The organism is Candidatus Poriferisodalis sp. (genome assembly GCF_965221945.1).
Classification (GTDB): Bacteria; Actinomycetota; Acidimicrobiia; order Acidimicrobiales; family Poriferisodalaceae; genus Poriferisodalis.
The window spans coordinates 459,896-516,828 of record NZ_OZ244925.1 but is presented as its reverse complement, the minus strand read 5'-3'; the positions used below and the strand labels follow the sequence as shown (position 1 = coordinate 516,828).

Genomic DNA, 56,933 nt, shown 5'->3' with positions numbered 1-56,933 from the left:
CACCTACAATCTCCACCGGCACCACACCGCCATCGGAGACACACCCGCCAGCCGCGTCAACAACCTCTGTGGGCATTACAACTAGCAACCGCTCGGTGTTCGATGTCTTGGCCGCTGACCTACTACCCGACCTCCACGCCGTCGACCCGGCTTGTAGGGCCATGCCCCGCACTTACGTAGAGGGGTCTTTGACGGTGCGGAGAAAGGGTCCCTCGTGAGCCTCGTATACCGAGCACTCTGGCAGGCGGACGCAAAGTCATTGCCCCGCACGGCCGACATCGAATTCCGCAATTGGGTGACCGAGAAGTATCCCCAGCTTGAGTTACCCAAGGAGGGCAAGTGCCGCGCCGGGAAGGCAGATGTCGAGATCGACAGCAACTCGAATGAACACGGAAGCATCTTGCGCTGGGTCTTGCATGAGGATGACCAGAGGTCGCGGTGGATCACCACGCTGATGGCCATTGTGGAACGCGACACCTCGGAGGGATGGTTGTGGATCGACATCGAGAATGTGCACTCCCAGTTCGCGTCCAAGATTGAAGTCGCTGCCCCGAAATTGGCCGGCAGCCTGCTCGCCGCGTTGTCATCGTCCCATCGGGGTCCAATCAAACTCCGCGCCAACGAAATCGCCTTGGGCCCAGCTGAAATGCCCGGCTTCGCGGAAAGGCTGGAGCACCCCGAGCGCGACTTGCCGCTCGTAGTGTTCTCACCCGACTACGGGGCCGATCCGTCTTTCTCGATTGAACGCGCCCAGCGATCTGCTGTGAGCCTTGCCGGTGTAGCGCAGGTCCACTTACTTGTGCCTACGGGCGAGTTGGAGTTTCGGGCCCTCATGGGGCGCGAACTTGGAGTGTGGTCAGGGGCGTGCAGGGTGTATATGCCCGGCATAGATCTGAATGCGCCCGATTCTTGGCGCCACCGTTACTTCCTTTCTCGAAACTTGGGCAGCAGGGCTGACGACGCAGCCAAGACCATCGCCCGCTACCTGTCGCCGCGTGTCGCGCGCCAACGCGCCCCACAGGCCTATGTCGACCTGCGCAGCCTTCTCGACGTCGACCATGAAACACAGATTCAAGACCTGTGGGACCAGAATGACCAACTGGAGGCAGAGAAGAAGGCGACGCTGGACGACTACCTAAACGCGGCCACTGAGGCGGATGACTTCAGCCACCAGCTCGGGACAGCTCAGCAGAACCTACGCGATGTATGGATTGCGATCGAAGCAGCGGGTGTGCTCGATGTCATTGCAACCCAAATGGCCACTCACTCCAGCACCGACGAACTCGCCCGACCGGAACCGCCCGAGACCTGCGCAGAGGTGCCTAGCCTCGCCCTCCAACATCTTCGTCTAGTTGCAATGCCCGCGGCCGCACCGGAAGGCCTCAATCGTCTCGACAACCACTTAGAGGGTCCAAAGTGGGCAAGAATTGCGTGGCGAGGGCTCGTCGCATTGGATACCTACGCACGAGACAAGGAGAGAGGCACATTCGCTGGTGGCTTTTACGAATGGTGTGAATCGTCCGGCAGTGACGCCGCTTGGCCAACAAAAAAGCTCTCTATGGTCGAATCAGACTCGGTGCGAAACACGCCGAGGTTCCGGGATCCACGCGTCAGGCCGGTCGACGAACGAGTGAGACCTGAGGGCCAGATGTTCATGGAGGCGCATCTCAAGGTCGCTGAGGGTGGCGGCATGCTCGCTCCTCGCATCTACTTTCACGACGACACCGGCCACAACAGCGACACCCGCATGGTTCATGTCGGGTTCTTCGGCCCGCACGACCTCGTGCCCAACAAGAGCGCCAATTAGCTTCACGGAAGCTACCTCCACCAACGAGGACGCAGGACTGGCCGAGCAGATCCGGTTGCTGCCGTGGGGCTCGGGTTCCGGGATGGCGGTCGTCGGGGTCGGCACGGGGCCCGGCCATGTGTTCTGCGCCCGAGTGGGCGACCACCCCTCGTCGGTTTTCCGCTTTGTGGGCCGTGGGGAGCCGGGGGTTGATGTCGTAGTCGATGAGACGCTGACGTGCCTGCATCGTGCCCGTCCGCCCGAGGGATTCGCAAACCCCCGGGTGCTCGACGACGCTGACGCCCACGACACCTTCGATGCGTCGGAGGTAGCCCGCGCTGACATCGTCGAGAAGTGGAACTTCATGTCCGACAAGGCGAACCTCGAGCCGCGCATCCCGCCACGCCTTGCACGCGCCGCCAGCGTCGTGCGAGAGCACCCCGCGGCGGGCATGACCCAAGACGAGATCGACCGGAACATCGACACCATCCAAGCGCCCTACCCCGAACGCACCATCCGAACCTTCCAAGCAGCGCTCAACAGCTCCGAGGACCCCGCCCAACAAGCCGAAGCGATCGTCCGGGTCATCCGCGACCTCGGCCTGCAGCCCTTCGTCCCACCCGAACCGCTCCCCGAGATCACCCCCGACGACGTCTACTGCGTCACCTGGCTCGCCCTTGTCTGATCAGCGTGCCGGGTGACTGCTCGCGCCTTGATGACGATTCTAAGTGGTCCATTTCGAGCCATGACCGGCTATGTTTGGACCAATGGTAGGCATGGAGCTGGAGCGGGTGGAAGCCCTCGAACTGCTGGGCATGGTTCTGGCTCATCTCAACGACGCCGAGGCAGTCGGCGACCTGTCGCCTCGGGTAGCGACACTGATGGCGATACGTGACAAGCTCGCCACAGGCCTGAGGGAGTTGCAATGAGCTACAGCGAAGTCGACGTGTCGGCGGCTCGGGCTGCGATGGACAAGTACCGCAGCGGCCTCGACGGCGAGATTGCAGCCGCCTTGGCGGTCGTCGGCCTCAGCGCCGAGCGTGCGGACAGAGAAGCAGCGATTCGCGACGACATGATCCGTGTTGCCCACCGTGCCGGCGCATCGCTCCGGCATCTGGCCGAGGTGTCAGGACTCGGCCGCAAGACCGTCACCGCGATCGTCGAAACCGGGCCAACACAATCCTGAGCCGCGGTACTACGCGTAGCGGGCCATCGGCAACGCGGGCTCTCACGTCCTCTCCGGCCCCATACGTGGCCTCATCGGCCAGCCGAACCGTTCCTTTAGTGCTTGGCTGTCTGCTGGGTGGTTCAGCTCGACGAGGCCTGACAGTGCTTTCGCCTCCAGCGCAGCGTCAACCATGCGTTGAGCTGCCCGGGTTCGCGCGACCAGCACGCATGTGCCACGTGTACGCCGAGATGAAATCGCGAGGGGCGGGCGCGTGGGGGAACGAAACAAGGTGAACTCGTCAGGGGCGCTACTGCGGGCTCTTGGTGTGGCGGCGTTGGCGGCGGCTCAGTGAGGCGGCAGCGAGACCTGTGCAGAACGGCACGATGAGGATAAAGATCCCGACGGAGAGGATCGAGAGCCAGCCCACCACGACCAGCAACGCCGTCGCCACATAGAGAGCGCTCACGCGTCGCTCCGGGAACACGATGGCCGCAGCGAGCGCGCCGAGTCCCCCGACGAGGGACCCAAAGAACACGATCGCCAACAGCGTTGCCATTCGAACCTGACGCAGCGCTCAACGCACGAAGAACGCAAAGCCAGCGTACGCCTCGCACCCATGCGGTTCGAGCCATCCGAACGGCCGTCTCGGCGGTCGTCGGTCCCGGTCCGAGTCGGGTGGCGCGGAACTAGGAATTCGCAGCCAAGAACTCGCGCAGACAGGCAGTCAGCGCCTCTGGCAGGTCGATCGGGATCAGTGTTCGACTGTCGTCGATCCACACCAGCTGTGCGTCGCCCCAGTCGTTGCACACCAGCGTCACGTCGCCGCCCGTATCGGAATACCTCAGACCGGCCGCACTAGAGAATTCAACCGGCATCAGATCTCCATCACACGAAAGATCCTGACGTATAACGATCTTCGTCAGTTTCATAGGCAGTGCGCACGTCATGCCGCGCACTACGATGCGAATCGCGGTGCCCACAGACAGCTGAACACGATTGGTCCCAAACGCTTCTGAGACGGTGCCGGACACATGGTTCGCTTTCTGACGCTGCGCTTCGCTTTGATCGTGGTCACCCTCTTGGTGGTCTCGGTGGTCATTTTCGCGGTTTCGGAGGCCCTGCCGAGTGATGCCGCGGAAAGATTGATGGGGCAGTACGCCACGGAGCAGAACGTCAAGCACCTGCGCGAAGAGCTGGGATTAGATCGCTCCGCCCCTGAGCGATACGGAAAATGGATCTGGGGCGCAGTGCGAGGCGATCTGGGCACCTCCTTGATACAGCGACAGCCAATAACAGGGATTGTGGGTCATCGTCTCTTACCTTCGATATATCTTGCTGTATCTGCGTTGCTGATTGCGGTCCCATCGGCAGTGCTGGTGGGCATATGGGCCGGGGTGCGTCCCAACAGCAAGGGCGACCGCGCAGTGACCCTGATCGGCATGATCGGCATTTCGCTGCCCGAGTTCGTGACCGGACTGTTCCTCACCATCATCGTCGCGTTAAAGCTTGGCTGGTTGCCGACTACCAGCGCCATACCCCGCGGCGAGACTCCGCTGACGAAGCCAGAAATCCTGATCTTGCCAACCCTCACCCTGACCATTGCGCTCTTTGCCTACATCATGCGTATGACGCGAGCCAGCGTGATCGAGACGATGGACAGCCACTATGTGCGGTCGGCGACCCTGAAGGGACTCTCGAGAAAAAGGGTCATATTCCGGCACGCCGTTCCCAACGCGATGCTGCCCACGATTACTGTCGTCGCAACCACCGTCGGATGGCTCCTGGGCGGCCTCATTATCGTCGAGAACGTCTTTGCTTATCCAGGCCTAGGTCAGCTGTTGTTGAATTCAATCCAGACCCGTGACGGTCCTCTGTTGCAGGCCTGCGCTCTCCTCATTGCAGTGGCGTATACCTTCAGCAACCTCTTTGCAGACATCAGCTATCGGATCCTAGATCCGCGCATACGGTTGACCTGATTGTGATGTGGCAGGACACGAGCGGGCCGCAAACTGAAGTGCCCGGCACCGTTCGGCACGCGCGATCGGCGATCGGTCGGGGGATCCGCACCTTCTTGCGACTTTCTCTCTCCACGACGGCTGGACGCATCGGATTGCCCATCGTCATATTCCATATATTGCTGGCGATTCTTGGCCCAATCGTGGCCCCATATTCGACTTCCGAGTTTCATGTGCCTCCGGACTTTCCCGCAACGCATCGCCTTGCGGGGCCGAGCTGGACGTATCTGTTCGGGAGCGACCATTTCGGGCGCGACGTCTTCAGCCGCGTGCTGTCCGGCGGGGGCTCTCTGATCCTCCTTTCTCTCGCTGGTGCGCTGCTGGGTCTGTTCTGGGGCACGTTGATCGGGATGAGCAGCGGCTACAAGGGCGGCCGCGTGGACCAGGTGGTGATGCGCGTCATGGACGGGATGATGGCCTTCCCGGCGCTGCTGCTGGCCCTGTTGATGCTGACAACCCTGGGTGCTCGAGACGCCCCCTGGCGGTGGCTCGAGGCCTACTGGCAGGGCTCGCTGATCGTCGTCACCATCGGTCTCGTCTTCGCTCCGTCCGCGGCGCGGGTCATGCGAAGTGTCACTCTGCAGGCCAAGAACCTGGAGTTCGTGATGAGCGCCCGTCTGCGGGGCGAGTCGGCGACCTACATCATCTTCAGGGAAATCCTGCCTCATGCAATGCCGGCGCTCGGCGTGGAGTTCGCGGTGCGGCTCAGCTACTCGATCTTGCTGGTGTCCTCCCTGGGGTTCCTGGGTCTGGGAGTCCAACCGCCTTCGCCGGATTGGGGCCTCATGATCGCGGAGGGCAGACAGTTCATCGGCAGCGCGCCATGGATCACGCTGGCGCCGGCAGGCGCGGTCGCCACGTTGGTGGTGGGCGTCAATCTGCTGACCGATGGCATCAAGCACGCCCGCGGGATTCCCCGAGAGGTCGTCGGATGAGCAGCAACGCATTCGGTGGAGCGCCGTTGCTCCAGGTGGAGCAACTGGGCGTCACCTTCCTCACGCCGCGGGGCACCATCCGGGCCGTGCGGGATGCATCGCTGAACGTGCGACGCGGTGAAGTCTTGGGACTCGCGGGAGAGTCGGGATCCGGCAAGTCGACCACTGCCTTCGCCGCCATGGGCTACCTGCCGGGCACGACACGGGTGAGCGGCCGAATTCTCTTCGAAGGTCGAGGAATTGCGGACATGGATGCGGCAGAGCTGCGCCGCTTGCGGGGCAACCGCATCGCGATGGTGTATCAAGACCCCGCGACGTCGCTGAATCCAACCATGCGTGTTGGGCCGCAGGTCTCCGAGGTGCTGCGCGAACACCTGAACGCGGACGCCCGACAGAGCCGCCGCGCCACCATCGAGCTGTTCGAGAGCGTGCGGCTCGCCGAACCGGAGGCGGTTCTCCGACGATATCCCCACGAGTTGAGCGGCGGCCAACAGCAGCGCGTGGTGATCGCCATGGCGCTGGCCTGCGAGCCGGATCTGCTGATCCTGGATGAGCCGACGACGGGGCTGGACGTCACCACGCAGGCCACGATCCTGGAGTTGATCGTCGATCTGAAGCACCGCATCAACGCGGGAATCCTGTATGTGACACACGACCTAGGAGTGATCGCAGCCGTCGCAGATCGAGTCGTGGTGATGTACGCCGGCGAGACGGTGGAAGAGGCCTCGGTGCGGGAACTGTTCAGAGATCCCAAGCATCCGTACACGACGGGGCTGCTGCACTGTGTGCCCAAGCCACCGACGGAAGACGGAGCGACCGTCGGGCTCACCCGGATCCCCGGTGCGGTGTTCCCGGCCAGCGAGCCGGCGCCGGACGCTTGCCTCTTCGTATCGCGGTGTCCCATGGCCACCGAGTTGTGCAGTCAGAAGGCTCCGCCGATGGCCGAACCAGTGGTCGGGCACTCGTCACGCTGCTTGTACCCGAATGACATCGCACCGGGAGTGTGGGGCGAGTTGGACACGAGTGTGGAAACTGGGCGCGTCCAGCAAGAACCGGTTCTGGGGGCCAAGGATCTGCGCCGTTTCTACGGAAGCTGGGGCCGCAAGTACTGGATGTTCGGCCCGCGGACTCGGCCGCCGGTCCGTGCCGTCACCGATGTGGACTTCACGGTGGGACTGGGACGGACTCTGGGAATCGTGGGTGAGAGCGGCGCTGGCAAGAGCACCATTGCCCGGGTCATCGTCGGACTGGTGCCCCGTGACCAGGGACAGCTACGGCTCAAGGAAGAGGAACTGGCGCCCGAGGTCGACGAGCGGACCGACGCTCAACGGGCGGCCATGCGCATGGTCTTTCAGAACCCGACGGCTTCCCTCAATCCGAGGCTTGCCGTTGGTCACGCCATTGTCCGGGCGCTGCGCAAGTTCTCAGGCTTGAACAAGCAGGAGAGTCAACGCCATGCCGAGGAGCTGTTGCGGGCAGTGGGCTTGGATCCGGCGTACTTGAACCGGCCTCCGCGGGAGCTCAGCGGGGGTGAACAACAGCGCGTGGCGCTCGCTGGGGCCTTCGCCGCCTCACCGGACATCATCGTTGCCGATGAGGCAGTCTCCGCCTTGGACGTGTCCGTCCAGGCGCAGGTGCTCAATCTGCTGCGGTCTCATCAGGAAGAGACCGACACGTCCTACGTGTTCATCACCCACGACTTGGCCGTGCTGCGCTATCTCTCCGACGAGATCTTGGTGCTGTACGCGGGCCACGTGGTCGAGTCAGGACAGGCCCACAAGGTGCTCGACACGCCGTCCCATCCCTATACCGAGGCACTGTTGTCAGCGGCACCAGTCCCTGATCCCGACGCGCAGCGGACGACGATCCGACTGCCGGGGTTTGTGCCGACGATGCGGGCCGAGTTTCAGGGTTGCGTCTTCGCCAGTCGCTGTCCTCGCAAGATCGGGGACGTTTGCGACGAGACGCCACCGCCGGCACAGACGGCAGTCGGTGGAGATCATGTGCTGTTTTGCCACATCCCGCTGGAGGAACTAGCCCATCTACAGGCAAATAGTTCTGTAGAACCCACAAAAACAGGAGGAGTCCCATGAACGCAATCGACCCTCAGCGACTGAAGCTGTTGATGGAGCGCGAGCAGCAAAGCTATCTAGCTAGCCACCCGAAATCAGTGGCCTTGTATGAGAGAGCAAAGAACTCGCTCTTGGCAGGAGTTCCGTTTTGCTTCATGAACGGTTTTATGGATCCGTCCTTTCCCTTGTTCATAGCGGAGGGCAGGGGAGCCTACGTGACCGATGTCGATGGCAACCGCTACCTCGACCTCCTTGCAGGTGATCTCGGGTCGATATTCGGGCATTCACCGCCGGCCGTTGCTGATGCGATAGCTCAACAAGCGCAGCGGGGCATTATGTTCACACTTCCCTCGGAAGACGCCATCTGGGTCGGCGAGGAATTGACGCGTCGCTACGGTCTGCCGTTATGGCAGATCCATATGTCAGCCAGCGATTCGGTCAGGGCCGCGATCAAGATTTCGCGCGAAGTCACCCAACGACACCTCACGCTCATGTTCAATGGCAGCTACCACGGCACCGTGGAAGAAACGTGTGTCGCGGTCGTGGACGGCAAGATGATTACTCATCCGAAGGCCGTCCACTTCGGCATAGGGATGCTTCCCGAACCCGAATCGAGGACCCGTGTTGTTGATCCTTACGACCTCGATGCTGTGGAGAGAGCATTGTCCCCACGGGACGTTGCCTGCGTCATTACCGAGCCAACGTTCTCTCAGGCTCTTCGTGGCCCCTTTGATCAGGACTTCCACATCGCCCTCCGAGATCTGACGCGTCGCTATGGCACCAAGCTCATCATCGATGAGACGCATGGCATCGGCGCCGCCTGGGGAGGATGCACAGGTCTGTGGAACCTGGAGCCAGACATTTTTGTCGCAGGCAAAGGGATCGCCGGCGGCATGCCTGCCTCAGTCATGGGCCTCAGCCAGGAGGTCGCGGACAGCGTCATGCCGCTGTTCGAGAATTTCTTCGTCGCGGGCATCGGCAGCACCCTGTCGGGCAACGCGCTGGCTGTTGCGGCGCTGCGGGCGAATCTGGAGCATGTCATGACCGAGTCGGCCTACGAGCGGATGATGTCGGCCGGTGAGCGGATGGCCAAGGGCATGCAAGAAGTCGTCACGGCTGCTGACCTCCCGTGGAGAGTCAGCCGCTGGCTCGGCTATGGAGTGCGAGTCGGCTTCTCCTTGGAGAGGCCTCGTACGATGGCGGAGGCTCAGATCCGGGGCGACGAGCAAAGCTACAATATCCGCGGCGATGAACTCATACAATATTTCCATGCTTTTTATGTCAATCGCGGGATTATCATTCTCGCCATGGCACTCTCGGCATTGAACTCGCCAGCGGTCACTGCGGAGGACGTCGACTACTACGTCGGCGTGTTTGGTGAGTGCGTGAATGAATTGATCGGCTAGTTCGCCGCTCTCAACAGTGCGTTTGACAGCACCCTCAAGGGGTAGTAGGCCGTCATTAACAATTGTCATCATCAGAATGATGATGACTGTACTATTTGTTTTTCCAATATAAGTATGTACCGATGTACGGGGCATACCAACAAAATACGGGATACCAACAAAATACTTTGATTCCGCTGCCGAAATCCCTTCGACAGTGGGGTAGTTCGAGGGGTGAATCGACATGCGAGCATCAAACCGACGATTCCTGAATTTGAGCGTGCCGCTAATAGCGCTAGCGCTCATGGCTGGGGCCTGCACCGGCACCAGCGATACCAGCGATACCAGCGACGACACTGCGGCACCGGCGACGACCGCCGCCGCAGCTGCTGCGCCCGAGACCACCGCCCCGCCCGACGAGGGGGGGCCGAAGTACGGCGGCACGCTACGGGTCGCACTGGTCGCGGACACGCACACGCTGGACCCGGCTATCTCGGTGTCCGCGGTGACCACCGCTGTTACCCAGCACACCTATGACAACCTGCTCATGATCCAGCCGGATCTCACGATGAAGCCGGAGCTGGCCACTTCGTGGGATGCCAACGACGACCTCACGTCCTACACCTTCTACCTTCGGGAGGGGGTGACGTTCCACAACGGGAAGGACTTCAGTGCGGAGGACGTCGTCTTCACGTTCGACCGTCTGCTGGATCCCGAGCTTGACTCACCGCTGCGGGCCATTCTCAACATCATCACGGACATCGTCGTCCTCGACGACTTCACCGTCCGCTTTGACCTCGATGGCCCCAACGGGTACTTCCCGAGCTACCTGCAGAAGTCCGAGGCACGGATACTTCCCGCCAACTTGGATCTCGCGGAGTTGGTCTTGGGAGCGGTCGGCACGGGGCCCTTCATTCTTGACGAGCACCTGCCGGGTGAACGCATCACGATGGTGCGGAACCCCAACTACTGGGAAGAGGGCAAGCCCTATGTGGATGAGATTGTCTTTCTGAACATCCCCGAGCCCGCAGGTCGGGTAGCGGCACTCCTGGCCGGCGACGTGGACCTGATTCAACACGGCATGGCCCCCTTGAGCGTCCCTGAAATCGACGCCAATCCCGACACCCACGTGTTGGTGTTGGAAGGCTGGGGCTGGCTGGGGCTGGCCATGGACAATGCCAGGCCGCCCTTCGACAACAAGCTGCTCCGCCAGGCCTTCCAGGCAGCGACGGACCGGGAACTTGTCAACCAGGTGGCGCTGTTGGGGTTGGGTGCACCCGGTTACGACCACCCGATCGGCACGAGCAATGCCGTCTTCGCGCCGGAATGCGCTCCGCCGCCGTATGACCCAGAACTGGCGAGGTCGCTGCTGGCAGAGGCCGGGTACCCGGACGGAATCGACATCGACCTGCACACGGCCGATATCACCACAGGTGCGATGGACATCGCGGTGGCATTCAAAGAGAGTGCTGAACCCGCGGGCATCCGGGTCAACGTCGTGGTGAATCCATCGGCTGGGTTCTGGGACACGGTTTGGCAGAACGAGACGCTGACCATCGACGCCTGGAGGGGCGCCGATCCGGATCAGGCCCTCAGCGAGCAGTTCCACAGTGCATCGCCCTACAACGCGCCGCACTACGTCAACCCGTACATGGACGGGCTGATCGAGAAGGCCAAGGGGCAGGACCTCGCGGGCCAGAAGGCGTCATACGCCGAGGTCCAGTGCATCCTGATCGAGGACGTGCCGGCGATCGTTGCGGCCTTCCGGCCGGAATTGATCGCCGTGCAGAATTACGTCAACGGCGTGAGCCCGCATCCGCTGAGCTGGCCGCTCTTCCAAGACGCCTGGCTGGACTTGGATAACTGATATCGATAACTGATATCGGCAGGTGAGCTGGCCGCGACTGGTCGCGGCCAGCTCACCTCTTGCCGCCATCCACACGAACGCACCGCAGCTACGCCTGCCCAGGACGGTCGCAGTCACGTGTGACCAGCACCGAATTGGCGTGTCGCCGTCGGCGCCCGTGGGTCCAGCAGGCTCTATCTGCGCTGGGAAGATAGACACTGGCGAAGCTGCCACGCAGGGCTGGAGGCAAGGTTGCTGGTATCTGATTTCGCGTTCAGGGCGGCCAACTGGCTGAACCGCACGGCGATCCGGCTCAGCGGCGGCCGTGTCGGCTGGATTCACAAGGGCACACCCATCATCGAGGTGACCACCACGGGCCGCCACAGCGGCGAACCCCGCTCGACGCTGCTGTCCGTGGTCGCCCAGCCAGGTGATGCCTTCGCCGTCATCGGTTCCCGCGGCGGCGACACGAAGCACCCAGCGTGGTTCCTGAACATGCGCGACAACCCGGCGGTCACGGTTCGCAACCGCAACGGCACCCAGCAGATGACAGCCCGCCTCACCGGGGACGACGAACGCACAGCGCTTTGGGAACAGATCGCCGCCGAAGACGACCACTACGTCCGATTCCAGCGCAAGACCGACCGCCAGTTTCCCATCGTCCTGCTCGAACCCGCTGACGACAGCCCGGCCGACGGCACCTAGCGGCACCTCGGGGCGAGACCGTCGACAGGATCAGCCGACGATCGGGATCTTGCGCAGGTGCACGAACCAGTTGGCGAGCGACACAGCGGCGCCGCCCATAACGTTGCCCAGGGTCACGATCGCCAGGAAGCCGGCGAACCACGCCCCGTTCAGGCCGTCGAGCTGCGCCGTCGAGAGCCCAGCCGCGGCAACAACGTCGGACTGCCCCGAGACCAGCATCCCGATCGGCACGAAGTACATGTCGGCCACGCTGTGCTCGAATCCGCCGGCGACGAATGCGGAGATGGGCAGCACCACCACAATCGCGCCGGCGAAGTTGCCCAGGTACACCGAGATCCAATTGCGGATGAGCTGGCGGACGGTGATCTGGTGATCGAGCAGCCCGATGACCATCAGGTTGTTGCCGGTGAACAGCTCCGCGCCGGTGATCACCACCAAGAACAGGCCCGTCGACAGGCCGATGCCCATCAGGAGCCGCGTGGGGCCGATGCCGAGACTCGACGAGGCCGAGATGGTGCTGGTCAGCATCGCTCCGAGCGCAACGAACACGCCCGCCATCGCCGCCAGCACCGACATCGACCCGAAGCTGAGCGCAGCCCGGCGAATCGCGAGATGCGATACCTGCGCGGCGATGTCCGAAGGCGTCAACGGCACGACCGGATTGCCAGTCGGCACTCGAGGTCCGCTTGGACCAGACATCACCGACCGATCCGCTCAAGATCCACGGACGACTCACGAAACACCATCGAAGACGCTAGTTCGTCTCGATAGTGGCCCGAGTACGAGCATCTGTCCATTCGGGATAGCGGTCGCAGGCCACGAAACGCCCTGGAGCGATCTCTCGAAGCTCCGGCCGTCGTTGGTGGCACTCAGGCGCGGTGAACGGGCAGCGCGGGGCGTAGATGCAGCCATCCGAAGCTGTTGTGGGGGATTGCGCAGATTCGGCCACCGCTGCCAGTCGTCGTCGGCGCTGGGCAACCGGATCGGCGACAGGGCTCGCCTGCATAAGAGCTCGGGTGTAGGGGTGGGCAGGCGCATCGGTCACCTCCCCGGTCGGCCCGGACTCCATGATCTGGCCGCGATAGAGCACGGTCACGTCGTGGCAAAAGTGACGCACGACCGCCATGTCGTGGGAGATGAACAGATAACTCAGGTTGCGCTCGTCCTGAAGGTCGCGCAACAGGTTGAGGATTTGCGCCTGGACCGAGAGGTCAAGCGCGCTGACGGCTTCGTCGAGGATCACGAGCTCGGGCAAGGTGATGATCGCCCGGGCAACACAGATGCGTTGGAGTTGGCCGCCCGACAACGCCGCAGGGCGCCGGTGCGCCGCTTCGGGTTCCATGCCGACGGCTTCGAGGGTGCTCGCGACACGCGCCGCAATCTCGCTCCGGTTCCCGACCTGGCGGGCGCGCAATGGCTCGGCCAAGCTCCAGAACACCGAGTAGGACGGGTTCAGCGAACTCAGCGGGTCCTGGTAGACGGCCTGCAGGTGCGCCCTCAGCTCACGCCGCCGGGCCGCTGTGAGTTTGCTGATGTCAGCGCCCCCAATGCGGACGCTGCCTGATGCGATCGGCACCAGACCGAGCACAACGCGGCCAAGTGTCGATTTGCCCGCACCGGACTCGCCGACCAGCCCGGTCGTGCGGCCCCGTTCCACGGTTATTCCCACGCCATCGAGTGCCAGCGTCGCGCGGCCCCGACCGCTGGCTCGGAACCGCACCGTCACGTCAGCCGCCTCAAGGATCAGCGAAGTCAACTCGGCCGTCACGGCAGCACGCCCTCGGACACCAGCGTCGCCGTGCGGACACACCGGGACATCGAACCCGTGTCTGCAACCTCGAGACTCAAAGGTCGCAAGACGCACTCGTCAGTGCGATGTTGACACCGATCAGCGAACCGGCACCCCACCGGCCACGCACCGGGAGGCGGGACGCGTCCGACGACCGCAGGCAGCCGTTCGCCGCGCCCGGCCGTGCTGGGATTCGCCGCCATCAGCGCGAGCGTGTATGGGAACCGGGGCCGCGCGAAGGCGGTATTCACGTTGGCCTGCTCGACGATCTCGCCCGCGTACATGACGACCACCCAGTCGGCCATGTCGGCGACCACGCCCCAGTCGTGGGTGATCAGCAGGATCGAGAGCCCCGTTGAACGCTGCAGGTCGCGCAGCAAAGCCAGGATCTCCGCCTGCAATGTGACGTCGAGAGCAGTGGTCGGCTCGTCAGCGATGAGCAGCTTCGGACGACCTGCGATTGCCAGCGCTATGTTCGCCCGCTGCGACATGCCGCCTGATAGTTCGTGAGGGTACGAGACCAGCACGCCCTCAGGATCGGCAAAGTTGACCTGCTCCAGCAGCTCGAGTGCCCGGACAGTCGCCGCCTTGCGAGACATCGACTCGTGACGGCGGATTACCTCGCGCAGATGGCTGCCAACCGTGTGGGTCGGGTCCAGGCTCGCCAAGGCGTGCTGGGACACGAAACCGATGCCTCGGCCCCGGACCGTGCGGTAGGTGTCAGGGTTGGTGGGACGCAATTGAACGCCGTCGAAGCGCACGGATCCAGACGACACATGCACACCAGCTGGTAGCAGACCCAGCACAGAAAGCGCCGTGATGCTCTTGCCGCAGCCCGACTCGCCTACGAGCGCGACGGTCTCGCCCCGCCCGACGGAAAAGGAGACGTCAGTGACCAACGCCGTGATCGCCGAACGATCGGTCACGACCGCGGACAGGTCTCGCACCTCGAGGAGCGCATCCGAATCCGGCACGACGGTCGCCTCGGCCCCCGAATGGCTGACTGGCTTCGGCGGCGAGCGCGTTGGTCGGCGGCCAGCGGCAGGTCTGTCAGCTGCCAGGTCGCGCAGCGCGTCCCCGAGCGCGCCGAAGGCGAGCACCGTCACTGCAATTGCAATGCCTGGGGGAACCAATGGCCACGTCGCCCGCGAGATAACTCGCGAGGCGTCGCCGATCATGGCGCCCCACGTGGGATTTGTACTGCTCTGCAGAAGTCCCAGAAATGACAGCACCGCTTGGATTACCAGACTGATCCCGGCGAATACCGAGGCCTGCGCAAGCACCGGACCGATGATCCGGCGCAGCACGTGTGTGCGCATGATGCGGGCTGGTCGCACACCGGAGACGCGGGCGGCAGTGACGAAGAGCTCCTCCCGCACCGCGAGCGTCGCGCCGCGTGCAACACGCACCAGTCCGACCGACGCAAGCAGTCCCAACGCCACCATTGCGGCCAGGACATTCGCCCCGAAGACGCCAAGCACGACCAGAATAATGATGATCGCCGGGATCGACTGGACCAGCTCCACAACTCGGCTGACCACAGCATCGACGGCCCCTCGGAGATAGCCGGCCAGGACGCCGAAAGCAACGCCGACGACCACGAAGACCACCAGCGCTTCGAACGTGGCCACCAGCGACGGTCGGATGCTGTAGATCAACTGGCTCAGCAGATCACGGCCGAGTGTGTCGGATCCCAACCAATGGGCACTCGACGGGCCGCTGAGCACATCGCGCAGATCCTGCTTGCCGAGCGGGTAGGGGGCGATCTGGTGGGCGAAGACGCCCACGACGATGAGCACCACCAGGTAGGCAACCGCCACAGCTCCCGCAGGATGCCGACGGCTCAGGGCACCGATCCGAGCCCAGATGCCTGCGCTCACGGGGAGTCCCCGCCAGGTGTGCGCATCCGACCCCTCGCTGCCGAAGATCGCAGCCGTGGGTCGAAGACCCCGTAACCGCAGTCGACGACCAAGTTCGAGGCGATGACGAAGAGCATGAAGTACAGGACGATGCCTTGGATTACCGGCAGATCGCGGGTGCTAGCCGCCTGTACTGCCGTACGTCCCAAACCGGGAATGGCAAACACCGACTCGATGGCCACCGTGCCGCCCAATGCGCCGACGAACACCAAGCCGACCACGGTGATGATCGGGATCGCTGCGTTGCGGAGCGCGTGCCGCAGCACGATCGACCGCTCGCCGAGACCCGCAGCGCGCAGCGTGCGCACGTATTCGCCGCCCAACGCCGTCGACATCGCATCACGCGTCAGGCGCGCGACGATCGCTGTTGCGGGCACCGACAGCGTCATGATCGGCAGCGTCACCGATCGCAGCCAGATTCCAAACCCGTCGCTCCATCCGACGTAACCCGTCGGCGGGAACCAGCCCAAGTTCACGGCAAACACGACGATCAGCACGAGCCCCAGCCAGAAGTCGGGGATTGCCAAGCCGCCAATGGAGGCAGCGTTAACCGCTCGCCCGAACCGACCTCGCCGAGCGCCTCCGATGCCTATCGCGACACCGACAACGGTGGCGACTAACACCACGCCGATGATGAGCGACAGCGACGGCGCCAGCCGGTCGTTGAGCTGCGCCGCCACCGGCTGCCGGTTGATCATCGAGTCACCGAGATCGCCGCGAAGAGCGCCGCCGAGCCACTGGCCGTACTGGGTCCACACCGGCTGGTCGAGTTCGAGGTCCTCGCGTACCTGATCGAGCTGAGCCTCCGTGGCATTCCGCCCGGCGAGCGAGACTGCGGCGTCACCGGGCAGGAGCGCCACGAGGATGAACGAGACTGCCGTCGCGACCACTGCGAGCGGTATCGACCAAGCAAGTCGCCGAGCAGCAATCCGCAGGACCGCCATCGCCCTCAGTGCTTAGCCGGGGGAAGCGTGGTAGGCCGACGCGGCGGCGGTCGCCGCGGCTCGGGCTCGCTCCGTCATCTGGGGCGGATGTCGACCAGGGTCGGGATCGACGAATTGGCGCTCGTCGCCTCGATACCGGTCAGGCCCTCGGCCAGGTACCACGGAAGGGGCGAGCCCATTACCGGCAGCACCCAGGCCTGATCGACCAGCCGGGCATTGATCTGGCGCTCGATGGCCGACGTGTCCCCGGTGGTCGAGTAATACTCGGCGTACAGCGCATCAATCTCGGGATCGACGGTGCCGAATGGGTTGAACGGGCCCGACGGATCAATGAAGAACGCCTTGTACCCCTGCATGCTCGACACGCCGTAGAAGAGGGCCACCGCGGGGTATTGCGCCGTGACCATACCGGTGAAGTACGCCGTGGGATCGGCCACGGTCGTCCTGTCGAGCGTTACGCCGACCTCGGTGAGCTGGCCGGCGATTGCCTGCACCAAGATGTCGAGGCCGATCAGGCTGGCATCCAGTACCTCGATGGTCACGCCTTCGCCGTAACCGGCATCATCGAGAAGCTGCCGGGCACGTTCGGGGTCGTACGCATTCACCTCGTCGAGTGCGGGGTCGTACCCCCTGTGGCCGACAAGCGCGTACTGGCTGAGGGCGAAACGGCTGTCGCCGAGGAGCGCTGCCGCAACTGCGTCACGGTCAACTGCGTGGTTCAGCGCACGGCGGACGCGCACATCGCCCAGCGGCGCCGACAGGGTGCCCTCGCGATCCACCAGGTTGATCCCAACGATGGACATCGGTGCTCCCACGACCGTGATGCCCGCCTCCGCAGCAGCAGTCATCGTGGTCGCGTCGCCCTGGGCGGCCTGCAGCTGTCCCGCCCGGAGGGCCTCGATGATCGAGGACGAGTTGGGGATCACCCGCACGACGACTTCGTCCCAATGGACCCGGCCGGGATTCCAATAATGCAGGTTGGGCACGAAGGTGTAGGTGTCATTGGGAACCGACTCTTCAGGCACGAGCATGTACGGCCCGGCGCCGGCAGTTCCGAGATCGAGAGTCTCGGGCGATGCAAGCGCAGCAGGGCTGATCACGTTGCCGCCGCCGAAGCCCTGAGCGAACGCGAAGTTCAGGCCAGGATCGGGCTCGCTGAGCTCCAGGCCCAGCGAGTGCGGACCGATGACCTCGATGCTGGCAACCCGGGCGAATAGCAGCGCCAGCGAAGTCGGCTGCGACTGCACGTATTCGAAGTACCCCTTCAGCGCCTCGGCGTCGAGATCGGTTCCGTCGCTGAACTTGACACCCTCGCGCAAGGTCAGCTCGTAGCGCATGTTCCGGTCGTCGGTGTAGCCGAAATCAACGGCAAGATTCGGCGCGAAGGTGCCATCGGGCTGCAGGACTATCAGCGAGTCGTACGCCCACTGGTACAGCGCGGCGAACGCCGGATCGCCGATGCCGGGATTCAGGCTGGGGGGCCCAGCAACCACCCCGAACGCCAGCGTCCCGCCGCCTCCTGGCTCCGGGACGTCGTCGGCAGCCTCGTCGGGAGCCGGCGACGTGTCGCCGCTCGGCCCTGTTTCGGTGGACGGCGTGTCGTCCGGCGGCGCGTCCTGTTCGGGTGCTGCACTCGTGTCAGCCGTCACCTCGGTATCTCCCGTCGGTGCAGGTTCGTCGCCTGCTGTATCGCCCCCGCTGTCGCATGCCCCGAGCAATGTCGCAGCTGCGAGGAGCACCATCCCGCATCCAAGTGCCCACGGGTACAGACATGGCCTGCGGCCAGATATCGCCGCGCGAGTCCTCATAGATGCCTCCAAGCGTCCACGCAGTCAGTGCTGTTGCTTCAGTGCCGTAACCGCTGCTGCTTAATCGTGTAAGTACACTACGGCCGCAGATGAGCTACGTCAAGGCAAATGTCACGATTGAGTGGGCTGGATCGCCCTCAGCTGCGACGATTCGTCGATTCGCGTTCCATGACCTGCAACGCCGGTGCGGGGTAGGCCACGGGTGTTGCGGGGTCGCGCACTGCTTCCTGAACGCTTGCAGCCAGCGCCTCGCCGAGCTCGGGGAGGGCCCCAGTGACCGAGGTCAATGACGGCGTCGTCGCCTGCGAAGCCGGTATGTCGTCTACTCCGATCACCATCACGTCGCCCGGCACGTCGACACCAGCCTCTACCAGCGCTGTGAGGATCGGCAACGCATAGTCGTCGTTGTACCCGCAGATCGCGTCGCAGCCGGCATCCAGCCATCGGGGCACCGAAGATCTCACCGATTCCGGCGTTGCTTCGACCGTCTCGAAGCGGTGTCGGACGCCGGCGGCGGAAGCGATGGCCTCGAGCGCAGGAGGCAGCAGCGGGCTCTTGGAGCTCTCGTAGTAGAACGACGGCGCGGCGTAAACGATGTCGGCCGCGCCGCGGTCGATGACGTGGGACAGCTGCAGCTTGCGGGCATTGACGCTGATGAGGTCCATTGCATTGAGATGGTCCGGCACGTCGAGATCAGTCGTCACCTGCGCGATGCCTGCCCGGGACATCTGCACGACGGCTGCATGGTCGGCAGGCAGGATGAGATCGACGAAAGCGGCCGGGCCGAGCCGAAGCCACGCATCGGCAGCTTGCTCGGGGCTGGGGTACATCGTCGCATCTGCCACCAGGGTGAAACCCTGCCGGTTCAGCGCCGCCGAGCACGCGTTGATTACGTCGGCGAACACGTGCGACAGGGGTGCGTCGCCTAGGGGGAACAGCACGATGTCACTGCGACCGAGCCGCAGGGCGCGTGCATTGCGGTTCGGCATGTATCCCAGACGCTCGGCTGCTTCGAGCACCCGGCGGCGCGTCTCCGCGCTGATCGACTGCCCGGGCGTGTTATTCAGCAAGTAGCTCACGGTCGCCCGCGACACGCCGACTTCGCGGGCGACGTCGGCACTGGTGACGCGCTTTACCACTGCAACCACCAAGGCTTGCTCGTAGGGTTGAACTTACTCGTATAAGTAGCGCTCGAACTGGTGAGAGGAGCGGCACTGAGCATGACTTTCGATGAAGTCGAACGCACCACAGCTCAGTATGACACGGGCCGCTGCGACCTCATCGACGCCGTTCATGATGTGCACGAATTCCGGCTTTGGGCGGGCGCCCAGTGACGGGGCTCGATTGGCGATATCGGCTGACCGCCAAAGTCCCCATGTTCAACAGAGACCTCGCTGCCCTGAGCGACGCGCAACGCAGACGCCTTCGGCAACACCGGGCGCCGCGCTGGGCAACCGGCCGGCCTGACCCCCGCGTCTCCACCCGACACATCGACGTGCCCTGCGCCGACCCCGGCGTACGAATCCGGATTGACGAGCCCGCCGAGCCGGCCCAAGGTCCACGCCCGCTGCTCGTTTATCTTCATGGCGGCGCGTGGATGTTCGGCGACATGGACACTCCCGAGTGGCTGACGACCCGCCTCGCAAGTGCAACCGGAACCATCGTGGCCTCGATCGAGTACCGCCTCGCGCCCGAGCATCCCTTCCCTGCCGGCCTGGATGACTGCTGGGATGCGCTCAGCTGGCTCGCCGAGAACGCTCCATCACTCGATGCGGATCCAAGTCGCATAGCCGTGATGGGCGATAGTGCCGGCGGCAACCTCGCTGCGGTGCTGTGCCTAATGACCCGCGACAGCGGCTGGCCTTCAATCACGCACCAGACGCTCATCTATCCCGCGCTCGACCTGAACTTTGCTAGTCCGTCGATCGACACCGAGGGTCATCACGGCATCGCCTCGAGGCCACAGATGGAAGCAGTGCGAACCTTGTACATCGGCGAGACAGATGCCGCCGACTGGCGCGTGTCGCCGATATGTGCCGAGAATCTGCAAGGGCTGCCGCCCGCGCATATCGTCGTCGCCGAGCACGACACGTTGCGCGACGACGGCATCCGCTACGCCGAGCGTCTGCGCGCAAGCGATGTCCCGGTGAAGCTGAGCAGTTGCGCCGGCATGGCGCACGGCTTTCTTGCGCTGCGGTTCACGCCGTCGGCGCGCCGACGAGCGCTCGACGGCATCGTCGACGAACTCAAGAAGGCGTTCAACCGCCCCTGACGACGACCCGCATCCCAACGGCGAGGAGCGCCTGGCTACTCAATCCTCAGCGGTTCGCAGTGACCTCCACCGGTGTGACGGCGAAAGTCATGTCGATCATGCGCCAGTCGGCGGGTGGAGCCGCTGCAACCGCATGGGCCGGCATCGGCGGGAAGGCGGGTCTTGTGTGCCCGGGAAGCCAGAGCGACGCGAACATGCCGATCACCGCCAATGCTGCTGACAGCAGGAACACCGGTGTGAACGACCCCGTGGCGTCGGCGATGAAGCCGCCGAGCTGAGGCGAGATCATCTGGGCGACGCCGAAGGAGAACGTCGTGGCGGCGAACGAGGGCCCGTAGTCGTCGGTGGTGGTGTTCGTAACGACATAGACGGTCAGCACGCTCGGCATCGCCGCGAACAGCAACCCGATTGCGACCGACAAGATCAGCGTCGGCACGAACCATCCCGGCAGGATCAGCGTGGTGACAACCGCCCATCCGGCAAACGAGATCACCAGTGTCCGGCGCGCTCCGATGCGTTCTCCGAGCGCGATGAACAGCGGACCGCCGAAGATCATCGCCACCCCGACCAGGGTGAAGGCCAGCGACGCCTGTGAGCTCGTCCAGCCGTTGTCGTCCTCCAGCCGGGTCGTCAGGAACGCAACGACCAGCAGGTACAGCAGCCCGAAGACCGTAAATGCGCACACCAGCGGCACCCAGCCGTGCATGCGCCGCAGGATGCTGAACCCGCCGAGGCCGGACTTGGACGCCAAGCGCTCCTGGCGGTGGCCGATGAGCAGCAGCACCGCTGCGGCAACGACCGCACCGATCAGGAGCTGCACCAAGTACACGTTCCGCCAGGACGCGTCGCCCATGGTCGAACGGACGAAACCGGAAAGCTGGCCGGCGAAGACGACGCCGAGGCCCATGCCCGCGCCGAGGAACCCGATTGCGAGTGCGCGTTTGTCCGGAGCGATTGCGTCGGCCGTGACCACCGGGGCGGGGATCCACGTCAAGGCCCCGCCCAGACCCATCGAAAGCAGCCCTGCGCCCAGCACCAGTGGACCCGGGGCGATGGCCGCCAGCGCCTGGCCGATGATTGCGAGCACGATGCCGACACGCATCATCGAGAGCAGGCGGAAACGGCTCGAGGCCGCTGCGACGATCAGACTGCCCACCAGGTACGCCGCCATGTTCACAGTGGCCAGCGAGCCGGCGACGGTGTTCGACAGGCCGAAATCATCTCGGACTGCGGGAAGCAGCACCCCGTAGGTGAACCGCCCGAACGACTGAGCGATTGCGGCCACCAGTGCCATCAGGACCACCGCGGCGAGGCCTGTCAGCCTGCGACGCTGAGGTCTCAGGTCGCCGTTGTGACTGGTCACGAGTGTCTATGCAACACCGAAACGGCCTCGTCCGCACTAGTGGGGTGGAGCGGGCTGCGACACTCAGGGGATGGTGACGCCTCGCGCGGCTCGTTGGGTGCTGCAATCGCTGCCTGGCCAACGCGGTGTCCTTCGTCGAGTCCTGTTGTGACGCAGGAACAATTCGCCATTGCCGTGGGTGTCGTCGCCACGCTGGTGACGTTCGTCCAAGTCGTGCCCCAGGTCGTGCGCCTCGTGCGGATCGGGCGGACCGAAGGCACCTCGCCCGCTTGGGCAGCGGTCGGCATGGTCATCAACATTGGATGGCTCGCGTATGTGATCGCGGAGGAGTTCTGGATCACGATTCCCGCCGTCGGGGCTGCGGTCATCAGCTTCGGCGTGGTGCTGTTGCTGCTGTATCGCAACGGCGCCAAGGTGCGAGCCGGCGTGTTCTACGGCTTGGTCGTCGGCGTGGGTTGCGTGGCGCTCCAGCTCGTGGCGGGCTGGACCGTCTTGGGCACGGTCCTGGGACTGTCGAACGGGCTGTATCTGGGGCCCTCAGTGGTCGCGGCGTGGAGGTCGCATGCACCGGTGGGCGTAGCGCCGCTCACGTGGGTGCTCACCGGAGTGGAAGGCATCTTGTGGGGCTTCTACGGCGTGCTCGTTGCAGCGGGGCCGATCATGGTCTATGGCTCGACCGCATTCCTGCTCTCAGCACTCATTTTGTTGCGGCTGTGGATCACTCGCCACCAGATCCGCGCTGCCCTCGCGGAACCCGCCTGATCGGGCCGCTGTTGGCCCCGAATCAGGCGGGAATCGGGCAAGCGTTGACGCGATAAGTGCGCAAGCGCTTGCGCAGCGTCCACAGCAGGAGGCCGAGAGCGATCAGGCCAACGACCGGCTGCACTGGGGCCCACCATGCCAAGGCGCCCGAGACGCCCACGAGGGCGACGATTGCCTGGTTGCACACCGGGCAGCCGACGGCGAGGAATGACACGAACCCGCCCCAAAGAGTGGCGGTGCCCTGTCGCTCCACGGCCGCTTCGGTACCAGCCTCGCTGCTCGGCGAGGGCCGAATCGCCAGAATCAGTCCGATTAAGGCCGAGGTGGCCGCCAAGATCACGTAGTCGAGCCATCCAACGGCGACCGGTCGGCCGAAGATCGGCGTGTCGATCACGTCCGACGGCACACCGATGAGCACCGCTGCGATGCCGCCGTACACCACGGCTCTGGGCCATACCGTCCGAGGCAGCTCACGCAGATCCTTCAGCACCGCGGCGAAGCTACCGCGCCCCGCGCAGGGTCATGACGCGCTGATTCGACGGGGGGCTCCGATGCAGTTGTGGAAGGATCGCGGTCCGTGACGCAGCGACTGCGAAGACCAAGTTCTGCGAGCAGTCGGTGGGGATGCAAGCACCCGAGTCCCAGCTGCGGTCGACGGATGATCAGGTGCGCGGCGGCCGCTGCTCTCGTCGGGGCAATGACGGTGGGAGTCGCGGCATTCCCGCTCGGAGCCACCGAGGACACGCCCGTCGAGACGGCACTGGCCAAGGTCAACGTCGTTCGCTATGGCGGTGCCGACCGCTTCGAGACGTCGGTGCTGACGACCAAGGCATTCTCGGACTTCAAAGGCGACGCTATCGACTCAGTGATGATGGTGTCGGGCTTCAAATGGCACGACGCTGTCGTGACAGCCCCATTCGACACGCCGGTGCTCTTGACACGCCGGAACACAGTGCCTCCGAAGACCATGGAGTACCTGAGGCGCTTCACATCGCCCTCAGTCAGGTACCCCTTGGTCAGGCTTATCAGCACGAATGCAATATCGACTGCCGTCGACGACCAGCTTGCAGAAGCCGGCATGGAGGTCTCCCGCATCGATGGCACCGACCAATTCCTGACCAGCGTGGCGGTGGCGGAGCGTCTCGGGGGCTTGTCTCAATTTCGCGGTGTGCGGACAGTCATCTTGGCGAGCGGCGAGGTGTTCGCAGATGTGCCCGTCGTCGGGCAGCTGGCCGCCCGCGAAAACTTGCCGATCCTGCTGAACCCACCACACGCCCTGCACTCGAAGATCCGAGAATTCCTCAGTTCTCACGACGTCGAACAGGTGATCCTCATGGGCGGCACAGCGGCGCTCTCGCAAGATGTCGAGGACTCGATTCGCAAGCTCGACATCCGGACCTTGAGAGTGGCCGGCGAGTCGCGGTTCGAGACTGCCGTTGAAGTCGCTCGCATCACTGGACTGGGGTCCTGCCACCTCGGCGGCAGGAGTCTCGCTGTCGGCCTCTCACGGGCATGGGTGCCGTACGACGCATTCAGCGCTACGCCCATGCTGGCGCGTTACGGCGCGCCGCTGCTGCTCACCGCCCCCGACGAGCTGCCCGCAGCAACGATGGCTTATCTCGACGAGGCCCGCGCAGCTCAGGCCAAGTGCGGCGACGACCCATTGATGCTCATCGTGATCGGCGGGAACGCCGCCGTCTCCCAGGAGGCCATCGACGCCTACCTGCAACGAGGCGACGAGGTCGTCACGACAGACCACTAGTCGTGAACCGAAGAAAACCCAGGATCAAGTCGTACCGAGTCCGTTGCGGCTGCTGGCTCGGCTTGGTCCGGCATCGCCTTGGGGACTGGTGGGGCCGCCTTACGCAGGCGCTGCAACGTACTGCTGTAGAAGCGCTCGACTGTTTCGGTCACCGAGTCCGCAAATCCGAGTTTGCGTGTCGTCCGCCGCCCTTGGCCCATCTCGCTTCGCTGCGTGACCCTGAATCTCACGGGAGGGTTCTGTCTGCTGCGCAACACGAGCGCAGTGTCTTCCCGAAGATCTTCAAGTGTGGCGATCTCCGGCGACTTGGAGCCCCGAGTGAATGCCTCGACGATCAAATCATCTGGAGCTTCGCGCAATTGCCGCACGAGCCAGCCAACCCGACCCTTCGCACCCTTGTCGGAGGGTGCCGCGAATTCGGCTGAGACCACAAGCCGAGACGCACGGAGGTCCGCGCTGACATCCATGTCGGCTATGGCGTCAGGCACGCGTAAACGGCCGTCAAACACGCCCTCCTGGCAGAGCCGCTGCGCGAAGTCTCGTTCGCGTAGAGCCGGATTCTGTCGATGTGCGCGGGACACAACTTCTTGGACGTCCGAGCCGAGCTGTGCACCCAATCCCATCGCGTTGGCGTGCAGCAACTGGTCCCAGCGTCGACACACGTCGGCGACTTCGGGCGTTGGTCGAGGCAGCAGACCGTCGCGTGCTCTGTCCCGCAACAGTCGATTCCGGTGGGCGCCACAGTAGCTATGAATGAATGTGGAACTCCACATGACGCCGATGGATACTGAGGGTCTTAACGCGAATCCTCAGAGCTGCCGATGAGTCTGTGCAGTGTCTCCACGGCCTGCCGGGCTTGCACATGCTGGCTCTGGCTGAGGCCTTGACTGAGAACGGCCGCCTCGAATTGCGCCAACTGTGCCAAAGCCACGGGTGCCGACGGCAGGCTATCAGTTCTTGTGAACCGTGCCGCCATATTGGCCGTCACGACTCCGAATCCGGTGATTCCGGCCAGCATCAGAACTACGGCGATGGACCTCCCGAGCCACGTCACCGGTGCTACGTCGCCGTAGCCAACTGTGGTGATCGTGGCCGCTCCCCACCAGAGCGACTCGCCGAGCGTGTCAATCTGCCCGCCGCCCGCTCGTTCAACGAGCCAGACCAGTATCGGGGCGACGACAACCACCACGAAGACGACGATGAGGGCATTGCCGCCGCGGAGGCTTCTCCAGGCGCGCCTGCCTCGGCCATGCCACAGGGCCGCGAGAAAGCTCATGCCGGTCGTCAAACGCAAGAGGCGCAGGACGCGTGCGCTACGCAGCACACGCAACGGTCTCACGACCGGAATCAGCGCGAGCACCACGATCGCTACATCGAACCAGTATCGACGGAGGTAACGCGCCGGGGCCATTTCCGTGAGGACGAGGCGGACACCGAGGTCAGCGGCGAAGAAGCCCCAGATTGCCCAGTTCGCAATCTGAACCGCGGTCAAGGCGGACGGACCGACACGGCTCTCCATGAGGAATAGCGGGACGCTGGCGACGGCGGCTGACACGAGCCACGGATCGGTCCAACGAATCCACGCATCATGCTTGCGATCTTGAGCGGAAGCAGCGCTCTCCACTGGTGATGTTTGCTCAACTGACATGTCCGACAGTTTGGCGACCCGCGGGGCGTGGGTGATTGTCCGGCCGCCTCGCCTGATTCTTGGATGTGATCAGAGGACTGGCTACGCCGACGCGATCGCTCGGTCAACCTCGTCTTGGATATCGGGCCATTCGACTGGTTCGGTGAGTCGGTCGAGTGTCGACAGCCCAGCCGTCTTCTGCGATCCGAGCTCACCGTCGAGAGACTGAGTCGCAATCACCCAGAATTTCCAGGATGAAGGGTCGAGGACGTTCTCGTTCGTCGCCGGAACGGGCTCGTGAAGGCAGAACACGTAGACGTCGGCCAGTCGAGCCGGCGGGTCGTGTTCGAACGACTCGTCAGTGACGGCCACCCATGAGTACCTACGGGGAGCGATGTCAAAGCGTGGCGTCGCCGATTCGTTTGGGTTCCACGTTTGACTGCGGCCAGATGCCTTCACCTCAATGCGAAGACTGCCGTACGCCAGATCGAAGGCATCCCATTCCCGACGGGGCTCAGCCTCGTCAACCGCGTCGAGCGCCTGGCCGACCAGCCACTCCGCGAACAGCCCCCGGTTCCTGTTGTCAGTGACGTCGCCGAGCGCCCAGCGCCGGAAACCCTCGATATCCAGTGCCCCAATCGATACCGCACGCGCTTGGGCTGCGCGCAGGCCGGCGTCGAGTTCAGAGGGCTCCCATTCATAGAGGGAATCGAGCTGGGCCGTGACATCAGGACGATTGGAGTCCTCGATTCGTCCCGTCACTTATCTGGGGATGTTCGAGCAAGCAAAGCGATCCAGCGCCACGCAATGCGCGGTAGCCGCGATCACCTTGTGCAATTCTCTGACAGACAGCATCACCCAGACAAGACTAGCTGTGATAACTGGAACGGCGTGGCAGCGCGGTGGCCCATAGGCACGTGTTTCGCTCCCGCAGTTACTCGTGGAGAGGCTCCTCGTCGACATTGAGTTGATGCGGGCTCAGCGCTCGAGCTCGCGGATGGTCTCGAGGAGCGTCGCCGTATCGCGCAGCCAGCTCACGACTCGATCAACGCAGTCCGGGCGGGTCACGTCGAGCAGCAGGGCAGCGACCGCCACGGTGTCACCCGCCTCGTCGTCGGCGACCATCGTGGTGGTCGGCCGCAGCCGTGCGTCGGATGCGATGAGCACTCCCGCGGCACGCAGCTCACGGCGCTGCAATTCACCGCCGTCATCATTCAAGAGCTCTTCATCCATGGAACTTGAATATATTTCGATATTTACCGAACACCCAAGCGATTTCTGTCGTACGGGCACTGAGGCCCGGCGAGAACCGCCGCGTCGAGGACTCGCTGGCAGCGCACCGGGGCCCTAGTTCATGTTGCGGCCCGTAGAGTCGCGGGCCAATCTCTTAGGCATTGCCGAGTCGCGGAGTGAGATCGTCCCTATGGCTGCCGACAACGCTGCTGAAAACGATGCCGAGGCGAGTTCGGTGGCGACCGGACATCGATTCGCCGCTGCGCTGCGGGAAGAAGGACTCTCGGTAATCGCCGAGATCAAACGCCGCTCGCCGTCACGCGGGGCGTTGCGGGCCGACGCAGACGCCGCCGATCTTGCGTCCGAGTACAAGGCCGGCGGGGCGGCGTGTCTGTCGGTGCTGACCGAGAGCGAACGGTTCAGCGGCTCCCCCGAGGACTTGCAGGCCGCCAAGGACGTCACCGGACTGCCGGTCCTGCGCAAGGACTTCCTGCGCACGCTCGACGATGTGCGCGACAGCCACGCCATGGGTGCCGACGCATTGCTCGTCATCCTCGCCGATATCGACCCGTCGCAGCTGCCGCCGATGCAAGAGCTTGCGCTGTCGCTCGGCGTTGACGTGCTGACTGAGGTGCGAGACGAGGCCGAATTCGAAGTGGCAGTCGACGTCGGTGCCTACATGATCGCGATCAACCAGCGGGACAACCCCGAATCAACGAAGTTCACCGTGGACTACGACAAGGCCGTTCGGGTCAGCCGTCGCTTCGAAGGGATCGACGACGGGATCCTGCTGGTGGCGGCGTCAGGCATCGGCGTGCCAGGCGGAACGCCGATGAAGGCAATTGTGGAGGCCGGCTACCACGCTGCGTTGATCGGCGAAGCGCTGGTCACCGCAGACGATCCTCCGGCGCTGCTGCGCGACCTCTTGGCCGCTGCCGAGCACGACTAGCCGCTCCCCCGATCAGCCGGGAGTGAGGGCGTCTTGGACGATGTTGTCGGGTGGGACGCCGCCGCCGGATTCCTCGGTGCCGTCGGCACGGATCAGCAGCCAGCGGGGCTGGTAGCTGACGCCGAACCTCGTCCAGAGATCGCCGTTCTCGTCGGGTAGGTGCGGCATGTTCCCGACGCCGTACGTGCTCACGAAGCGCGACATGGCCGCTGGGGTATCGCGCCCGGGAATGCCGACAAGGACGAGGTTGTCTCCGTGCTGTGACTTCAGCGCTGCGACCGCAGGCGCTTCCCTCCGGCAATTCGGTCACCACGGCGCCCAGAACCACAGCAGTACGTCCCTGCCAGCCACCGCTTCGATGTCGAAGGTTGTGCCATCCAACTGTGGTACGGCGAGCGCCAGCACTTGGGCCCGATTTTCGGTCGGCTCGGGTTGCGTGGTGACGTCTTCGGCTTCGCCGCCGACGTCCGTCTGGGTGTCCTCAGACTCGTCGTCCTCAGGGTTTGGTTCCGTGCCCTCCCCCGGCTCATCGTCGGATGCTTCCGCCGCGTCACCATCTGCCTCGTCGTCAGCCGCGTCGCTTGCGTCGTCCTGTTGGCGGTCCTCATCCTCATTCGTGGCGGGGTCGTCATCAGGATTCTGATCATCACTGGACTCGGCTTCCCGATCATCTGACTCGCCGGCTTCGCCACCGTCATCGCCGTCATCGCGTTCGGCACCGTTCTCATCGACGTCGTCATCGGAACGATCATCCGAATCGTCATCAACCGACTCTTGGCCATCGCCGGTGTCGTCGTCCTCGCGGCCGTCCTCCCCCTGATCATCGTCCTCGTTACCATCGTCACCGTCGTCGCGATCGGAACGATCGTCCAAATCGACGTCAACCGATGCATCGGCGTCGTCGTCGTCCCGAGACGAGGCATCGGCTTCGTCGCCTTGCTCATCCTCGTAGCCATCGTCATCGCCGTCGTCACGATCGCCCCCGTCCTCGTCGCGTGACTCAAGGTCATCGCCGTCTTCATCGTGGCGCTCTGCGCCGCTTCCCTCATCAGGGTCGGGTGCCAAGGTGTCGCTCACCGGGGCTTCCGTGGTCGCTGCGGCCGGCGCGGCCGTGCCCTCGACCACCGTTTGCGGTGTCTCGTCACTGTCGCTGCTGCAGCCAGCCACGAGGCCCGTACTCGCAAGGCAGCAAGCGACGAGAGTTGTCGCGCGTCGCAGGAGGCGGGCCACGGTTGGGAGCGTAACCCGCCGCCAGGCGTTCTCAGATGTCGCAATAGGCCACTAGTTTCACGCCGTGCCGCGCTTGTTCGTCGCCGTGTGGCCGCCCGAATCTGTCGTCGACAAATTGGCTGGGCTTGCTCGACCGGCCGCTCCGGGAGTCAGCTGGACAAAGCCGCACCGTTTGCACATCACATTGCGATTCCTCGGCGAGTGCGACCAGGACGAGACGTGCAGCACCTTGGAGTCGACGACGTTTCCCGCTGCTCAGGTGACGCTTGGTCCCGCTCCAGAACGACTAGGTCGGGGTGTGCTCATGCTGCCTGCCGAGGGCGTCGACGAGCTGGCCGCCTCGGTCATCGAGCCCACCCGGTTCATCGGCGACCCGCCGCCGGACCACCCGTTCGTAGGCCACCTGACCGTGGCACGGTTCCGGCGCCGCCCGCCGCAGGTGGACTGGCCACGGCTCCACGAAGCGTTCGACGTGACCCAGATCAGCCTCGTCGAATCGGCGCCCTGGGGCGAGTACGTGGACGTCGCGACGTTCCCGCTCAAGTGACCTAGACCGCTGCGGGCCGACTTGGCGAATCGGCCTGCAGGAATGTGACAGCCTGAGACCGCGTGTTACGGCAAAGCCAGTGTTCGCGCATCGACACGGCAGAACGCCATCGCTCGCAGAAGGGCCGGTCACAGCAGGGGGAAGCATGGGACTTCATCACGTCGCATACGCAACGAAGGATCTCGAGGCGACGCACCACTTCTATGAGGAGCTCATGGGGTTCCCGCTGGTCCACGCCGAGCAGGACGAGCGCCCAGACCCTGACGGCGGTCCGACAGGCTGGATCAAGCACGTCTTCTATGACATCGGCGACGGGGAGTGCATTGCGTTCTTCCAGATTGCCAACATGGGCGAGCAGGCCGACTTCAGCACTGATCTCAGCAAGTCGGTGGGACTGCCGGTCTGGGTCAACCACGTCGCAGTGCGGGCCACACCGGAAATGCAAGAGACCGTCCGCAACCGCATGACCGGGGCCGGGATGAAGCCGCTCATGGACATCGACCATGGCTGGTGCCAGTCGCTCTACTACCTCGACCCGAACGGCATCATGGTCGAGCTGTGTGCGGATACGACCGGCTTCGAACCCAACCCCGAGGGGGCACTTGCGGTGATGCGCGCCCCGGTGCCCACTGACGCCTCGGCCTGAACAAAGGCCAGCCTGCAGATGGGCATCACCCGTGAGTTCGTCGCGCTGCCGAGCGCTAGCGCCCCCCGAGCCGGCGTCGGCGGGCATCCCTGCCAGGGCGTCTACTACCGGCCCGAGGGCCACGAGCCTCGCACAGCACTGATCGCAACCCACTACAACATCGACTTCAGCGAGCACTACTTGGCCGAATACATCGCCGAGCGCGGGCTGGGATTCCTCGGCTGGAACACCCGCTTCCGGGGTGCCGAGCCGTACTTCCTGGCCGATCTGGCTCTCGCGGACATCGATGTCGGGGTCCGATGGCTGCGCGGCCAAGGCGTCGACTGCGTTGTGCTGCTGGGCAACAGCGGCGGGGGCTCGCTCATGGCCACCTATCAAGCCCAGGCCACGGCACCCAACTTGGTTCCCGAGTACAGCCGGCGAAGTCTCAGCCCGGCGATCGACGATATGGCGGGGGGTGACCTCTACGTCTCCATCGTGGCGCACACCGGCCGCGCTGAAGTGCTGACGAACTGGATGGACCCATCGGTCACCGACGAGAACGATCCCCTCAGCGTCGACCCAAACCTTGACCCCTACGCCGCGGACCGGCAGCCCCCGTTTGATCCTGAGTTCATTGGTGCGTACCGGAGCGCGCAGCGTGCGCGCAACGACCGCATCACCGCGTGGTGCAAGGACGAGCTGGATCGACTGGCTGCTGCGGGACACCGCGAGCGCCTGTTCGTGGTCCCGCGACTGTGGGCCGACCTGCGCATGCTCGACGGCTCGATCGACCCCAGCCAGCGAAGCGTGCCCGGTTGCTACCTCGGCGATCCGCGCCGGGCCAACTACGGGATCTTCGGTGTCGGCACGGTCAGCTCCCTGCGAACCTGGTTGTCGATGTGGAGCCTCAGCGACTCGCAGTGCAGCACCGACCAGGCGCAGCACATCACGCTGCCGGCGATCGTCATCGATGCTGATGCCGACACGGGTATCTTCACCTCTGACACGGCCAAGATCGTCGGCGCGCTGCGCGGCCGACCCGGTGCGCCCGACGTGCCGTTGCACAGCATCGCCGGCGACCATTACCTTCGGCAGCCTTCAGGCGCGAGGGCCGAGGCAGCCGATCTGATCACCGACTGGGTGCACACCCACACCGCTTAGAGTCTGAACGGATTGGCGGCGAAGTCGGGCAGCCCCGCCGTTCTCGACTTTGCGCAGCAATGCCGCCACAGGCGGCAAATTTGCACAAAGAACGCTCGACGGCAGCTTTCCGAGACGTCACCTCTCCACGCGGCCGCTTAGGCTGCGGCCCGCCCGCCGGCTGATCCCGGTCCGGAGTCTCTTGCCGATGCCTGACTTCCTCGACTCGCAGCACACCGAGGTCCTGCGCACGGTTGAGCGCCTTGCCGACGAGTTGGCGGCGCTTGCGGCACGGGTTGACGCGGAGGATCTCGGCCCGGCGACCCGGCAGGCATCCAAGGCGGCGGGCGTGTTCGGCATGACCCAGCCAGCGGCCTTCGGCGGCACTGAAGCGGGAGCGCTGGCGCTGACCATCGTGCGCGACACGCTCGGCAGCCGCAATGTGGGTCACTTGCCAGGAATACTCGGCCCGTCACCGGGAGTGCTTGCCAACGTCGGCGACCCGGTGCGCACCCAGTTCCTGCTGCCGTACTTGGCTGGAGAGCTACGCAGCGGCTTCGGCTTCACCGAGCCCGCCGACGCCCCCCGCCACACCTGGGCAGTACATGACGGGGACGACCTGGTGATCAACGGCCAGAAGTCGTACGTCACCGGCGGGGCCGACGCCGCCTTCATCAATGCGCTCGTCGAGATCTCCGGGACCGGGCCGGCAATGGTGCTCATTGAGACTGACAGGCCTGGCGTGACGCTGACCAAGCGGTTCGGGACGCTCGATGGCAGCCACCACGCCGCGTTCACGTTCTCCGATGTTCGGGTGCCGGCAACGCACGTCATCGGCGAGGTCGGACGCGGGCTCGGCAGAGCGCTGAGCCAGATCAACGCCACACGGCTATCGATTGCAGCCGACTGCGTCGGCCAGAGCCGGTTCGCCATCGACCTGGTCGAGCAGTCGCTCGCAGAACGATCGGCGCGGCGCAGCGATGGGGACACCCCGGCGCGGACCGGGACCGATGTCGAGAGGGTCAACCTTGGCGACATGCGCATCGCCGCCTACGCAGCCCGCAGTGCGCTCTACCGCACGGCGCGTCTGGTCGATTCCGGCGAGAACGCCGTCAATGAGGTCATGGCAGCCAAGTCGCTCGCGACCGAGACGCTGAGCCGGGTCTGCGATGATGCGATTCAGCTCGTTGGCGGAACGGCGCTCGTCGACGGCCACCCACTTGCCGGCATCCTGCGACGGGTACGGGCGATGCGACTTGCTGAAGGTCCTACTGAGGTGCTTGCTGCGAACGTTGCGCGGGGCCGGTTGGATCTCGGCCTCGGCCGCATCTGAGATCGCCGCGCGGGAGCGTTCTGGAGCGGCAACGCGACCGAGGTCAGTCCCAGCCGAGCTCGTGCAGCCGGTCGTCGTCGATGCCGAAGTGGTGCGCGATCTCGTGCACCACCGTCACCAGCACCTCTTCGACGGCCTCATCGGCCGTCTCGCACATCTCCAGGATCGGCAGCCGGTAGATGACGATGCTGTCAGGCATCGCCAGCCCGCCATAGTCATGGCGCTCTGTCAGCGGGATGCCCTCATAGACGCCGAGCAGATCGGGATCGTCTCCGCGGTCCTCCACGAAGATCGCGACGTTGTCCATGAGCGAGCGAAGCGCGTCGGGGATGTCTTCGAGCGCCTCCTCGACCAGCTCAGCGAACCTCGCCTCGTCCATCTCGAGCACGCCCCCATCCTGCCGGACTCCGCAGCCAAAGCAGTGGGTTTCTCGGCGATCGAGGGCCAACATCGGGTTGGGCAGTGCCCGGAGGTCAGCACTGCGTTGCGCTGTGTTTGATGCTCAGCACTAACGTGCTGGCGTGCTTGAGCTCGTCGTCACTGGCAACGATCCCGACGCCGCATCCGAGGTAGCGGACAACGTCAACGGGGTCTGCTACGCGGCCGATCCGGACGACCGCCGCGACTTCCCGTTCCGCACGCTGGTGCGGGCCATGACCGACTCCCCCGACGCGCTCGCACGCGCTGCGACAGTCGGCACGTACTTGGGTTTCTCACGCATCATCCGCGAGCGCCCCTTGGGGGCCGACCCAGGCGCGGCGTCACCAGGCTTGACGGCGATCTTTCCCATGGTCCACCACCCTGACCTGACCCACATGCAGGGCGACAACCACTGGCGCGACACCCACGCCCCGCTTGCGCTGAGGCATCACCCGGGCATGTGGGACTACACCCAGCTCAGCGTCGTCGCCACGCTCAACGGCCCGTCCTACGACGGCTTCGCCCTGGTCTCGTTCGCTTCGCTCGAAGACCTGCGTGAGCGATTCTTCGGTGACGACCACGACCGGGACGTCATCCGCGCCGACGTCGCGAAGTTCGCAGACATGCAGCGTTCGCCCCGCCGGGTGATCACTACCGAGACGATCTACCATCAGCGTCCCCCGGTCCCCGCCGTGACCTGGCCGCACGACTAGGCCGCACGCCGCGCCGCTCACAGGATTGCGCCTGTCTGACGCCATGAGCCATACGGCGAGCTGACCTTGACGACCGCTGCCCATACCGAATCGTTCAGCCGCGCACGGCGAATCGCCACGCTGCTGACGTTGGCGGCAGCGGCGGCAGTGTCGCAGTCGTTCGGCCGCTTCACCTACTCGCTGCTGTTCGCAGACCTGCGAGACGGGTTCAGCCTGTCCAACACCGTCGCAGGCGCGCTCGGTTCGCTGAACCTGCTGCTGTACGTCGGGGGCTCGCTGGTGGTCGCAGTGACGGTCGGACGCACGGGCCTGAGCGGAGCCGTTCGGATCGGCCTGGCAGGCAACGTGGTCGGCTTGGCGTTGCTGGCATGGAGCCCGAACGTGGGAGTCACGGCCCTTGCACTCGCGCTGACGGGCTTCTGCGCGGCCGGCGTGTGGGTGGGCACGCCCGGGCTCGCAGCCGAGCTGCTGGGGCCCGAACGCAGGGGTGCCGCCGCTGGCTGGATGACCGGCGGCGTCGGCAGCGGCATGGTCGCAGCGGCCGCCATCGATGCACTCCTGAGCGATCCGGCCAGCGCCGGCTCGACCGAGGCCGTGCTCGCCACTGCAGACCTCAGTCATCCGCGCAACGTGTACCGGATCGAATTCGTCATTGGCGCGGTGGTGCTGGTGGCCCTCGCTATCGCCGTGCGCAGGTGGTCGCGCACACCTGGCCGCACGGGTTTCGGCGGCGCCCGCGCCGCGCTCGGCAAGGTGCCCCAAGCCGGAAGGCTGATCGCCGCCTACACGCTGCACGCCTTCGTCGTGACGACGGTGCTCACGTTCATCGTGAGCCACCTCGAGAGCTACGCAGACCTCTTCGACGCGAGGGGCGCTGCGATCGCCTTCTCGTCCATCGGCATCGGCAGCATCGCCGGCGGTCCGATCTTCGGCCGCATGGCCGACCGACTCGGCAGACGACGCACGGTCACCATCGGCTTCGGCGTCTTGCTGGTCTCGATTATCACCTTGACGGCATACCCAGTACTCGCGCTCGGGGGGCCGCCGGTCGCATGGGCGTCGGCATTCGTGTTCGGCACCGCCTTCACCGGCATCATCGCTTCCATCGCCGCCCGCGTCAGCGACAACCTCGCCGGCGACGAGTTCGGTGCTGCCTACGGGGTTGCGACGATCCTGTTCGGCTTCGGCCTAGCGGCAGGGCCGCAGATCGGCGGCCTGCTCGCCGACTGGTTCGACAGCTTCGGGCCCGCCTTCGGACTCGCGGTCGCTGCCTGCGTCGCCGGCATCCTGCTCACCGGCTGGGGCGACGACCCGGCGCCCTCGGCGGGATCCGGGGCCCGGCCCGCTTGACGCTGGGCCAGCTGAATTGGGGCTAGCTGAATTCGGGCTCGTCCCACCACGGGACGTACTCGGGCAGGTCCTGGCTCGGACGCAGCGTGAACTCGGGAGGTCGCTTCTCGAGAAAGGACGCCACACCTTCATGCGCGTCCGCGCCTCGCCCGAGGTGGTAGATCCCCCGCGAGTCGATCTTGTGGGCCTCCATTGGATGGTCGGCAGCCAGCATGCGCCACAGCATGTGGCGGATCACCGTCACCGAGATCGCCGAGGTGTTCTCGGCAATGTCGGCAGCGATGGCTCGGGCTGCAGGCAGCAGATCGTCGGGCTCGTGCAGGCTGCGCACGAGCCCGCCTTCGAGAGCCTCGGCTGCATCGAAGACGCGGCCGCTGAAACACCACTCCAACGCACGCGACAGCCCGACCACGCGCGGCAAGAAGTACGACGAGCAGGCCTCGGGCACCAGTCCCCGCCGGGCGAACACGAACCCGATGCGCGCCTTGGTCGACGCCAGCCGGATGTCCATCGGCAGCGTCATCGTGACTCCCACGCCGACGGCGGGGCCGTTGATCGCCGCGATGAGCGGCTTGTTGCACTCGTACAGGCGCAACGCGAGCAGCCCGCCGCCATCACGCATCCACGACAGATCGTCGCTCTCGCGTCGCTCTGCGGCCCGTTCGGCCTTCTGCTCATCGGTCTGATTGTCGAAATCGAAGGCGGCGGAGCCCCCACCGAGATCCGCACCGGCGCAATAGCCGCGGCCGGCGCCGGTGAAGATCACTGCCCGAACGTCGTCGTCGGCGTCAACGAGGTCAATGGCGTCCATGACATCACAGAGCATCTGGCTGTTGAACGCGTTCAGTCGCTCCGGCCGGTTGAGAGTGATGGTGGCCACGTGGTCGTCAACCTCGTACAGGATCGTCTCGAACTCCGGCATGGGGCCTCCCCGGGTCGTAGCGCTTCATGTCCGCCACCTGATGCCACGGCCCCGGTGTTTCTACACGTCGAGCCGTCTCAAACGTCGAGGAAGCGACTCGCTGCAAAGGCGGAGCCGAGCACGCCCACCAGCACGCCGGCGATCACGGTGACGAACACCACGGTCGTGAACTGATTGGACGTCACCACGAACGACCTGAAGAACGCCAGGATCTCCGAGCGAGAGAACAGCCCCTCGACATGGCCGCGCAATGCGCCTGCCGCAATGGCTCCGATGATGCCGCCGATGAGGCCGTGCAGCATGCCTTCGAGCATGAACGGGAACCGGATGAAGCTGTTCGTGGCACCGACCAGCTTCATGACCTCGATCTCGCGGCGGCGGGCGAACATGGCCACCCGGATCGAGTTGAAGATCAGCATGACGCTGGCACCCGACAGCACGATCGACAGCAGCAGCACAATGCCTTGGAACGACGTGAACCACGTCCGGATGGCGTCGACCTCTTCACGCCCGGTCTGGACGGACAGCACGCCAGGGCGCTGGCGGAATTGCGCAGCGAGGGACTCGATCAGCTCTGACTCGACCGATCGGGGCACCACCCGGTAGGACGCGGGCAGCGCCTCGGGCGACACCTGAGCGAGCAGCTCGGGCTGGTCGGCCATCTGCTGGGACACGAGCGCGTAGGCCTCATCGGCGCTGAAGAACTCGATGCGGTCGATCTCAGGGTGCGACTGCAACTCGATGCCGAGTGCGTCGATCTGGGTGGGATCGATCTGCGGGTTCAAGAACACCTCGAACTGAACGCCGCCCTCCCAGCGGTCGAGCGCGTTTCCGCTGGCGTAGCCCGCCATGAGCCCCATGCCCACCAGCATCACGCCGACAGCCACGGTGAGAATCGCAGCGAACGTCAGCGTGAGGTTGCGCCGGATGTTGGTCCAAGTCTCCCGCGCGAAGTAGCGGATCCGGCTCACGGATCCACCCTTTCGGGGGGCCGGGAGGCGACAGCCTCCAGCGACTCCGTCTCGCTGCCGTACGCGCCCCGCTGCTCGTCGCGCACCAGCTCGCCGTGCCGCAGCGCCACTACCCGGCGCCGCATGCGGTCCACGATCGTCTGATCGTGGGTTGCCATGACCACAGTTGTGCCGGTGCGATTGATCCGGTCCAGCAGCGAGGTGAGCTCCTCAGAGGTGTCAGGGTCGAGGTTCCCGGTGGGCTCGTCTGCGAGCAGGATGAGCGGCCGGTTCACGAACGCACGGGCAACGCTCACGCGCTGCTGCTCGCCACCCGACAGCTCGTCAGGAAAACGCCGCTGCTTGTCTTCCAGCCCGACCAGCTCCAAGATGGCTGGGACCTGCGTGCGGATGACGTTCTCGGGGCGACCGATGACCTCGAGCGCGAACGCCACGTTCTCGTAGACGGTCTTGTTGGGCAGCAGCTTGAAGTCCTGGAAGACCGAGCCGATGTTTCGCCGCAAGTAGGGCACGCGCCAGCTGGTCAGCTTCGACAAGTCCTTTCCGGCCACGTGGATATTGCCCTCGGTGACCTTCTCCTCACAGGTCATGAGGCGCAGCATCGTGGACTTGCCCGACCCGGACGGCCCGACCAGGAAGATGAATTCGCCCTTCTCGATATTGAGGGTCACGCCGTTGACCGCTCGCGTCTGGCCCTTGTAGATCTTCGTGACTTTGTCGAAGCGGATCATGCGCGCCTTCGGGCTGTGCGGCCGGGTCGAGACTCCGGCATCGCTGTGTCGGTTATTTCCGGGATTTGACTACAGCAGATCTGGATGAGATTGAGCTGAGTCCTACGGTACGCCAGCGTCCTTGTGAAACCCGTTCACCGCCTGCGGCCCGCACACGGCTGCGGTGTCGAAACCGCAGCCGGCGGCGCCTAGTGCAGTCGGTTCCTACGCCACCCTCAGGACGGCGCTTCGAGTCGGATGCCTTCAAAGCGATTGAAGTCGCGATCGAACGAGACGATCTCGCAGCGATGCTCAATCGCCAGCGCTGCAAGATGCGCGTCGTTGACGAGGTTCCCGCCGGACCCCGACGACGCCAGCAGCTCCGAGACGATGCCGAGGTGCCGAGCCGTGGGTTCGACGACAACGCCGGCTGGCTGAGCGATCCACTCCCGTGCCCGTGCGATGGCTTCCGCTGGTGTCAAGGGCTGAGAGAAGACGCCTCGGTGAGTGGACACGCGGACGAACGCCAACAACGCCAGCCATGCGAAAGCAACCGTCGCACCGCCGTTCAATGCCCAATCGAGCCAACGCCTCGATTCGCGGTGACGGTCGGCGTCCTCGTTGACGGCATACAGCAGGACGTTCGCATCGACGAGCTTCACGAACCGGTTTCCATTCGCCGGGCCAACTCGGTGTCTTCGAGCTGCCCCGCAAGCTGAAGCGCCTTGGTCAAATCGACTTGCGGCGGGCCCAACGAGCGCGTCTGGGTGGCGAACGGTCGCCGGCTCGCACCCTTCGGACCGGCCTCACGCAGCAAATCGTTGAGTGCCTGCTTGAACGAGACCTTGCGCTCGGACATGCGGCGCCGGATGATCTGCTCTGCATCGGTATCGAGTGTCACCGTGGTCCTCATGTTGACAGCATAGCATCACCCATTTTGATGCTCTGCTGTCAATGCCTTCGACGGCCTCAAGTCCCGCCGTCTGCGCCCCGCTGGGAGCGTTGCCAGCGCAGGTAGGCCTCCATCAGGCCGTTCAAGTCGCCGTCGAGCACGGCGTCGACATTGCCGACTTCGACGTTGGTCCGCAGGTCCTTGACCTGTTGATACGGGTGCAGCACGTACGAGCGGATCTGGCTGCCCCAGGCCACGTCGCGCTGTTCGCCCGCCAGGGCTGCAACCTCTGCCTCGCGCTCGGTGCGCTGCAAGTCGGCGAGCTTTGCTGCCAGCATCTGCATGGCCCGGTCTTTGTTCTGGTGCTGGCTGCGCTCGTTCTGGCACGCCACGACGATGCCCGTGGGCAGGTGCGTGATGCGAACGGCCGAGTCGGTGACGTTGACGTGCTGGCCGCCAGCCCCCGACGACCGGTACGTGTCAATGCGCAGATCGCCCTCGTCGATGGGGACCTCGTCGGAGACCTCTTCGAAGAACGGGACGACCTTCAGCGAGGCGAACGCCGTGTGGCGGCGGGACTGCGCATCGAACGGAGAGATGCGCACCAGACGATGCACGCCTCGTTCGGCTGCAAGGAACCCGAAGGCATGGCACCCCTTGACAAGAAAGGTTGCCGAGCTGATCCCAGCCTCTCCCCCGTCGGTCGCCTCGGTCAGCTCGACGGAGAAGTCGTTGCGCTCGGCCCAGCGCTGGTACATGCGCAGCAGCATCTCGGCCCAGTCGCAGGCGTCGGTGCCCCCGGCACCCGAATTGATCTCGCACACGGCGTCGTTCTCATCGTGCTCGCCGCTGAACAGCGCCATGAGCTCGATGTCTGCGAGCCGGCGCTCGGCGGCTTCGACGGCCTCTTCGATCTCGGGCAGCAGCTCGGCGCCGTCCTCCTCGGCCGCCAGCTCGGCGAGCGCTGTGGCGTCGTCCACTTCTGCGCGTGCCCGCTCCCAGCGCTCGATGTCGTCGCGCACGCGTGACAGCCGGGTGGTGACTGCACGAGCACGTTCGGGGTCATCCCACAGCGACGGCTCTGACGCCTCGGCCTCCAGCCCGTTCGCCACCTCACGGGCCTCGTCGATCCCCAGGTACTGATGCGCCTCGGACACGCGCCGGACCAGATCAGCCAACGCGTCGGCATAGTCGCTCAAGGATCGGCTCACGTTGGCGCCTCAGCGGCCGTGGCAGTGCTTGAACTTGCGGCCCGAATCGCAATGGCACGGATCGTTGCGGCCCAGCTTCTCCTCGGCTGACTTGACCACGGTGCCTGTCGAAGCTGCAGCAATGCGTCGCGACTGCGACGGACCACTGGGACCGCGCGGCGCTGAGGCTGCAGCCGCACCAGATGGTGCGCCGTTGCCAGCACCGACAGTCGACGGCGTCAGATCCGGCGCGGTGTACTGCACATCTGTGGCCCCAGCAGCACCGTCGGCTGGCCTCGAGGGCACAGGCCCCGTTGTCGACGTTGATCCGGCGGCGGCCTCCGGCGATGTGACCTGCACGTGCATCACGTAGGTGACGAAGTCGCGGTAGACCCGCTCGAGCAGGCTGGCGAACATGTCGAAGCCCTCTCGCTGCCACTCCGCCACGGGGTCCTTCTGGCCGATCCCGCGCAGGTGAATGCCCTCACGCAGATGATCCATGTCTGCGAGGTGCTCCCGCCAGCGCTGGTCGATGAGACGCAGCAGCACTTGTCGCTCCACCTCGCGCATCGCTTCGGATCCGATCTCGGCCTCTCGTGCGGTGTAGTGGTGCTCGCCGTCGGTGGACACCAGCTCGACCGCATCGGCGACCCCCCAGTCCCGCTGAGCTTCGCCCGACAACTCGGCAACCGTGAGCTCGGTTGGCCAGTAGGTGCCGATCGTGGCCAGCAGCCCGTCGAGATCCCACTCGGAAACGACATCGCCTGTGCAGTGATCCAGCACTGCTGCTTCGGCAGCGTCGTGCAGATAGCCGAGCGACTCGGCGCGCAGATCGTCGCCACCGAGGATCTGCTCCCGCCGCGCATAGATCACCTTGCGCTGCTCGTTCATCACCTCGTCGTACTTGAGAACGTTCTTGCGGACTTCGGCATTCTTCTGCTCAACGGTGTTCTGCGCCCGCTCGATGGCCTTGGTGACCATCTTCGCCTCCAGCGGCACTTCGTCGGGCAACGTGCGATCCATTACCCAGTTCACCGCCCCGGTGGCGAACAGGCGCATCAAATCGTCCTCCAGCGAGAGGTAGAAACGGCTCGCTCCCGGATCGCCCTGCCTCCCGGAACGACCCCGCAGCTGATTGTCGATGCGCCGCGACTCATGGCGCTCGGTTCCCAGCACGTAGAGGCCGCCCAGCTTGCGCACCGCGTCGCCTTCCGCCCGGCACTCGGGCTCGTAGCGCTCGACACGGGCTGACAGCTCCGCTGCGTTCTCCGGCTCGTCCGGATCGAGCTTCTCGCGCAGCAGGTCGCGGCGCGCCAGACCCTCAGGGTTGCCGCCGAGCAGGATGTCGACGCCGCGGCCGGCCATGTTCGTGGCCACGGTGACTGAGCCCAGCCGACCCGCCTGGGCGATGATCTCAGCTTCGCGCGTGTGCTCCTTGGCGTTGAGCACGCTGTGGTCGATGCCCCTGCGATCGAGCGCGGCTGCCAGCTTCTCGGAGTTCTCCACGCTGACGGTGCCGACAAGGGTCGGCTGGCCCGCGCCGATGCGCTCAACGAGGTCGTCGACGACGGCCTCCAGCTTGGCCGCCTCGGTCTTGTAGATGAGATCGCCCTGGTCGTCCCGCACCACGGGAAGGTGGGTCGGCACCGGGACGACGTCAAGTCCGTAGGTGTTGCTGAACTCGGCGGCTTCAGTGGCGGCCGTGCCCGTCATGCCGGCGAGCTTGTCGTAGAGGCGGAAGTAGTTCTGCAGCGTGATGGTGGCGAGCGTCTGGTTTTCCTCTTTGATCGCCACCCCCTCCCTGGCCTCGACTGCCTGGTGGAGGCCCTCGCTCCAGCGCCGCCCTTCAAGGATGCGGCCCGTGAATTCGTCGACGATCTTCACCTCGCCATGAGAGACGACATAGTCCTTGTCGCGCCGGTAGAGCTCCTTGGCCCGCAGTGCGGCGTTCATCTGGTGAACCAGGTTGGCCGAGACCTCGTCGTACAGGTTGTCGATGTTGAGCGCCCGCTCGACCTTGGTGATGCCCGGCTCGAGCACTGCCACGTTGCGCTTGTCTTCTTCGACCTCGTAGTCGACGTCGCGGATCATCGTCGCGGCGATACGAGCGAACTGCTGGTAGAGCTTGGCGGCGTCCGCAACCCGGCCGCTGATGATGAGCGGCGTCCGCGCCTCGTCGATGAGGATCGAGTCGACCTCGTCGACGATGCAGTAATTGTGGCCGCGCTGGACTTGGACGCTGCGATTCGGCGCCATGTTGTCTCGCAGATAGTCGAAGCCGAACTCGTTGTTGGTGCCGTAGGTGATGTCGGCGGCGTACTGGCGACGCTTGTGCGCAGCGTCGTAGGGGCCGGGCACCACGAGCCCCACCTCCATACCCAGGAAGCGGTGGATGCGGCCCATCCACTCGGCGTCGCGGGCGGCCAGGTAGTCGTTCACGGTGACGATGTGGACGCCCTTGCCACTCAGCGCATTGAGGTACACCGGCAGGGTCGAGACGAGCGTCTTTCCCTCGCCGGTGCGCATCTCGGCCACCCAGCCGAAATGCAGCGCCGCCCCGCCGATGAGCTGCACGTCGTAGTGGCGCTGGCCGATGACACGGCGCGCCGCCTCGCGCATGACCGCGAAGGCATCGACGAGGACGTCGTTGAGGTCGGCGCCGCGGTCGAGCTCAGCGCGAAACTCGCCCGTGCGAGCCCGCAACTCGTCATCGGAGAGCCGCTCCACCTCTGGCTCGACGGCGTTGATTTCGGGAGCCAACTCCTCCAGCAGGCGCAGCTTCTTGCCTTCCCCGGCACGGAGCACACGCTGAAACAGAGCCACGAGCGCAGGCTACCGCTGGCCCCCAGCACCAGAGCCGAGGATTAAAGAAAGGTTCAGGCGTCGATCTCGATGAGCCCAGCGTCTCCGTCCGAGCGCAGGTACACCACGCTCGGCTTGTCGCTGTCGACATTCACGAAGAGGAAGAAATCGTGGTCGAGCAGCTGCATCCGGGCGACCGCTTCGGCGGGATCCATAAACTCCAGCTCGAACGTCTTGCGGCGCACGATACGCGGGACCCATTCAGGGTCGTCGATGTCCGCCGCCTGCTCGGGAGCCACAGCACCGTTGACCAGTTCGTTGTCGAGGCGAGCCAGCGGATGGTGGACCTCATCGCGTTGCAGGTTCGGGCGCCGGCGCCGTACAACACGAGTCTTGAGCTTGCGCAACTGCTTGCCGAGCTTGCCGACTGCGAGGTCGACCGCTTGGTGCTGGTCAACGCCGGACACTGAGGCGCGCACACGGTGTCCGTGCCCGAGCAGTGTGACCTCCACCTGCTCACGCTCGGCGATGCGCGGGTTTTTCTCCTCCCGGAACACCACCTCGGCCCGATCCAGGTCACCGACGAATCTGTCCAGCGCCCCGATCTTCCGCTCCACCGCAGCCCGCACATCGTCGGGAACCTGAACCTTGCGACCCGTGATGATGATCTGCATTGCCTCGGCTTTCTGGGTAGCTGCCCGGTGAGACGTTCCTGCCCGAAGTGAAGGGATTGCCATGTTAGGCAACAGACGCGGCACCGTCGTGACCCCGCCGAGCACACGCTGCCACGTGCACGGAGGCTGCGCGCGCATCCAACAACGCAGCGGTCGCGGCGCGCAGCGTCGCCCCGGTGGTGAGCACGTCATCGACAAGCAGAATCCGGCGCCCCGCGACACGAACGCGTGCATTGAAACGTGGACCGTGGAGACGTTCGGTTCTGCTGGCGCCCGACTGTGCTCTCGTGCCGATCCGCCGCAACAACCGCGCCGGGCGCACACGCAACGCCTTGGCGGTTGTTCTCGCCAGCGTCTCAGCCTGGTCAAAGCCGCGCGAGCGGCGGTGAGCTGCCGTCGTCGGCGCCCAGGTGACTGTGTCGATGCGCGCCGGCAGAGCCGCCGCTGTGTCGATCGACCCCTGTGACGGCGCTGCGAGGTGTGCGAGGGCGAGCGATTCTCCGAGCCATCGCGCGATGGCTCGCTCGCCCCGGTACTTGAGCGCATGGATGAACTCGCGACCGACGCCGTCGTGCGAGAAGAGCAGGGCGACCGATTCGGCACCCGGTACCGACGCCGGCTCGGGATCGCTCAGTGCCCCGATGCACTCAGCGCACGGGCACCATCCCAATGCGTGGCAGCCAGGACAGCGCACTTCGAACAGCATGACGCGGACCGTAGGTGCGCGGCCGCCGGGTGCTGAAGCGAATTTGGGCGTCAGTAGCGGTAGCGGTCTGCCTTGTAGGGGCCCTCAGGGTCGAGGCCGAGGTAGGAGGCCTGCTCTGAGGTCAGGCGGGTGAGCTTGGCCCCGAGCTTGTCGAGGTGCAGGCGCGCCACCTCCTCGTCGAGGTGCTTGGGCAGCACGTGGACGTCGACGTCAAGCTCGGATGCGTGCGCATGCAGTTCGAGCTGGGCGAGCACCTGGTTCGTGAAGCTCATCGACATCACGAAGCTGGGATGCCCGGTCGCGCAGCCCAGATTCACGAGCCGGCCTTCGGCCAGCACGATGATCGAATTGCCGGTCGGGAAGACGAACTCGTCCACCTGGGGCTTGATCGGGTTTCGCCGGACATCTGACATCGCCGCCAGGCCCGCCATGTCAATCTCGTTGTCGAAGTGCCCGATGTTGGCCACGACGGCTTGGTGCTTCATACGCGACATGTGCTCGGCGGAGATGATGTCGCGGTTGCCGGTCGCGGTGACGTAGATGTCGGCGATGTCGAGCACGTTTTCGAGCCGGTCGACTTCGAAACCCTCCATGGCGGCTTGCAGCGCGTTGATGGGGTCGATCTCCGAGACTATGACCCGGCAGCCTTGGCCCCGAAGCGCCTGTGCGCAGCCCTTGCCGACATCGCCGTAGCCCGCCACGAACGCCACCTTGCCGCCGAGCATGACGTCGGTTGCCCGGTTGATGCCGTCGATGAGCGAATGGCGGCAGCCGTAGAGGTTGTCGAACTTGGACTTGGTGACCGAGTCGTTCACGCTGTACGCCGGGAAGGTCAGCTCGCCGCGGGCAGCCATGTCGTAGAGCCGGTTCACGCCAGTGGTGGTCTCCTCTGAGACGCCGCGGATGCCCGCCGCAATCTCTGCCCACAGGCCGGGCTCGGTCTGCTGCAACTCGCCAAGCAACTCGTGCACCGCGACCTCGTCGGGAGGGGCCGCATCGGGACCGTCGGCCAGCAGGACCGGGACTTCGCCCATGCTCTCGTAGCGGGCGCCAAGGTGGACCATCAAAGTGGCATCGCCGCCGTCGTCGACGATCAGCGTGGGACCGGGACCGTCCGGCCAGCGCAGCGCGCGGTAGTTGCAGCGCCAGTACTCCGGGAGCGTCTCGCCCTTCCACGCGAAGACCGGCACGCCCCGCGGCTCGTCGAGAGTCCCGTCCCGCCCGACCACCACCGCTGCCGCTGCCTCATCCTGGGTGGAGAAGATGTTGCACGAGGCCCAGCGCACCTGAGCTCCGAGATCGGTCAGCGTCTCGATGAGCACGGCGGTCTGCACGGTCATGTGCAGCGAGCCGGTGATGCGGGCCCCCCGCAGCGGCTGCGCGTCGAAGTGCCGGGCGCGCAGCGCCATGAGCCCAGGCATCTCGGCCTCAGCCAGCTCGATCTGCCGGCGGCCCGCTGCCGCCAAGCCGAGATCGGCGACCTCAAAGTCGGTTGTCGGCTGGAGAGTCGCAGTCATCGGATCACCTTGGTCACGGCTGGCGAGCAGGATGCCCGGCGAGATACGTCTTGAGTTCAGTGAGCAGTGGGACTGGGCCGGGGTCGCGCCGGGCTGCTGCGGCGATGCGCAGGCTCAGGACATCGACCTGGTAAATGAGGTCGAACAGCTGCGCCATCGCGCCCTCGCCAGCGGCACGCAACTCTGCGTAGGGCACAGCGACGCGGGCGCCGTCCAAGATGCGGCGGGTGAAGTCGTAGCGGCGCCAGATCTGAGGATGTTCGAAATCGTGACGCAGCGCGATCACCGCCAAGGGCGAGCCGTCGACGGCGCGGCCTGCCTGGTCCCATCCGGCCAACTCGTTGTGGCACAGCTCAGGCATCGCGCTGGCGTATGCCGGGATCTTGACGTTCTCGTTGATCTGGGCCTTGGCGCGGCCCGCGGCGACGACCCCCAGTGCGCCCCCGCCGTAGAAGACCGGCAGCATCTCGCCGTTGCCGATCGCGCTGACGAGCCCGTCAAGCGAATCGACCCCAGTGTCGGTGCTGTCTTGGCGCGAACCCAGCTGGGCAAGGGTCGCGCCGACCCAGCCGGCAATACCCGACAGCAAACCAGCACGTTCGAGCGCCACGAGGGGCGCGACCGAAATGGCGCCGACTGCCGCTCTCGGCATCGGGATGCTGCTGTCCACTTCATAGAGCGGCGCACCCCAGTGGCGAGCCAGCTCGGCCAGCTGGCCGCCTGAGGTGACTGCGACAATTGAGGCGCCGGCGTCATGCGCAGCCGTGGCCGCTTCGAGGGTCTCTTCGGTGTTGCCGCTGAATGAGACCGCTATCGCCAGCGTTTGCGGGCCGACAAAGACGGGACACTCGTACCCCTTGACAACGGTGACCGGCACACGCATGTGCGGCGCCGCGAGCGCCGAGGTGATGTCCCCGGCGACCCCCGAACCTCCCATGCCCATGGCGACGACATTGGTGATCGGGTCGCTCCCTGCTGGGCCCACCACGTCTACGGCGGCGGCCAGCGCGGCCTCGAGCTGGGCCGGCAGTGCATGGGTGGCGGCCGCCATCCCCATCGAGTCGGTGCCGGTTCGGTCAAGCCCCGTCGACCGAGTCATCCCAAGAGCCTCCCCGCGCCAGGCGCTGACCGGTCTGCGTTGCGGGTCACTGTTCGAACGTCGGACTGAGTTCGCCGCTCGCGATGCGAGCGTCCAGCGCTGCGGCGGTGGCTGGATCTGCGTCGGAACCCTCGTCGATCAGCAACACGGGGATGCCGTTGTCGATGGAATAGGTCCGCCCCAAGCGCGGGTTGTAGAGCAGATCCTGCTCCGCCACGAAGTAGAGCGGTCCCTTGTCCTGCGGGCAAGCCAGGATTTCTGACAAGGCCGGATCAAGTCCCATGCGTACCTCTTGGACGCGGCCGGAGCCAGCCGTCCGACGTCGGTTGCGGATCCACGTGGCGATCATGCCAGCAGCGCCCTGATTTCGCTCACTCGTTCTGCCACAGCTTCGGCGTCGGGCGCTTCGAGATTCAGCCGGAGCAACGGCTCGGTATTGGACGGCCGCAAGTTGAACCACCAGTCGCCTGCGTCGACGGTGAGACCATCGAGGTGGTCCTGGGAGTACCTGGCAAAGCGCGTCGACACCCGGCGCAGCACCTCGTCAATATCGGCAACACGAGTGTTGATCTCGCCTGAGGACGCATACCGGTCCAAGGGCGCAAGCAGCTCCGACAACGGCACTGCTGCGGTGCTCAGCTGTTCGAGCGCGACCAGCGCAGCGATCAGACCTGAATCGGCACGGTAGTTGTCGGCGAAGTAGTAGTGGCCGCTGTGCTCGCCACCGAAGGCGGCACCGGTGCGCGCCATTTCTGCCTTGATGTAGCTGTGACCCACCCGGGTGCGCAGTGGCTGGCCGCCCGCTTCAGTGATGACCTCGGGCACGGCGCGGGAGCAGATCAGGTTGTGGAGAATCGGCCCCGGACCGCAGCGGCGCAGCATGGCTTGCGCAACCAGCGCAGTGAGCAGCGATCCGCTCACCGCACGGCCGCGTTCGTCGGTGAGAAAGACCCGGTCCGCATCGCCATCGAACGCAAGGCCGATATCGGCCCCAATCTCCAGCACGCGCTCGCTGAGATCGACGAGGTTCTCGGGCTGGATCGGGTCGGCCGGGTGGTTGGGAAAGGTGCCGTCGAGCTCGCCGTACATCAGCTCCCACTCGAACGGCAGCGGCCCGAAGACCGCCGGCAGCACGTGGCCCCCCATGCCGTTGGCCGTGTCCGCCACCACTCGCATGGGGGCAAGCGACTCGACGTCGACGAACGAACGGACATGGATTGCGAACATGTCGAGCAGGTCACGCGAGTGGCGCTGGCCCCCGCCGGCAGTCGACGTAGCACCTTGTGCTGCCCGCTGAGCAATGTCGGCGAGACCGCTGCTGGCACCTACCGGTGCAGCGCCGGGTCCGCACAGCTTGACGCCGTTGTAGGCAGCCGGATTGTGCGATGCCGTCAGCATTGCTCCTGGCAGGTCCAGGTGGCCCGAAGCGAAATAGAGCAGGTCCGTCGAAGCCAGCCCGATGTCGATGACGTCGACCCCGGCTGCCTGGGCACCGCTGGCGAACGCATCGGCCAACGAGACACCGCTCGGACGCATGTCCCGCCCCAGTACGAGCTGTGTCGCACCCGACCACTCAGCGAAGGCGTAGCCGATGCCACGCGCTGCCGACGGACCCAGCTCGTCGGGACAAATACCACGTATGTCATATGCCTTGACGATGCCCGCCAAGACATCGGCTGGCACAGGATCAATGGGGCCCCGCATAACGCTTCCCGAGCCTAAGCGGCGCGTCCCGTAATGATCCCTGCAATCGTCGAGGATGCCCTGAGTCCGGCGACTTCTGGGGCGATTGAGATGTGAATCAGATGCGCGTTGTGCATGGTCGATCTGCGCAGTTCCGCGCAGCGGTGCGCGGCAGTTGAGGGCAACCCCCTTGCAATTTGCACGCCCACCTACCTAGAGTGGGAGCAGAGAGTGGGATGCGAACCTGTCTGAAGCAAGCGGACGAGGCGATGATGAAGAGTAAATATCAGCCAACAAATCGTGAACAATTGGTACTTGACGAGGTCGAGAATCCTAGGTACGACCGTCAGATTGTCAATGGTCTTGACCCCTTTATGAGTGGCTCTGCGCCTGAAGATTTCCAAAATTTCTACACCGCCCAAGAGCTCGATGATTTACGCCAATTACGCGATACTGAACGCGATGTTGAAACACGAATGCCGGTCAAGATTACCCGGCACTACTTCGAAATGGCGAAGTCCAGTTCCGCACTGAAAAAACTCGTCAAGGCATCCGCGGACGAGACTGCGAATCTTGAAGGTGATCCTGACCCCGCTAATCAACTTGATTACAGCCCAATCGAAGGTCTGTTGCACAAGTATGAAATGGGATTGCTGTATGTTATTTCGACGTGCTCAGCACATTGCAGGTTCTGCTATCGCGAGGAATTGATTGGGCGCAAAGAAATTGAGCGCTCTGACGGCACGGTCAAGAAAAAGGGCCTTGCACATGTCGGCGAAATCACCGACTACATCCGGGCACACAATGCCGCTGTCGCAGCAAACGGAGGGACGCATCCGGAGACCGGTCGGCCCAAATTGCGCGAGATCCTCCTGTCAGGCGGCGACCCCATGGTCCTGCCGAATTCCAAGCTTGCAGCGTGGTTTACAGCCTTGGCGGAAGCAGGCACCGAGGTCATCCGGATCGGAACCAAGGAGCTGGCGTTCCATCCGGATCGCTTCGACGAGGCCTTCTTCTCGATGATCGATCGCTTTCACGACGTCTACCCCGATGTCTCGATGCGATTCATGATCCACTTCAACCACCCCGACGAGTTCTTGATGAAGGACTCCGACGGGCAGTACATCAGTGACGACAAGGGCTTCTTGCAATGGCGTCCCAACACACGGCGGGCGGTCGATGAGCTCGTAGGACGCGGCTGGATCAGCGTGGAGAATCAGACGCCGATCATCGCGGGCGTCAACAACGATGCGAGTGCACTGCGAACCCTGCAACGGACGCTCAAGAGTGTCGGAGTCGAGAACCACTATTTCTTCTGCGGACGCAACATCGTCGCCTACAAGGCTTTCAACGTGCCCATCGAGACGGCGTGGGCGCTCCTCAACGAATCCCAACGCGGATTGTCCGGGGTGGAATCTCACGCCCGGCTCACGATCGTGCACTACAAGGGCAAGACAGAGGTCTCCGCAGTGACCGACGGTCCGATCGCCGGTCTGCGGGGCGCCGAAAACGGCGTCGTGATCTTCAAGGTGCTGCGCAACCCGGCTCACGCTCCCGACCGGGGCAAAGTCACGATCGTCGGTCGCAACCCAGAGGCCTTGTGGTTCGATGAATACGAAGACCGGGTGCTTGTTGATGAAGCCGGTCTGTTCAGCCAGCAGCGACCGAGCGGTGTTGACGCCCCGCGCTCCCGATCACGACACCACCCGACGCCCAAGAAGGGTCTGACACCCGGCCAAGCACGGCCGGCGCCGCTCATGGCCGTCGTCGCCAGCAACGAGCGCAGGACGCACCCGAAGAGTCCGGCCGGCGAACCAGCACCAGCGCTACGCGACGCCGGGGCCTGACCACCTCACGCCGGCGTTTCAGCCTGGAGCGTGTAAGCCCCCAACGCGCCATACGCGCCGGCCGCTGCCCGGTGGCGGATGCGCCAGATGTCGGCGATCACCCTCAGCGATTGAGAGGTGAGCCGGACCGTCGTGTCGGCTGAGTGATCCACGGCTACAGGCACCTCAGTGGCCGTCAGTTCGAAGTGTTCGACGAGATACAGCACTTCCACGTCGAAAGCGAACCCGTCGATGACGGAGCGGCTGAAGATCTGCTGTGCTGCGGTCGCCGTAAAGCCCTTGAAGCCGCACTGCGTGTCTCGGTAGCGGCGCAACAGCACCAAGCGAGTGAAGACATTGAACATCCGGCTCGCGAGTGCCCTCATGGGCGGTGCCGGACTGATGGTGCGTGCCTCGGCGTGGCGGCGGTTGCCGAGCGCCACGTCAGCACCTCCCTCAAGCGCATCGATGAGGAAACTGAGCTGTCCAGGCGGGTAGGCCAAGTCCACATCGGTGAACAGACGCAGTCGCCCGCTCGCAGCGAGCATTCCCATGCGCACGGCTGCGCCCTTTCCGCGGTTCGCCTCCGACGACACCACCACATCGGCACCGGCTCGCCGGGCCGCCTCCGCTGTGCCGTCGGTCGAGCCGTCGTCCACCACCACGATCTCGAGTCGACCGTCCAGGGCTTCGTTGCGCAGGAAGGCAGCGCTGATCTCCGTCACCGCCGCTCCGACGAGGTGTGCAGCTTGGTAGGCCGGCAGCACGACAGACACCTCGGGTGCGTCGTCGAGGATTTCAGCGATCTCGCCGGCAATTGGTACAGCCGTAACGCTGGGTTCGGTCCCGCTGCCAGCGGGCTCCGGCTCGTCCAGCGGGGGCATCCACGGATCCCGGTGACGCGATCCAAGCGAGCGGCGGCGGTCGAACCGTACCGGGGGCCGCACTGCGACGACCGCCAGCGCGATTGCCCCGAGCACTGTTGCCAGCCAGGCGAGGTATTCGACGGCCGTGGCGCCATAGATGAGCTCAACGTGCTCATCGGTGGGAATCACCACCATCCAGTTGGGCGTCACGCGGTAGGGCCCGTCGGCGCCGCGTGCGGACCAGTTCGGAAAGTAGGACACCTTCACCAGCACCGGAACACCGGGCTGGTCCACCGAGAACGACAGCCAGTCCCGCCCAGTGTCGATGTCGCTGACTTGCACCGGCGGCAGCGCGCGCCGCGGTGCTGCGCTGAACCTCGCCAATGAACCCGACGTGCCGCTGTCGCCGCCGGGAGACAGCAGCAATGCCACCCGGGACCAATGCTGCGGCCCCTGTGCCGCGATCGGCACATCCCACGCCTCTGGGTCGTTCCACCAGATCGCCGCCGGGTCGGTCCAGGCCCGCCCGGCTTGGGGCACATCGGGTGCGACCGCGGGCTCGAAGGACAGCGGAGACACCACGTCGCTGTCAGCGACGAGGTAGATCGACCACGGGCCTGCCGAGGCGATGTGCCTCAAGCCAGCGGATTGATTTGCCGCTGCGGTCGCCTCGGAGCTGAACGATGCGTAGTACCGAATACCCGACATCTGCAGGTGCGGAACTCCCAGCGCGAAGTCCAGGGCGTTGTAGGGAAGGCCGCGCATCGGACGCGACGGTGCCGCCGACATCTCCGACTGCATGAGGAAATGGAACGGCACCGTCGGTGAAGATTCGAAGTAGAGACCTTCCATCGATGCGATGCAGCCGTCAGTCCAATGCGGCAGAAGCATCGGGGCCATCGGAGTGCCATACGCGCCCACGACGTCGCGGTCGTATTCCCACAGCAGACGCCCGCAGCCGAACTGATCGCCGACATCGCTCATCGCAGTGACGAACTCGTAGTACTCGGGGTACGACGGTCGCCCCTCGTAGCCGCGGAAGTTCCAGCGCGCCCAGCCCGAGACGAAATTGCGGTCCTCTGCAGACACCGTGAGCGGACCCCAGCGGTAGGCCCCGCTGGCATCGAGCCTGCCGCCCGGAGCGTCGCCGAAGCACAGTGCCAGCAGGCCCACCGCCGCCACCAATGCGGCGACCGGCACCAGCATGCGCACCCAGCGCGCCGCCGGGACCAGCTGCTCGCCGCCGGGGTGGGGATGGTCCGAGTCCCTGCGAGTCAGCCCTTCGATGACGAGCCAGAGGCCTATCGCTGCCAGCAGGTACAACGCCAAGTACCAGAAGGGCAGGATGCGCGCGTTCCACAGCCGGTGCTGAGGCCAATGGACAAATGCGAGGGCCATCGTGATGGCGATGGCCGTCCACGTCAACGCTGGGCGGTACCAGCGCGCCAAACCGACCGCAGCGCCGATGCCTGCGAGCACGAGCAGCCAGGTGATGTTGTGATGGGCTCCGTCGCCGCTGATCTCGTCGGCAAAGAACAGGTGCTCTCGTACGGAGGTGAGTCGCTCCCAGCCCATGTCATTCAAGAACGTCCGGCGGACCGCGAACGGCACCGTCCAAAACGCCGACAGGAGCCCGCCGATGACGCCGATGGCGAGTGCATGGGTCGCCCGCCGCCATTCGAGCGCTACCAGCACCATGACGGCCGCAGCCGGTACGGCCAGCCGAGGCAGCGCAGCGTCGGTGAGATTCCACACAGCGGCCCACAACACGATCGCAGCGATCGACGAGCCCATTGCCCGAACTCGGCCGATGCGATCGGGCAGCGCATGCAGGCTGCGCACTGCGACCATCAAGATGCTTGCCGTCACGGCGAACGCCAGCGGGATGGGGTGGCACAGAGCCACGAACGCCAGGGCCACGCTTGCCCGTGCGCGCCCGGTACCCCGCTCGAGCGAGCGCCAGAGCATGCCCAGGTAGACAAGCGTCGCCGACAACGCGATCGAGAAGGCGAATTCCCCCGCCAGCGTCGACGCGGCGTTCCCGCCGTAAATCGTGAAGTTCACGTCGAAGACGAACAGCAGCAGGGCCACCGCAGCCAGTACCCGCAAGGGACGTGCCCAGCCCGCCAGCAATCCCATCAGCCATGCGGCGGCAGGCATCGAGACGACACCGCTGATCGCAATGAGCTTGAACGCCACGCCGAAGGGCAACACCACATCTGCTGCCACGATCATCAGGTAGGGCAGCACCATGTAGAACTGCATGGCCGGCATGCCCGCGTACCACTCCGGTGTCCAGCCTCGCAGCGAACCCGCTGGCAGGAGCTCATCGCGCAGGAACGCTGGGCCCCAGACGTGAGCGCCCATGTCCCCACCTGTGGGCGTCGCCACCGACAGGACCCCGCCAGGGTCAAGCCACACAACAACGGCCGTGCAGCTCGCCAGGACCACTGCCGCTTCGATCCACGCCGGCAGCACCGCCCCTGCGCGCGAGGGGCGCATGGTCAGTGCGGCCACCCGCGCAGGTTAGTGGTCTGGCCTGCGACCATCGTCAGCACTGTGGGTCCGGTGGTGCCGCGCGGCTACTGGTAGCCGGAGCGCCGCCATAGCATGAACCCATGGCTTCTGAGGTGCCCTCGGGCGAGCGGCACTCCCGCGCGCGCAAGCCGCGCGCCAGCGAGCCCTCCGACGCGCCGGCCGACGACGACTCGAACGAGCGCTCCCACCCCGAAAGCCCGTCTTCATCAGGATCCGGCGTTCGCCGGCGTAGCGAACGCTGGCCCCGCTGGTCGATCTGGTTGCTCGCCATCGTGCTGCTTTCGGTGATGTTCCTGCCGGGCATCCTGGGGAACGACGACAGCGAGCCCATCGACTACAGCGCTCTCATCGCTGAGGTGTCCGAGGGGAACGTCAACAGTGTCACCGTCACCAACGGCACCGGCGAGATCACCGGCGAGTTCGTCAACGGCACCACGTTCTCCTCCGAGGGGCCTGTCGAACTCCCCGAAACCGATCTCGCCTTGCTGAGAGAACGTGGCGTCGCCATCGAGTTCCACACCGACAGGCCCAACCTGCTCGTCAGCCTGCTGCCGTTCCTGCTGCCATTCGGCCTGATCTTCCTGCTCTTTTGGTGGATGCAGCGGCGTGCACAGGGGCAGATGTCGGGGATCATGTCGATCGGCCGCAGCAAGGCCAAGACCTACACCACGGAACGTCCGTCGACGAAGTTCGACGACGTCGCCGGCTATGAGGGCGTCAAGCAGGAGATCACCGAGGTGGTCGACTTCCTGAGCGCGCCCGAACGCTTCACCGCCATCGGTGCCAAGGTTCCCAAGGGCGTGCTGCTGGTGGGTCCGCCAGGCACCGGCAAGACGCTCATTGCCCGCGCTGTGGCCGGAGAAGCCGGTGTGCCGTTCCTGTCGGTCACCGGCTCGGACTTTATGGAGATGTTCGTAGGCGTCGGTGCCAGCCGCGTGCGCGACCTGTTCCAGAACGCCCGCAAACTCGGGCGGGCGATCATCTTCATCGACGAGATCGACTCGATCGGCCGCAAGCGAGGCGCCGGTCTTGGCGGCGGGCACGACGAGCGTGAGCAGACGCTCAACCAGATGCTGGCCGAGATGGACGGCTTCGAAGAGAGCGGCGGCATCGTGATGATGGCCGCAACCAACCGGCCCGACATCTTGGATCCCGCGCTGCTGCGGCCGGGTCGGTTCGACCGCCAAGTCGTGGTGCCGCTGCCGGAGTACTCCGAACGGCTGGCCATCTTGGCGGTGCACTCCAAAGACAAGAAAACCGACGAGGACGTGCAGTTCGAAACCCTGGCGAAGGGCACTCCCGGCATGAGCGGCGCCGACCTGGCCAACTTGGTCAACGAGGCGGCCCTGCACGCCGTCCGGCGAGAATCGGAAACGATTGCCCAGATAGATTTTGAAGCTGCGCGAGACCGGGTGCTGATGGGCCAGCGTCGCGAGTCGGTGGCGCTGACGGAGCACGAGCGGGAAGTCACCGCATATCACGAAGGCGGGCACGCGCTCATTGCCACGCTGTTCCCGCATGCCGACCCCGTCCACAAGGTGACGATCCTGCCGACCGGACAGGCGCTCGGCGTCACCATGCAGCTGCCCGAGGAACGCCACGCTTACAGCCAGAACTACATCGAGGACCGGCTGGCTGTGCTCTTCGGCGGACGCATGGCCGAGGAAACCGTCTTCGGCGTGACCTCGACTGGAGCGGCCAACGACCTGGTTCAAGGCACAGAGTTGGCTCGCAAGATGGTCTCCGAGTGGGGCATGAGCGACCGGGTGGGACCGATGGCCTGGGGATCGCACGCGCAAGTGTTCCTCGGCGAGGATCTCGTCTCGGGGCGCGACTACTCCGACGAGACCGCCCGGGTCATCGACGAGGAAGTCGAGCGGATCCTGCGGACCCAGCAAGATCGGGCTCGCCGCGCGCTCGTCGAGAACCGCCCGGCGCTGAACCGGATCGCCGCCGCCCTGCTCGAACACGAGACCATCACGGGCTCCCAGATCACGGCGCTCGTTGCCGATCGGGATCCCGATGAGACGGCAGCGGCCGGCAATGGGCAACTCGACGCCCCCGAGGGGTCCGACACGGACGACCCCCTCGTGACGGACGATGCGCAGGACGCGCCGACGATTCCCCTCATCGAGCAAGCTGCTCCCCCGCCGCAGGTGGCCGACTAGCCCGCTGAGGGGCCCTGCGGGGGATCGGAGCGGCGCACAACCTGTGCGAGCGCCGCGGTCAGCCCAGACAGATCAACACGGCCGACCCAGCCGTCGATGACCTGACCGTCAGCGTCGGTGACCACCGTCGTGGGCACGGTGTCGATGCCGTGCTGGCGATGCAGCTCCCGTTCAGCCCCGAATGGCACTTCGGCGACCGGCAGCCCAGCGCCGGCGGGTCCCCGGATGACAGCCAGCGCTGCTGCACAGGTGCGGCATGTCTCCTCGGTGAAGACCACCAGTGCCGGGCCGGAGGTGATGCCCACCGCCGTGAGATCTACGGCCGCGGGCAATTCCGATCTCGTCACTGATGTGGCCGCTGCGCCTCGGCGGCGCTGGGCCAGATAGGCCACCGCGAGCGCGACGACGACCAACACCGCAGCAATAGCGAGACGCTCCATCAGCGCTTCACCATCTCAGCGGATGGGCCACGCTCAAGCCGACGCCGCCGATCCGTGATTGCCACAGCAACACTGCGAACGGCGTGTCGGACGCCAGGAGGCGGGTCGTGCCGCTGCCGAGCCGGTGCGTGACCACACCCGATGCTGGCACGTCGATGACGGCGACCGTCTCACGGTTCAGCGTTCCGACCACGACCCGGCGGTCGCTGCCCCCTTCGACTGCTGGAT

Annotated in this window: 56 protein-coding genes (2 of these 56 running past the window's edge); 23 read left to right on the top strand and 33 right to left on the bottom strand. The window is 65.1% G+C overall.

The window, feature by feature from the left end:
- From ACOQPH_RS02430 to ACOQPH_RS02410, 5 genes are all read left to right on the top strand, one after another.
- On the top strand, positions 1 to 85 hold the 3' portion of the coding sequence (locus ACOQPH_RS02430; RefSeq protein ID WP_420623165.1) for an IS481 family transposase. Its footprint begins 839 nt before the window's first position; the window shows 85 of its 924 coding nt (coding positions 840-924); its start codon lies off the left edge, out of view; its stop codon occupies positions 83 to 85.
- Between the two features lie 210 nt (positions 86 to 295).
- Entirely contained in the window at positions 296 to 1,807 is a 1,512-nt protein-coding gene (locus ACOQPH_RS02425; protein WP_420623164.1) for a hypothetical protein, read from the top strand.
- 82 nt (positions 1,808 to 1,889) lie between these two features.
- A complete protein-coding gene (locus ACOQPH_RS02420) occupies positions 1,890 to 2,471 on the top strand; it encodes a hypothetical protein (protein ID WP_420623163.1) in 582 nt (193 codons plus the stop codon).
- Positions 2,472 to 2,553: 82 nt separating this feature from the next.
- Positions 2,554 to 2,715 (top strand): hypothetical protein, encoded by a 162-nt coding sequence (locus ACOQPH_RS02415; RefSeq protein ID WP_420623162.1) that lies wholly within the window; start codon positions 2,554 to 2,556, stop codon positions 2,713 to 2,715.
- The gene (locus tag ACOQPH_RS02410) at positions 2,712 to 2,972 is read left to right on the top strand and encodes a hypothetical protein (protein WP_420623161.1); all 261 of its coding nucleotides are present in this window, start codon (positions 2,712 to 2,714) and stop codon (positions 2,970 to 2,972) included. The genes ACOQPH_RS02415 and ACOQPH_RS02410 overlap by 4 nt, the downstream gene beginning before the upstream one ends.
- Before the next feature lie 289 nt (positions 2,973 to 3,261).
- Here ACOQPH_RS02410 and ACOQPH_RS02405 read toward each other — a convergent pair whose 3' ends face one another.
- Together ACOQPH_RS02405 and ACOQPH_RS02400 are read right to left on the bottom strand one after the other, a co-directional pair.
- The gene (locus ACOQPH_RS02405) at positions 3,262 to 3,510 is read right to left on the bottom strand and encodes a hypothetical protein (protein ID WP_420623160.1); all 249 of its coding nucleotides are present in this window, start codon (positions 3,508 to 3,510) and stop codon (positions 3,262 to 3,264) included.
- A 130-nt stretch (positions 3,511 to 3,640) separates the two neighbouring features.
- Complete coding sequence (locus ACOQPH_RS02400) at positions 3,641 to 3,985, bottom strand: hypothetical protein (protein WP_420623159.1); 345 nt, start codon at positions 3,983 to 3,985, stop codon at positions 3,641 to 3,643.
- Here ACOQPH_RS02400 and ACOQPH_RS02395 point away from each other — a divergent pair, their 5' ends adjacent.
- From ACOQPH_RS02395 to ACOQPH_RS02370, 6 genes are all read left to right on the top strand, one after another.
- Positions 3,986 to 4,930, top strand: a complete 945-nt coding sequence (locus ACOQPH_RS02395) for an ABC transporter permease (RefSeq protein ID WP_420623158.1) — start codon at positions 3,986 to 3,988, stop codon at positions 4,928 to 4,930. It abuts the gene before it with no gap.
- A gap of 5 nt (positions 4,931 to 4,935) precedes the next feature.
- Positions 4,936 to 5,904 carry an ABC transporter permease gene (locus ACOQPH_RS02390; RefSeq protein WP_420623157.1) on the top strand — a complete coding sequence of 323 codons (969 nt, stop codon included), beginning with the start codon at positions 4,936 to 4,938 and terminating at the stop codon, positions 5,902 to 5,904.
- Positions 5,901 to 7,997 (top strand): dipeptide ABC transporter ATP-binding protein, encoded by a 2,097-nt coding sequence (locus ACOQPH_RS02385; protein WP_420623156.1) that lies wholly within the window; start codon positions 5,901 to 5,903, stop codon positions 7,995 to 7,997. Before ACOQPH_RS02390 ends, ACOQPH_RS02385 begins: the two co-directional genes overlap by 4 nt.
- Entirely contained in the window at positions 7,994 to 9,382 is a 1,389-nt protein-coding gene (locus ACOQPH_RS02380) for a transaminase (protein WP_420623155.1), read from the top strand. Before ACOQPH_RS02385 ends, ACOQPH_RS02380 begins: the two co-directional genes overlap by 4 nt.
- Positions 9,383 to 9,665: 283 nt before the next feature.
- A complete protein-coding gene (locus ACOQPH_RS02375; protein WP_420623154.1) occupies positions 9,666 to 11,228 on the top strand; it encodes an ABC transporter substrate-binding protein in 1,563 nt (520 codons plus the stop codon).
- A 231-nt stretch (positions 11,229 to 11,459) separates the two neighbouring features.
- Positions 11,460 to 11,912: a nitroreductase/quinone reductase family protein gene (locus ACOQPH_RS02370; RefSeq protein ID WP_420623153.1), complete on the top strand. Its 453-nt coding sequence runs from the start codon at positions 11,460 to 11,462 to the stop codon at positions 11,910 to 11,912.
- A 30-nt stretch (positions 11,913 to 11,942) separates the two neighbouring features.
- Here the strand turns inward: ACOQPH_RS02370 and ACOQPH_RS02365 are convergent, their stop codons facing one another.
- The 6 genes from ACOQPH_RS02365 to ACOQPH_RS02340 all read right to left on the bottom strand — a co-directional run bounded on the left by ACOQPH_RS02365 (position 11,943) and on the right by ACOQPH_RS02340 (position 19,520).
- Positions 11,943 to 12,587 (bottom strand): formate/nitrite transporter family protein, encoded by a 645-nt coding sequence (locus tag ACOQPH_RS02365; RefSeq protein ID WP_420623152.1) that lies wholly within the window; start codon positions 12,585 to 12,587, stop codon positions 11,943 to 11,945.
- 79 nt (positions 12,588 to 12,666) lie between these two features.
- A complete protein-coding gene (locus tag ACOQPH_RS02360; protein WP_420623151.1) occupies positions 12,667 to 13,680 on the bottom strand; it encodes an oligopeptide/dipeptide ABC transporter ATP-binding protein in 1,014 nt (337 codons plus the stop codon).
- Positions 13,677 to 15,581: a dipeptide/oligopeptide/nickel ABC transporter permease/ATP-binding protein gene (locus tag ACOQPH_RS02355; protein WP_420623150.1), complete on the bottom strand. Its 1,905-nt coding sequence runs from the start codon at positions 15,579 to 15,581 to the stop codon at positions 13,677 to 13,679. Before ACOQPH_RS02355 ends, ACOQPH_RS02360 begins: the two co-directional genes overlap by 4 nt.
- On the bottom strand, positions 15,578 to 16,564 hold the full coding sequence (locus ACOQPH_RS02350; RefSeq protein ID WP_420623149.1) for an ABC transporter permease: 987 nt from the start codon (positions 16,562 to 16,564) through the stop codon (positions 15,578 to 15,580). Before ACOQPH_RS02350 ends, ACOQPH_RS02355 begins: the two co-directional genes overlap by 4 nt.
- A 74-nt stretch (positions 16,565 to 16,638) precedes the next feature.
- Positions 16,639 to 18,306, bottom strand: coding sequence for an ABC transporter substrate-binding protein (locus ACOQPH_RS02345; RefSeq protein ID WP_420623148.1), 1,668 nt, complete (start codon positions 18,304 to 18,306; stop codon positions 16,639 to 16,641).
- Positions 18,307 to 18,509: 203 nt separating this feature from the next.
- Positions 18,510 to 19,520 (bottom strand): LacI family DNA-binding transcriptional regulator, encoded by a 1,011-nt coding sequence (locus ACOQPH_RS02340; protein WP_420623147.1) that lies wholly within the window; start codon positions 19,518 to 19,520, stop codon positions 18,510 to 18,512.
- A 461-nt stretch (positions 19,521 to 19,981) separates the two neighbouring features.
- On the opposite strand from ACOQPH_RS02340, the gene ACOQPH_RS02335 reads away from it, so the two are divergent.
- On the top strand, positions 19,982 to 20,644 hold the full coding sequence (locus ACOQPH_RS02335; protein ID WP_420623146.1) for an alpha/beta hydrolase: 663 nt from the start codon (positions 19,982 to 19,984) through the stop codon (positions 20,642 to 20,644).
- Between the two features lie 46 nt (positions 20,645 to 20,690).
- Here ACOQPH_RS02335 and ACOQPH_RS02330 read toward each other — a convergent pair whose 3' ends face one another.
- Positions 20,691 to 22,007 carry a CynX/NimT family MFS transporter gene (locus tag ACOQPH_RS02330; RefSeq protein ID WP_420623145.1) on the bottom strand — a complete coding sequence of 439 codons (1,317 nt, stop codon included), beginning with the start codon at positions 22,005 to 22,007 and terminating at the stop codon, positions 20,691 to 20,693.
- Between the two features lie 147 nt (positions 22,008 to 22,154).
- Here ACOQPH_RS02330 and ACOQPH_RS02325 point away from each other — a divergent pair, with 147 nt between their 5' ends.
- Complete coding sequence (locus ACOQPH_RS02325; RefSeq protein ID WP_420623144.1) at positions 22,155 to 22,769, top strand: PQ-loop domain-containing transporter; 615 nt, start codon at positions 22,155 to 22,157, stop codon at positions 22,767 to 22,769.
- 22 nt (positions 22,770 to 22,791) lie between these two features.
- Here the strand turns inward: ACOQPH_RS02325 and ACOQPH_RS02320 are convergent, their stop codons facing one another.
- On the bottom strand, positions 22,792 to 23,259 hold the full coding sequence (locus ACOQPH_RS02320) for a hypothetical protein (RefSeq protein WP_420623143.1): 468 nt from the start codon (positions 23,257 to 23,259) through the stop codon (positions 22,792 to 22,794).
- Positions 23,260 to 23,466: 207 nt separating this feature from the next.
- Here ACOQPH_RS02320 and ACOQPH_RS02315 point away from each other — a divergent pair, with 207 nt between their 5' ends.
- Complete coding sequence (locus ACOQPH_RS02315; RefSeq protein WP_420623142.1) at positions 23,467 to 24,531, top strand: cell wall-binding repeat-containing protein; 1,065 nt, start codon at positions 23,467 to 23,469, stop codon at positions 24,529 to 24,531.
- On the opposite strand, the gene ACOQPH_RS02310 is transcribed toward ACOQPH_RS02315, so the two are convergent.
- The 4 genes from ACOQPH_RS02310 to ACOQPH_RS02295 all read right to left on the bottom strand — a co-directional run bounded on the left by ACOQPH_RS02310 (position 24,528) and on the right by ACOQPH_RS02295 (position 27,391).
- Positions 24,528 to 25,250: a hypothetical protein gene (locus tag ACOQPH_RS02310; protein ID WP_420623141.1), complete on the bottom strand. Its 723-nt coding sequence runs from the start codon at positions 25,248 to 25,250 to the stop codon at positions 24,528 to 24,530. The two genes, ACOQPH_RS02315 and ACOQPH_RS02310, sit on opposite strands and share 4 nt — an antisense overlap.
- A 77-nt stretch (positions 25,251 to 25,327) precedes the next feature.
- The gene (locus tag ACOQPH_RS02305) at positions 25,328 to 26,179 is read right to left on the bottom strand and encodes a potassium channel family protein (protein ID WP_420623140.1); all 852 of its coding nucleotides are present in this window, start codon (positions 26,177 to 26,179) and stop codon (positions 25,328 to 25,330) included.
- 81 nt (positions 26,180 to 26,260) lie between these two features.
- Positions 26,261 to 26,920, bottom strand: coding sequence for a hypothetical protein (locus ACOQPH_RS02300; RefSeq protein WP_420623139.1), 660 nt, complete (start codon positions 26,918 to 26,920; stop codon positions 26,261 to 26,263).
- Positions 26,921 to 27,136: 216 nt separating this feature from the next.
- Complete coding sequence (locus ACOQPH_RS02295; RefSeq protein WP_420623138.1) at positions 27,137 to 27,391, bottom strand: hypothetical protein; 255 nt, start codon at positions 27,389 to 27,391, stop codon at positions 27,137 to 27,139.
- A 190-nt stretch (positions 27,392 to 27,581) separates the two neighbouring features.
- Between ACOQPH_RS02295 and ACOQPH_RS02290 the strand changes: the two genes are divergently transcribed.
- Positions 27,582 to 28,340 (top strand): indole-3-glycerol-phosphate synthase, encoded by a 759-nt coding sequence (locus ACOQPH_RS02290; RefSeq protein WP_420623137.1) that lies wholly within the window; start codon positions 27,582 to 27,584, stop codon positions 28,338 to 28,340.
- A 12-nt stretch (positions 28,341 to 28,352) separates the two neighbouring features.
- Here ACOQPH_RS02290 and ACOQPH_RS02285 read toward each other — a convergent pair whose 3' ends face one another.
- Positions 28,353 to 28,544 carry a hypothetical protein gene (locus tag ACOQPH_RS02285; protein ID WP_420623136.1) on the bottom strand — a complete coding sequence of 64 codons (192 nt, stop codon included), beginning with the start codon at positions 28,542 to 28,544 and terminating at the stop codon, positions 28,353 to 28,355.
- Positions 28,545 to 28,646: 102 nt separating this feature from the next.
- Positions 28,647 to 29,417: a hypothetical protein gene (locus ACOQPH_RS02280; protein WP_420623135.1), complete on the bottom strand. Its 771-nt coding sequence runs from the start codon at positions 29,415 to 29,417 to the stop codon at positions 28,647 to 28,649.
- Positions 29,418 to 29,634: 217 nt separating this feature from the next.
- On the opposite strand from ACOQPH_RS02280, the gene ACOQPH_RS02275 reads away from it, so the two are divergent.
- The 4 genes from ACOQPH_RS02275 (at position 29,635) to ACOQPH_RS02260 (ending at position 33,218) form a co-directional block, all read left to right on the top strand.
- Positions 29,635 to 30,117 carry a 2'-5' RNA ligase family protein gene (locus ACOQPH_RS02275; protein ID WP_420623134.1) on the top strand — a complete coding sequence of 161 codons (483 nt, stop codon included), beginning with the start codon at positions 29,635 to 29,637 and terminating at the stop codon, positions 30,115 to 30,117.
- Positions 30,118 to 30,262: 145 nt separating this feature from the next.
- A complete protein-coding gene (locus tag ACOQPH_RS02270) occupies positions 30,263 to 30,763 on the top strand; it encodes a VOC family protein (protein ID WP_420623133.1) in 501 nt (166 codons plus the stop codon).
- A gap of 18 nt (positions 30,764 to 30,781) precedes the next feature.
- On the top strand, positions 30,782 to 31,906 hold the full coding sequence (locus ACOQPH_RS02265; protein WP_420623132.1) for an alpha/beta hydrolase family protein: 1,125 nt from the start codon (positions 30,782 to 30,784) through the stop codon (positions 31,904 to 31,906).
- 187 nt (positions 31,907 to 32,093) lie between these two features.
- On the top strand, positions 32,094 to 33,218 hold the full coding sequence (locus ACOQPH_RS02260) for an acyl-CoA dehydrogenase family protein (RefSeq protein ID WP_420623131.1): 1,125 nt from the start codon (positions 32,094 to 32,096) through the stop codon (positions 33,216 to 33,218).
- Positions 33,219 to 33,261: 43 nt separating this feature from the next.
- On the opposite strand, the gene ACOQPH_RS02255 is transcribed toward ACOQPH_RS02260, so the two are convergent.
- Positions 33,262 to 33,606, bottom strand: a complete 345-nt coding sequence (locus tag ACOQPH_RS02255) for a metallopeptidase family protein (RefSeq protein WP_419552485.1) — start codon at positions 33,604 to 33,606, stop codon at positions 33,262 to 33,264.
- A gap of 133 nt (positions 33,607 to 33,739) precedes the next feature.
- Between ACOQPH_RS02255 and ACOQPH_RS02250 the strand changes: the two genes are divergently transcribed.
- Together ACOQPH_RS02250 and ACOQPH_RS02245 are read left to right on the top strand one after the other, a co-directional pair.
- Entirely contained in the window at positions 33,740 to 34,351 is a 612-nt protein-coding gene (locus ACOQPH_RS02250) for an EthD family reductase (RefSeq protein WP_420623130.1), read from the top strand.
- Positions 34,352 to 34,417: 66 nt separating this feature from the next.
- The gene (locus ACOQPH_RS02245) at positions 34,418 to 35,701 is read left to right on the top strand and encodes an MFS transporter (RefSeq protein ID WP_420623129.1); all 1,284 of its coding nucleotides are present in this window, start codon (positions 34,418 to 34,420) and stop codon (positions 35,699 to 35,701) included.
- Positions 35,702 to 35,723: 22 nt separating this feature from the next.
- Here the strand turns inward: ACOQPH_RS02245 and ACOQPH_RS02240 are convergent, their stop codons facing one another.
- The 13 genes from ACOQPH_RS02240 to manB all read right to left on the bottom strand — a co-directional run bounded on the left by ACOQPH_RS02240 (position 35,724) and on the right by manB (position 48,888).
- A complete protein-coding gene (locus ACOQPH_RS02240; RefSeq protein WP_420623128.1) occupies positions 35,724 to 36,623 on the bottom strand; it encodes a crotonase/enoyl-CoA hydratase family protein in 900 nt (299 codons plus the stop codon).
- Between the two features lie 77 nt (positions 36,624 to 36,700).
- A complete protein-coding gene (locus ACOQPH_RS02235; RefSeq protein WP_420623127.1) occupies positions 36,701 to 37,594 on the bottom strand; it encodes a cell division protein FtsX in 894 nt (297 codons plus the stop codon).
- Complete coding sequence (gene ftsE / locus ACOQPH_RS02230; RefSeq protein WP_420623126.1) at positions 37,591 to 38,325, bottom strand: cell division ATP-binding protein FtsE; 735 nt, start codon at positions 38,323 to 38,325, stop codon at positions 37,591 to 37,593. The genes ACOQPH_RS02235 and ftsE overlap by 4 nt, the downstream gene beginning before the upstream one ends.
- Before the next feature lie 215 nt (positions 38,326 to 38,540).
- Positions 38,541 to 38,966, bottom strand: coding sequence for a type II toxin-antitoxin system VapC family toxin (locus ACOQPH_RS02225; protein WP_420623125.1), 426 nt, complete (start codon positions 38,964 to 38,966; stop codon positions 38,541 to 38,543).
- Entirely contained in the window at positions 38,963 to 39,217 is a 255-nt protein-coding gene (locus ACOQPH_RS02220) for an antitoxin (RefSeq protein WP_419552478.1), read from the bottom strand. The genes ACOQPH_RS02225 and ACOQPH_RS02220 overlap by 4 nt, the downstream gene beginning before the upstream one ends.
- 56 nt (positions 39,218 to 39,273) lie before the next feature.
- A complete protein-coding gene (gene prfB, locus ACOQPH_RS02215) occupies positions 39,274 to 40,395 on the bottom strand; it encodes a peptide chain release factor 2 (protein WP_420624292.1) in 1,122 nt (373 codons plus the stop codon).
- Positions 40,396 to 40,416: 21 nt separating this feature from the next.
- Positions 40,417 to 43,209 carry a preprotein translocase subunit SecA gene (secA, locus tag ACOQPH_RS02210; protein WP_420623124.1) on the bottom strand — a complete coding sequence of 931 codons (2,793 nt, stop codon included), beginning with the start codon at positions 43,207 to 43,209 and terminating at the stop codon, positions 40,417 to 40,419.
- 53 nt (positions 43,210 to 43,262) lie between these two features.
- On the bottom strand, positions 43,263 to 43,925 hold the full coding sequence (hpf, locus tag ACOQPH_RS02205) for a ribosome hibernation-promoting factor, HPF/YfiA family (protein WP_420623123.1): 663 nt from the start codon (positions 43,923 to 43,925) through the stop codon (positions 43,263 to 43,265).
- 1 nt (position 43,926) lies between these two features.
- Complete coding sequence (locus tag ACOQPH_RS02200) at positions 43,927 to 44,568, bottom strand: ComF family protein (protein WP_420623122.1); 642 nt, start codon at positions 44,566 to 44,568, stop codon at positions 43,927 to 43,929.
- A 50-nt stretch (positions 44,569 to 44,618) separates the two neighbouring features.
- Positions 44,619 to 46,085 carry an adenosylhomocysteinase gene (gene ahcY, locus ACOQPH_RS02195; RefSeq protein ID WP_420623121.1) on the bottom strand — a complete coding sequence of 489 codons (1,467 nt, stop codon included), beginning with the start codon at positions 46,083 to 46,085 and terminating at the stop codon, positions 44,619 to 44,621.
- 13 nt (positions 46,086 to 46,098) lie between these two features.
- On the bottom strand, positions 46,099 to 47,184 hold the full coding sequence (locus ACOQPH_RS02190; RefSeq protein WP_420623120.1) for an SIS domain-containing protein: 1,086 nt from the start codon (positions 47,182 to 47,184) through the stop codon (positions 46,099 to 46,101).
- Between the two features lie 46 nt (positions 47,185 to 47,230).
- Positions 47,231 to 47,467 (bottom strand): Trm112 family protein, encoded by a 237-nt coding sequence (locus tag ACOQPH_RS02185; protein WP_420446723.1) that lies wholly within the window; start codon positions 47,465 to 47,467, stop codon positions 47,231 to 47,233.
- A gap of 62 nt (positions 47,468 to 47,529) precedes the next feature.
- Entirely contained in the window at positions 47,530 to 48,888 is a 1,359-nt protein-coding gene (gene manB, locus ACOQPH_RS02180; RefSeq protein ID WP_420623119.1) for a phosphomannomutase/phosphoglucomutase, read from the bottom strand.
- Positions 48,889 to 49,103: 215 nt separating this feature from the next.
- On the opposite strand from manB, the gene ACOQPH_RS02175 reads away from it, so the two are divergent.
- Positions 49,104 to 50,714, top strand: coding sequence for a KamA family radical SAM protein (locus tag ACOQPH_RS02175; RefSeq protein WP_420623118.1), 1,611 nt, complete (start codon positions 49,104 to 49,106; stop codon positions 50,712 to 50,714).
- A gap of 5 nt (positions 50,715 to 50,719) precedes the next feature.
- Here the strand turns inward: ACOQPH_RS02175 and ACOQPH_RS02170 are convergent, their stop codons facing one another.
- Complete coding sequence (locus ACOQPH_RS02170; protein ID WP_420623117.1) at positions 50,720 to 54,076, bottom strand: glycosyltransferase; 3,357 nt, start codon at positions 54,074 to 54,076, stop codon at positions 50,720 to 50,722.
- 101 nt (positions 54,077 to 54,177) lie between these two features.
- Between ACOQPH_RS02170 and ftsH the strand changes: the two genes are divergently transcribed.
- Entirely contained in the window at positions 54,178 to 56,265 is a 2,088-nt protein-coding gene (gene ftsH / locus ACOQPH_RS02165) for an ATP-dependent zinc metalloprotease FtsH (protein WP_420623116.1), read from the top strand.
- Here the strand turns inward: ftsH and ACOQPH_RS02160 are convergent.
- Both ACOQPH_RS02160 and ACOQPH_RS02155 read right to left on the bottom strand, forming a co-directional pair.
- Positions 56,262 to 56,705, bottom strand: coding sequence for a thioredoxin family protein (locus tag ACOQPH_RS02160; RefSeq protein ID WP_420623115.1), 444 nt, complete (start codon positions 56,703 to 56,705; stop codon positions 56,262 to 56,264). The genes ftsH and ACOQPH_RS02160 overlap by 4 nt on opposite strands.
- Positions 56,706 to 56,712: 7 nt before the next feature.
- Positions 56,713 to 56,933, bottom strand: the 3' portion of a protein-coding gene (locus tag ACOQPH_RS02155; RefSeq protein ID WP_420623114.1) for a hypothetical protein. The gene runs 1,471 nt beyond the window's last position; the window shows 221 of its 1,692 coding nt (coding positions 1,472-1,692); the start codon falls outside the window, past its right edge; it ends in the stop codon at positions 56,713 to 56,715.

What these genes read in the sequence shown, in the direction of transcription:
- ACOQPH_RS02420 (WP_420623163.1), top strand. Translation starts at nt 1,890, where the DNA reads ATGGCGGTCGTCGGGGTCGGCACGGGGCCCGGCCATGTGTTCTGCGCC.
- ACOQPH_RS02415 (WP_420623162.1), top strand. Translation starts at nt 2,554, where the DNA reads ATGGTAGGCATGGAGCTGGAGCGGGTGGAAGCCCTCGAACTGCTGGGC.
- ACOQPH_RS02410 (WP_420623161.1), top strand. Translation starts at nt 2,712, where the DNA reads ATGAGCTACAGCGAAGTCGACGTGTCGGCGGCTCGGGCTGCGATGGAC.
- ACOQPH_RS02405 (WP_420623160.1), bottom strand. Translation starts at nt 3,510, where the DNA reads ATGGCAACGCTGTTGGCGATCGTGTTCTTTGGGTCCCTCGTCGGGGGA.
- ACOQPH_RS02395 (WP_420623158.1), top strand. Translation starts at nt 3,986, where the DNA reads ATGGTTCGCTTTCTGACGCTGCGCTTCGCTTTGATCGTGGTCACCCTC.
- ACOQPH_RS02390 (WP_420623157.1), top strand. Translation starts at nt 4,936, where the DNA reads ATGTGGCAGGACACGAGCGGGCCGCAAACTGAAGTGCCCGGCACCGTT.
- ACOQPH_RS02385 (WP_420623156.1), top strand. Translation starts at nt 5,901, where the DNA reads ATGAGCAGCAACGCATTCGGTGGAGCGCCGTTGCTCCAGGTGGAGCAA.
- ACOQPH_RS02380 (WP_420623155.1), top strand. Translation starts at nt 7,994, where the DNA reads ATGAACGCAATCGACCCTCAGCGACTGAAGCTGTTGATGGAGCGCGAG.
- ACOQPH_RS02375 (WP_420623154.1), top strand. Translation starts at nt 9,666, where the DNA reads ATGGCTGGGGCCTGCACCGGCACCAGCGATACCAGCGATACCAGCGAC.
- ACOQPH_RS02350 (WP_420623149.1), bottom strand. Translation starts at nt 16,564, where the DNA reads ATGGCGGTCCTGCGGATTGCTGCTCGGCGACTTGCTTGGTCGATACCG.
- ACOQPH_RS02345 (WP_420623148.1), bottom strand. Translation starts at nt 18,306, where the DNA reads ATGGTGCTCCTCGCAGCTGCGACATTGCTCGGGGCATGCGACAGCGGG.
- ACOQPH_RS02335 (WP_420623146.1), top strand. Translation starts at nt 19,982, where the DNA reads ATGGACACTCCCGAGTGGCTGACGACCCGCCTCGCAAGTGCAACCGGA.
- ACOQPH_RS02315 (WP_420623142.1), top strand. Translation starts at nt 23,467, where the DNA reads ATGACGGTGGGAGTCGCGGCATTCCCGCTCGGAGCCACCGAGGACACG.
- ACOQPH_RS02305 (WP_420623140.1), bottom strand. Translation starts at nt 26,179, where the DNA reads ATGTCAGTTGAGCAAACATCACCAGTGGAGAGCGCTGCTTCCGCTCAA.
- ACOQPH_RS02295 (WP_420623138.1), bottom strand. Translation starts at nt 27,391, where the DNA reads ATGGATGAAGAGCTCTTGAATGATGACGGCGGTGAATTGCAGCGCCGT.
- ACOQPH_RS02290 (WP_420623137.1), top strand. Translation starts at nt 27,582, where the DNA reads ATGGCTGCCGACAACGCTGCTGAAAACGATGCCGAGGCGAGTTCGGTG.
- ACOQPH_RS02285 (WP_420623136.1), bottom strand. Translation starts at nt 28,544, where the DNA reads ATGTCGCGCTTCGTGAGCACGTACGGCGTCGGGAACATGCCGCACCTA.
- ACOQPH_RS02270 (WP_420623133.1), top strand. Translation starts at nt 30,263, where the DNA reads ATGGGACTTCATCACGTCGCATACGCAACGAAGGATCTCGAGGCGACG.
- ACOQPH_RS02265 (WP_420623132.1), top strand. Translation starts at nt 30,782, where the DNA reads ATGGGCATCACCCGTGAGTTCGTCGCGCTGCCGAGCGCTAGCGCCCCC.
- ACOQPH_RS02260 (WP_420623131.1), top strand. Translation starts at nt 32,094, where the DNA reads ATGCCTGACTTCCTCGACTCGCAGCACACCGAGGTCCTGCGCACGGTT.
- ACOQPH_RS02240 (WP_420623128.1), bottom strand. Translation starts at nt 36,623, where the DNA reads ATGCCGGAGTTCGAGACGATCCTGTACGAGGTTGACGACCACGTGGCC.
- ftsE (WP_420623126.1), bottom strand. Translation starts at nt 38,325, where the DNA reads ATGATCCGCTTCGACAAAGTCACGAAGATCTACAAGGGCCAGACGCGA.
- ACOQPH_RS02220 (WP_419552478.1), bottom strand. Translation starts at nt 39,217, where the DNA reads ATGAGGACCACGGTGACACTCGATACCGATGCAGAGCAGATCATCCGG.
- hpf (WP_420623123.1), bottom strand. Translation starts at nt 43,925, where the DNA reads ATGGCAATCCCTTCACTTCGGGCAGGAACGTCTCACCGGGCAGCTACC.
- ACOQPH_RS02200 (WP_420623122.1), bottom strand. Translation starts at nt 44,568, where the DNA reads ATGCTGTTCGAAGTGCGCTGTCCTGGCTGCCACGCATTGGGATGGTGC.
- ahcY (WP_420623121.1), bottom strand. Translation starts at nt 46,085, where the DNA reads ATGACTGCGACTCTCCAGCCGACAACCGACTTTGAGGTCGCCGATCTC.
- ACOQPH_RS02190 (WP_420623120.1), bottom strand. Translation starts at nt 47,184, where the DNA reads ATGACTCGGTCGACGGGGCTTGACCGAACCGGCACCGACTCGATGGGG.
- ACOQPH_RS02185 (WP_420446723.1), bottom strand. Translation starts at nt 47,467, where the DNA reads ATGGGACTTGATCCGGCCTTGTCAGAAATCCTGGCTTGCCCGCAGGAC.
- manB (WP_420623119.1), bottom strand. Translation starts at nt 48,888, where the DNA reads ATGCGGGGCCCCATTGATCCTGTGCCAGCCGATGTCTTGGCGGGCATC.
- ACOQPH_RS02175 (WP_420623118.1), top strand. Translation starts at nt 49,104, where the DNA reads ATGCGAACCTGTCTGAAGCAAGCGGACGAGGCGATGATGAAGAGTAAA.
- ftsH (WP_420623116.1), top strand. Translation starts at nt 54,178, where the DNA reads ATGGCTTCTGAGGTGCCCTCGGGCGAGCGGCACTCCCGCGCGCGCAAG.
- ACOQPH_RS02160 (WP_420623115.1), bottom strand. Translation starts at nt 56,705, where the DNA reads ATGGAGCGTCTCGCTATTGCTGCGGTGTTGGTCGTCGTCGCGCTCGCG.